54 protein-coding genes, 3 tRNA genes and 1 pseudogene (2 of these 58 cut by a window edge) are annotated in these 56,244 nt (G+C 59.0%); 34 read left to right on the forward strand and 24 right to left on the reverse strand.

Annotation, left to right across the window (positions count from 1 at the left end; all coding sequences use genetic code 11):
- Positions 1-844, reverse strand: partial view of a dihydroxy-acid dehydratase gene (gene ilvD, locus AC13C0_RS15230; RefSeq protein ID WP_117619693.1) — the start only. 992 nt of this gene lie to the left of the window's left edge; the window shows 844 of its 1,836 coding nt (coding positions 1-844); it begins with the start codon at positions 842-844; the stop codon falls past the left edge of the window.
- A gap of 158 nt (positions 845-1,002) precedes the next feature.
- Here ilvD and AC13C0_RS15235 point away from each other — a divergent pair, with 158 nt between their 5' ends.
- The gene (locus AC13C0_RS15235; RefSeq protein WP_117619694.1) at positions 1,003-2,259 is read left to right on the forward strand and encodes an HDOD domain-containing protein; all 1,257 of its coding nucleotides are present in this window, start codon (positions 1,003-1,005) and stop codon (positions 2,257-2,259) included.
- Between the two features lie 52 nt (positions 2,260-2,311).
- Positions 2,312-2,890: an LON peptidase substrate-binding domain-containing protein gene (locus AC13C0_RS15240; protein WP_117619695.1), complete on the forward strand. Its 579-nt coding sequence runs from the start codon at positions 2,312-2,314 to the stop codon at positions 2,888-2,890.
- Here AC13C0_RS15240 and AC13C0_RS15245 read toward each other — a convergent pair.
- Genes AC13C0_RS15245 through AC13C0_RS15255 form a run of 3 tightly spaced genes read right to left on the reverse strand, consistent with a single transcriptional unit; the run spans position 2,887 to position 6,355 of the window.
- Entirely contained in the window at positions 2,887-4,347 is a 1,461-nt protein-coding gene (locus tag AC13C0_RS15245) for a bifunctional DedA family/phosphatase PAP2 family protein (RefSeq protein WP_117619696.1), read from the reverse strand. The genes AC13C0_RS15240 and AC13C0_RS15245 overlap by 4 nt on opposite strands.
- Positions 4,344-5,342 carry a GGDEF domain-containing protein gene (locus tag AC13C0_RS15250; RefSeq protein WP_117619697.1) on the reverse strand — a complete coding sequence of 333 codons (999 nt, stop codon included), beginning with the start codon at positions 5,340-5,342 and terminating at the stop codon, positions 4,344-4,346. Before AC13C0_RS15250 ends, AC13C0_RS15245 begins: the two co-directional genes overlap by 4 nt.
- Positions 5,339-6,355 (reverse strand): GGDEF domain-containing protein, encoded by a 1,017-nt coding sequence (locus tag AC13C0_RS15255; protein WP_482954648.1) that lies wholly within the window; start codon positions 6,353-6,355, stop codon positions 5,339-5,341. The genes AC13C0_RS15250 and AC13C0_RS15255 overlap by 4 nt, the downstream gene beginning before the upstream one ends.
- A 176-nt stretch (positions 6,356-6,531) precedes the next feature.
- Here AC13C0_RS15255 and AC13C0_RS15260 point away from each other — a divergent pair, with 176 nt between their 5' ends.
- The 11 genes from AC13C0_RS15260 (at position 6,532) to AC13C0_RS15310 (ending at position 17,094) form a co-directional block, all read left to right on the forward strand.
- A complete protein-coding gene (locus AC13C0_RS15260) occupies positions 6,532-7,788 on the forward strand; it encodes a glutamate-5-semialdehyde dehydrogenase (protein ID WP_117619699.1) in 1,257 nt (418 codons plus the stop codon).
- A 5-nt stretch (positions 7,789-7,793) separates the two neighbouring features.
- The gene (gene nadD / locus AC13C0_RS15265) at positions 7,794-8,444 is read left to right on the forward strand and encodes a nicotinate-nucleotide adenylyltransferase (RefSeq protein WP_117619700.1); all 651 of its coding nucleotides are present in this window, start codon (positions 7,794-7,796) and stop codon (positions 8,442-8,444) included.
- A gap of 70 nt (positions 8,445-8,514) precedes the next feature.
- Positions 8,515-8,865 (forward strand): ribosome silencing factor, encoded by a 351-nt coding sequence (gene rsfS / locus AC13C0_RS15270; RefSeq protein ID WP_099619416.1) that lies wholly within the window; start codon positions 8,515-8,517, stop codon positions 8,863-8,865.
- 2 nt (positions 8,866-8,867) lie between these two features.
- A complete protein-coding gene (rlmH, locus tag AC13C0_RS15275) occupies positions 8,868-9,338 on the forward strand; it encodes a 23S rRNA (pseudouridine(1915)-N(3))-methyltransferase RlmH (RefSeq protein WP_117619701.1) in 471 nt (156 codons plus the stop codon).
- 9 nt (positions 9,339-9,347) lie between these two features.
- Positions 9,348-11,243, forward strand: coding sequence for a penicillin-binding protein 2 (gene mrdA / locus AC13C0_RS15280; protein ID WP_117619702.1), 1,896 nt, complete (start codon positions 9,348-9,350; stop codon positions 11,241-11,243).
- Positions 11,243-12,385, forward strand: a complete 1,143-nt coding sequence (rodA, locus tag AC13C0_RS15285) for a rod shape-determining protein RodA (RefSeq protein WP_117619703.1) — start codon at positions 11,243-11,245, stop codon at positions 12,383-12,385. The genes mrdA and rodA overlap by 1 nt, the downstream gene beginning before the upstream one ends.
- A gap of 124 nt (positions 12,386-12,509) precedes the next feature.
- On the forward strand, positions 12,510-13,403 hold the full coding sequence (locus tag AC13C0_RS15290) for a septal ring lytic transglycosylase RlpA family protein (protein ID WP_482954649.1): 894 nt from the start codon (positions 12,510-12,512) through the stop codon (positions 13,401-13,403).
- 57 nt (positions 13,404-13,460) lie between these two features.
- Positions 13,461-14,627 (forward strand): D-alanyl-D-alanine carboxypeptidase family protein, encoded by a 1,167-nt coding sequence (locus AC13C0_RS15295; RefSeq protein ID WP_482954650.1) that lies wholly within the window; start codon positions 13,461-13,463, stop codon positions 14,625-14,627.
- Between the two features lie 30 nt (positions 14,628-14,657).
- Positions 14,658-14,927 carry an HP0495 family protein gene (locus AC13C0_RS15300; RefSeq protein ID WP_117619706.1) on the forward strand — a complete coding sequence of 90 codons (270 nt, stop codon included), beginning with the start codon at positions 14,658-14,660 and terminating at the stop codon, positions 14,925-14,927.
- 5 nt (positions 14,928-14,932) lie between these two features.
- A complete protein-coding gene (lipB, locus tag AC13C0_RS15305; RefSeq protein ID WP_117619707.1) occupies positions 14,933-15,571 on the forward strand; it encodes a lipoyl(octanoyl) transferase LipB in 639 nt (212 codons plus the stop codon).
- 77 nt (positions 15,572-15,648) lie between these two features.
- Positions 15,649-17,094: an ABC1 kinase family protein gene (locus AC13C0_RS15310; RefSeq protein ID WP_482954651.1), complete on the forward strand. Its 1,446-nt coding sequence runs from the start codon at positions 15,649-15,651 to the stop codon at positions 17,092-17,094.
- On the opposite strand, the gene AC13C0_RS15315 is transcribed toward AC13C0_RS15310, so the two are convergent.
- Positions 17,034-17,477 (reverse strand): YqaA family protein, encoded by a 444-nt coding sequence (locus AC13C0_RS15315; protein ID WP_117619709.1) that lies wholly within the window; start codon positions 17,475-17,477, stop codon positions 17,034-17,036. The genes AC13C0_RS15310 and AC13C0_RS15315 overlap by 61 nt on opposite strands.
- 271 nt (positions 17,478-17,748) lie before the next feature.
- Between AC13C0_RS15315 and AC13C0_RS15320 the strand changes: the two genes are divergently transcribed.
- Positions 17,749-18,003 carry a GrxA family glutaredoxin gene (locus AC13C0_RS15320; RefSeq protein WP_117619710.1) on the forward strand — a complete coding sequence of 85 codons (255 nt, stop codon included), beginning with the start codon at positions 17,749-17,751 and terminating at the stop codon, positions 18,001-18,003.
- Between the two features lie 85 nt (positions 18,004-18,088).
- Here the strand turns inward: AC13C0_RS15320 and AC13C0_RS15325 are convergent, their stop codons facing one another.
- Positions 18,089-19,351: a 6-phosphofructokinase gene (locus tag AC13C0_RS15325; RefSeq protein ID WP_482954652.1), complete on the reverse strand. Its 1,263-nt coding sequence runs from the start codon at positions 19,349-19,351 to the stop codon at positions 18,089-18,091.
- Positions 19,352-19,506: 155 nt separating this feature from the next.
- Here AC13C0_RS15325 and mpl point away from each other — a divergent pair, with 155 nt between their 5' ends.
- The 5 genes and pseudogenes from mpl to AC13C0_RS15350 all read left to right on the forward strand — a co-directional run.
- Entirely contained in the window at positions 19,507-20,901 is a 1,395-nt protein-coding gene (gene mpl / locus AC13C0_RS15330) for a UDP-N-acetylmuramate:L-alanyl-gamma-D-glutamyl-meso-diaminopimelate ligase (protein ID WP_117619712.1), read from the forward strand.
- 46 nt (positions 20,902-20,947) lie between these two features.
- Complete coding sequence (locus AC13C0_RS15335; RefSeq protein ID WP_117619713.1) at positions 20,948-21,595, forward strand: flavin prenyltransferase UbiX; 648 nt, start codon at positions 20,948-20,950, stop codon at positions 21,593-21,595.
- A 147-nt stretch (positions 21,596-21,742) separates the two neighbouring features.
- The gene (locus AC13C0_RS15340; protein WP_117619714.1) at positions 21,743-22,882 is read left to right on the forward strand and encodes an acyl-CoA dehydrogenase family protein; all 1,140 of its coding nucleotides are present in this window, start codon (positions 21,743-21,745) and stop codon (positions 22,880-22,882) included.
- Between the two features lie 151 nt (positions 22,883-23,033).
- The gene (locus AC13C0_RS15345; RefSeq protein ID WP_482954653.1) at positions 23,034-24,917 is read left to right on the forward strand and encodes a hypothetical protein; all 1,884 of its coding nucleotides are present in this window, start codon (positions 23,034-23,036) and stop codon (positions 24,915-24,917) included.
- A gap of 3 nt (positions 24,918-24,920) precedes the next feature.
- Positions 24,921-25,149: pseudogene (locus tag AC13C0_RS15350) on the forward strand (hypothetical protein); the annotation flags it as partial.
- 111 nt (positions 25,150-25,260) lie between these two features.
- Here AC13C0_RS15350 and AC13C0_RS15355 read toward each other — a convergent pair.
- Positions 25,261-25,347 (reverse strand) — tRNA-Leu (locus AC13C0_RS15355).
- Positions 25,348-25,603: 256 nt separating this feature from the next.
- Here AC13C0_RS15355 and rnr point away from each other — a divergent pair.
- The 8 genes from rnr (at position 25,604) to alr (ending at position 33,893) form a co-directional block, all read left to right on the forward strand.
- The gene (gene rnr / locus AC13C0_RS15360; RefSeq protein WP_482954654.1) at positions 25,604-28,147 is read left to right on the forward strand and encodes a ribonuclease R; all 2,544 of its coding nucleotides are present in this window, start codon (positions 25,604-25,606) and stop codon (positions 28,145-28,147) included.
- Between the two features lie 15 nt (positions 28,148-28,162).
- Positions 28,163-28,900, forward strand: coding sequence for a 23S rRNA (guanosine(2251)-2'-O)-methyltransferase RlmB (gene rlmB, locus AC13C0_RS15365; RefSeq protein ID WP_117619717.1), 738 nt, complete (start codon positions 28,163-28,165; stop codon positions 28,898-28,900).
- Positions 28,901-29,146: 246 nt separating this feature from the next.
- The gene (rpsF, locus tag AC13C0_RS15370; protein WP_117619718.1) at positions 29,147-29,563 is read left to right on the forward strand and encodes a 30S ribosomal protein S6; all 417 of its coding nucleotides are present in this window, start codon (positions 29,147-29,149) and stop codon (positions 29,561-29,563) included.
- Positions 29,564-29,588: 25 nt separating this feature from the next.
- On the forward strand, positions 29,589-29,819 hold the full coding sequence (rpsR, locus tag AC13C0_RS15375) for a 30S ribosomal protein S18 (protein WP_007154918.1): 231 nt from the start codon (positions 29,589-29,591) through the stop codon (positions 29,817-29,819).
- A 26-nt stretch (positions 29,820-29,845) separates the two neighbouring features.
- The gene (locus AC13C0_RS15380; RefSeq protein ID WP_117619719.1) at positions 29,846-30,712 is read left to right on the forward strand and encodes a YybS family protein; all 867 of its coding nucleotides are present in this window, start codon (positions 29,846-29,848) and stop codon (positions 30,710-30,712) included.
- Positions 30,713-30,732: 20 nt separating this feature from the next.
- Positions 30,733-31,179, forward strand: coding sequence for a 50S ribosomal protein L9 (rplI, locus tag AC13C0_RS15385; protein ID WP_117619720.1), 447 nt, complete (start codon positions 30,733-30,735; stop codon positions 31,177-31,179).
- A 231-nt stretch (positions 31,180-31,410) separates the two neighbouring features.
- Complete coding sequence (dnaB, locus tag AC13C0_RS15390; RefSeq protein ID WP_117619721.1) at positions 31,411-32,817, forward strand: replicative DNA helicase; 1,407 nt, start codon at positions 31,411-31,413, stop codon at positions 32,815-32,817.
- Positions 32,817-33,893, forward strand: a complete 1,077-nt coding sequence (gene alr, locus AC13C0_RS15395) for an alanine racemase (protein WP_482954655.1) — start codon at positions 32,817-32,819, stop codon at positions 33,891-33,893. The genes dnaB and alr overlap by 1 nt, the downstream gene beginning before the upstream one ends.
- Positions 33,894-33,910: 17 nt before the next feature.
- On the opposite strand, the gene AC13C0_RS15400 is transcribed toward alr, so the two are convergent.
- Positions 33,911-34,267 (reverse strand): hypothetical protein, encoded by a 357-nt coding sequence (locus tag AC13C0_RS15400; protein ID WP_117619723.1) that lies wholly within the window; start codon positions 34,265-34,267, stop codon positions 33,911-33,913.
- 151 nt (positions 34,268-34,418) lie between these two features.
- Between AC13C0_RS15400 and AC13C0_RS15405 the strand changes: the two genes are divergently transcribed.
- Positions 34,419-35,297 carry an SDR family oxidoreductase gene (locus tag AC13C0_RS15405; RefSeq protein WP_117619724.1) on the forward strand — a complete coding sequence of 293 codons (879 nt, stop codon included), beginning with the start codon at positions 34,419-34,421 and terminating at the stop codon, positions 35,295-35,297.
- Between the two features lie 29 nt (positions 35,298-35,326).
- Here the strand turns inward: AC13C0_RS15405 and fnr are convergent, their stop codons facing one another.
- The 3 genes from fnr to ylqF form a co-directional block, all read right to left on the reverse strand.
- Positions 35,327-36,076 (reverse strand): fumarate/nitrate reduction transcriptional regulator Fnr, encoded by a 750-nt coding sequence (fnr, locus tag AC13C0_RS15410; RefSeq protein WP_482954656.1) that lies wholly within the window; start codon positions 36,074-36,076, stop codon positions 35,327-35,329.
- 138 nt (positions 36,077-36,214) lie between these two features.
- Positions 36,215-37,423 (reverse strand): beta-ketoacyl-ACP synthase I, encoded by a 1,209-nt coding sequence (gene fabB, locus AC13C0_RS15415; protein ID WP_482954657.1) that lies wholly within the window; start codon positions 37,421-37,423, stop codon positions 36,215-36,217.
- A gap of 111 nt (positions 37,424-37,534) precedes the next feature.
- Positions 37,535-38,395, reverse strand: a complete 861-nt coding sequence (gene ylqF / locus AC13C0_RS15420) for a ribosome biogenesis GTPase YlqF (RefSeq protein WP_117619727.1) — start codon at positions 38,393-38,395, stop codon at positions 37,535-37,537.
- A gap of 242 nt (positions 38,396-38,637) precedes the next feature.
- On the opposite strand from ylqF, the gene AC13C0_RS15425 reads away from it, so the two are divergent.
- Positions 38,638-39,090, forward strand: coding sequence for a Spy/CpxP family protein refolding chaperone (locus AC13C0_RS15425; protein ID WP_227539338.1), 453 nt, complete (start codon positions 38,638-38,640; stop codon positions 39,088-39,090).
- A gap of 206 nt (positions 39,091-39,296) precedes the next feature.
- On the opposite strand, the gene AC13C0_RS15430 is transcribed toward AC13C0_RS15425, so the two are convergent.
- The 4 genes from AC13C0_RS15430 to AC13C0_RS15445 form a co-directional block, all read right to left on the reverse strand.
- On the reverse strand, positions 39,297-40,517 hold the full coding sequence (locus AC13C0_RS15430; RefSeq protein WP_117619729.1) for a methyl-accepting chemotaxis protein: 1,221 nt from the start codon (positions 40,515-40,517) through the stop codon (positions 39,297-39,299).
- Positions 40,518-40,525: 8 nt separating this feature from the next.
- Positions 40,526-41,569 carry a lipoyl synthase gene (gene lipA, locus AC13C0_RS15435; RefSeq protein WP_117619730.1) on the reverse strand — a complete coding sequence of 348 codons (1,044 nt, stop codon included), beginning with the start codon at positions 41,567-41,569 and terminating at the stop codon, positions 40,526-40,528.
- A gap of 128 nt (positions 41,570-41,697) precedes the next feature.
- Complete coding sequence (locus tag AC13C0_RS15440; RefSeq protein WP_117619731.1) at positions 41,698-42,975, reverse strand: O-acetylhomoserine aminocarboxypropyltransferase/cysteine synthase family protein; 1,278 nt, start codon at positions 42,973-42,975, stop codon at positions 41,698-41,700.
- A 114-nt stretch (positions 42,976-43,089) separates the two neighbouring features.
- Positions 43,090-44,535 (reverse strand): TrkH family potassium uptake protein, encoded by a 1,446-nt coding sequence (locus AC13C0_RS15445; protein ID WP_227539339.1) that lies wholly within the window; start codon positions 44,533-44,535, stop codon positions 43,090-43,092.
- A gap of 412 nt (positions 44,536-44,947) precedes the next feature.
- On the opposite strand from AC13C0_RS15445, the gene AC13C0_RS15450 reads away from it, so the two are divergent.
- Positions 44,948-45,433, forward strand: coding sequence for a methyl-accepting chemotaxis protein (locus tag AC13C0_RS15450; RefSeq protein WP_319922338.1), 486 nt, complete (start codon positions 44,948-44,950; stop codon positions 45,431-45,433).
- 68 nt (positions 45,434-45,501) lie between these two features.
- Here AC13C0_RS15450 and AC13C0_RS15455 read toward each other — a convergent pair.
- From AC13C0_RS15455 to AC13C0_RS15495, 9 genes are all read right to left on the reverse strand, one after another.
- Positions 45,502-45,578: transfer RNA gene (locus tag AC13C0_RS15455), tRNA-Met, on the reverse strand.
- 92 nt (positions 45,579-45,670) lie between these two features.
- Positions 45,671-46,762 carry a redox-regulated ATPase YchF gene (ychF, locus tag AC13C0_RS15460; RefSeq protein WP_117619734.1) on the reverse strand — a complete coding sequence of 364 codons (1,092 nt, stop codon included), beginning with the start codon at positions 46,760-46,762 and terminating at the stop codon, positions 45,671-45,673.
- 77 nt (positions 46,763-46,839) lie between these two features.
- Entirely contained in the window at positions 46,840-47,430 is a 591-nt protein-coding gene (gene pth / locus AC13C0_RS15465; RefSeq protein WP_117619735.1) for an aminoacyl-tRNA hydrolase, read from the reverse strand.
- 30 nt (positions 47,431-47,460) lie between these two features.
- The gene (locus tag AC13C0_RS15470; protein WP_117619736.1) at positions 47,461-48,105 is read right to left on the reverse strand and encodes a 50S ribosomal protein L25/general stress protein Ctc; all 645 of its coding nucleotides are present in this window, start codon (positions 48,103-48,105) and stop codon (positions 47,461-47,463) included.
- A gap of 165 nt (positions 48,106-48,270) precedes the next feature.
- The gene (locus AC13C0_RS15475; RefSeq protein ID WP_117619737.1) at positions 48,271-49,221 is read right to left on the reverse strand and encodes a ribose-phosphate diphosphokinase; all 951 of its coding nucleotides are present in this window, start codon (positions 49,219-49,221) and stop codon (positions 48,271-48,273) included.
- Positions 49,222-49,273: 52 nt separating this feature from the next.
- Positions 49,274-49,348 (reverse strand) — tRNA-Gln (locus AC13C0_RS15480).
- A gap of 19 nt (positions 49,349-49,367) precedes the next feature.
- Complete coding sequence (gene ispE / locus AC13C0_RS15485) at positions 49,368-50,231, reverse strand: 4-(cytidine 5'-diphospho)-2-C-methyl-D-erythritol kinase (protein WP_117619738.1); 864 nt, start codon at positions 50,229-50,231, stop codon at positions 49,368-49,370.
- On the reverse strand, positions 50,228-50,860 hold the full coding sequence (gene lolB / locus AC13C0_RS15490) for a lipoprotein insertase outer membrane protein LolB (protein WP_117619739.1): 633 nt from the start codon (positions 50,858-50,860) through the stop codon (positions 50,228-50,230). The genes ispE and lolB overlap by 4 nt, the downstream gene beginning before the upstream one ends.
- Positions 50,860-52,605: a tetratricopeptide repeat protein gene (locus AC13C0_RS15495; RefSeq protein WP_117620445.1), complete on the reverse strand. Its 1,746-nt coding sequence runs from the start codon at positions 52,603-52,605 to the stop codon at positions 50,860-50,862. The genes lolB and AC13C0_RS15495 overlap by 1 nt, the downstream gene beginning before the upstream one ends.
- A gap of 248 nt (positions 52,606-52,853) precedes the next feature.
- Between AC13C0_RS15495 and hemA the strand changes: the two genes are divergently transcribed.
- The 4 genes in view from hemA to AC13C0_RS15515 are tightly spaced (each overlapping or abutting the next) and all read left to right on the forward strand, a layout consistent with a single transcriptional unit that may run on beyond the window.
- Positions 52,854-54,143 carry a glutamyl-tRNA reductase gene (gene hemA, locus AC13C0_RS15500; RefSeq protein WP_117619740.1) on the forward strand — a complete coding sequence of 430 codons (1,290 nt, stop codon included), beginning with the start codon at positions 52,854-52,856 and terminating at the stop codon, positions 54,141-54,143.
- Positions 54,140-55,228 (forward strand): peptide chain release factor 1, encoded by a 1,089-nt coding sequence (gene prfA, locus AC13C0_RS15505; RefSeq protein WP_117619741.1) that lies wholly within the window; start codon positions 54,140-54,142, stop codon positions 55,226-55,228. Before hemA ends, prfA begins: the two co-directional genes overlap by 4 nt.
- The gene (prmC, locus tag AC13C0_RS15510) at positions 55,218-56,114 is read left to right on the forward strand and encodes a peptide chain release factor N(5)-glutamine methyltransferase (protein WP_117619742.1); all 897 of its coding nucleotides are present in this window, start codon (positions 55,218-55,220) and stop codon (positions 56,112-56,114) included. Before prfA ends, prmC begins: the two co-directional genes overlap by 11 nt.
- Positions 56,104-56,244, forward strand: partial view of a molybdopterin-synthase adenylyltransferase MoeB gene (locus AC13C0_RS15515; protein ID WP_117619743.1) — the 5' end (the start) only. Its footprint extends 606 nt past the window's final position; 141 of the gene's 747 nt are visible here — the first part of the coding sequence; the start codon lies at positions 56,104-56,106; its stop codon lies off the right edge, out of view. Before prmC ends, AC13C0_RS15515 begins: the two co-directional genes overlap by 11 nt.

Below are 56,244 nucleotides of genomic sequence, written 5' to 3' on the forward strand. Positions count from 1 at the left end.
GAAGTATGGTGTTGGTGGAGCCGCCCATGGCGATGTCCATGACCATGGCGTTTTCAAAGGCGGCCATGGAGGCAATGCTCAGCGGCAGAACACTGGCGTCGTCTTCCTCGTAATAGCGGCGCGCATTCGCCACAATCTGTCTGCCGGCTTTCAGGAACAACTGCTCCCGATCTGCGTGGGTGGCCAGCATTGAGCCGTTGCCGGGCAGAGCCAGGCCAATCGCCTCGGTGAGGCAGTTCATGGAGTTGGCGGTAAACATACCGGAGCAGGAGCCGCAGGTTGGGCAGGCGCTGCGCTCATACTCCTCCACCTGCTCGTCGCTGGCATTCGGGTCTGCGGCGATGACCATGGCATCCACCAGGTCCAGCTTGTGCTCGGAAAGCCTGGTCTTACCCGCTTCCATGGGGCCGCCGGAGACAAAGACGGTGGGAATGTTCAGACGCATGGCTGCCATCAGCATGCCCGGGGTAATCTTGTCGCAGTTGGAGATGCACACCAGGGCGTCGGCGCAGTGGGCGTTCACCATGTACTCCACGGAGTCCGCAATGATTTCCCGGGAGGGCAGGGAATACAGCATGCCGTCATGGCCCATGGCAATGCCATCATCCACGGCGATGGTGTTGAATTCCTTGGCAACACCGCCGGCGGCTTCGATTTCGCGGCACACCAGCTGACCGAGATCCTTGAGGTGCACGTGGCCGGGTACAAACTGGGTGAAGGAATTGGCAACCGCGATGATGGGCTTGCCGAAATCTTCGTTTTTCATACCGGTGGCGCGCCAAAGGGCGCGGGCGCCGGCCATGTTACGGCCTGCGGTGGATGTCCGCGAACGATACTGAGGCATGGCGTTCTGGTCTCTCTGTTGTTGCCTGACGACGTTGTGCAAAAAACAGAGGATACCAGATTAGACTCCAGGCGCATGGTTGTTTTCAGAAGCGCTGTTTACAATAGTTAACAGAGTTGCCAGACATTTTCCGGTTTGAACCGACAAGGAGTATGCCTATGGCTGGCCAGGAAAGCCTGCCGCTACGTCGCCTTAAAGAGTTTCAGCCGCTTAACCGGCTGACCGATGATCAACTGGTGCTGCTTGCCAGCCGTGCTGAACGAAGGACTCACGGTCCCGGCCAACGGGTTATTGAGCGTGGCGTCCGGGATGGCCTTGATTTCTTCCTGATTGCAGGCATGGTGGAGCTGGAATCGCTGGATGGTCGCAAGTCGGTCATTGAAGCGGAGACTGAAAAAGCCCATAACCCCATTGCCCGCCTCCAGCCCCGAATGTACGACGTGACGGCAGTCAAGCCGTGCGAATTTCTGGTGGTAGAGCAGGAGATACTCAATCAGCTTCTGAGAACGGCGCCGGTAGAGCAGGTTGAGATGGACTCCGGAGAGGGCTCCGATGGTATCGAAAGCGAGGAACACCACCTGCTGATGGAGTTCTACTCGGAACTGCGATCGAACCAGGTCAAGCTTCCGAGTGTTCCCGATGTGGCCTGGAAAGTCCGGCGGGCGGTCGATCGCGAAGAGTCCACGGCGGACCAGGTAGCACTTGCGGTGTCTGCGGATCCGGCCATGGCTGCGAAACTGGTTCGCGCCTGCAACAGTCCCTTGTACCGCGGATTCAGTGACGTCCGGAATGTCCGTGAGGCGGTAGTCCGGCTTGGCATGCGGACTACCCGGCAGCTGGTGACGGTGTTCTCCATGCGGGAAGTCTTCAAGACCCGCCAGGCTGCGCTGCAGAAAGAAATGGAAAAGCTCTGGCGCCATTCAAGGGAAGTGGCGGCCCTGTGCTGGGTGCTGGCGGACCATGCCACTCGCCTCAACCCGGAGGAGGCGCTGCTGGCGGGTCTGCTTCATGACATCGGAGTGGTGCCGATATTGGTGCAGGCAGAGCACCACGTGAATCTCTTTGCCGATGAGGCCAACCTGAACCATGCTGTTAAAGAGTTGAGATCGGACGTGGGCACGGCCGTTCTGGAGAACTGGTCATTCCCGCCAGCGTTCACTGAAGCGGTTCGGCATGCCGAAGACTGGGGTTACGAATGCCGTGAATCGGCTCCGCAACTGGTGGATGTGGTCATCGTGGCGCAATTGCACTCGATGATTGGTTCCAGCCAGAATGCCGAGTTACCTCCGTTCGACCAAGTGCCGGCATACCGGCGTCTGGGCGAGCTTGAACTCAACGCCTCCCGCAGTTTACAGCTTCTGACGGAGGCCAGGGCACGGGTAGACGAGGTTCAGCAATTGCTGTCCATCCGATGATTGTCCGGGCTTGGTAAACTGTGGAATCTGCCTTCCAGTGACTGTTGCACTTATGAATGTACCTCTGTTCCCCCTCAATTCCATCGTCCTGCCCAGGGGGAGGATTCCCCTGCAGCTGTTCGAGCCGCGCTACATCGATATGCTCACCCGCTGCCTGAAGGAGGACCGGGGCTTCGTGGTTGTGCTGTTGCGGGAAGGTGGGGAAACCGGGCCCACTGCCGCTTTCTATGATATTGGCACCTATGTGCGGATCATTGATTTCCAGCAGCTTGAAAACGGACTTCTGGGAATTATCGTTGAGGGGGTGTCGAAGGTGTCGGTGGTCCGCAGCTGGCAGCAGGAAGACGGGCTCAATGTCGGTGATGTGGAGTGCCTGATCGAAGAGGCGGAAAGCGAGGTGCCCCAGGGTTTTAGCGAGCTGCCTTCGGTGCTCCGGGCGCTGTTCCGGCATCCGGTAATCCGGGACCTGAATATGGATATCGACTACGGCGATGCCCGGGATGTGGGCTGGCGCCTGACAGAACTGCTGCCACTGGACAAGCAGGAGAAGCAGAAACTCGTGGAGTTGCAGGATCCGCTGGAGCGGCTCAGTCGCCTGCAGGGGCTGCTGGAAGCGCTGGAGGAGGGCTAGAGTCCGTGGCCAATCGGGCGAAAGTTTGTGATTGCCTCATCCCAGGAAAGTGAAATGTAGGTTACCGCGAAAAGCAGCCACAACGCCGATGCAACCGCAACAGTCACATCCGGTGCCAGTGGCACCCGGTCATACCGGCTGTAACTGGCCCTCACCGCCCCGGTTACCGCAAGGCCCAGCAGAAGCCCCCCGATAACATCCGTAAACCAGTGAACCCCCAGGTAAAGCCGGCTCAGGGCCACAGGCACCAGTGGGAGTGACAGGATGACGTAGGATTGCCAGCGCTTGCGGTTCCGGGTTTCGCCTGCAACAAAGCTGGCCAGCAGGGTGACCAGAAGGGTGATTCCGGCGGTGTGGCCGCTGGGGAAGGCGCCGGAATCCGGCGGACTCAGGACTTCGTCCGGCCGGGGGACTCCGAGCATGGATTTCAGGCCCCAGACCAGAAAAACGGTCATCAGGGCGGCAATCAGAACATGAACTGCGGCGGCATAATAGCCTCTGAACAGCAGTGCCACGCAGGCCAGGACTCCGGCGGCCATCAGAACAGGCGGATCGCCCAGCAGCGTGACGGCGATGAACGGTCCGTCCAGCAGCGGCTGGCGCAGTTGCTCAAACCAGTGCAGGGTCGCCTGATTAAATCCGTCCAGCAAATGAGTCATCGTGGCCAGTTGGCCCCAGATCAGCAGCAGGGCGGTGGCGCCCAGCGCGAGCATGAAGGAGGCCAGCGGGAATTCCCCCTCCCGGGCTGGTCGCTGGTTGGTGTAAAGGCGCCAGAAACGGTGAGTGGCCTCGTACTGCCCCATCCACTGTTTCAGCCATTGGTAAAAACGACCCTCTTCCCCGAGCCCGAGCTGAAACCGCAAGAGCACGAAATAGACGACGAGCAGCGCCGAAAGGCTGATGCCGGTGACCGCATAAAAGTGAGCTGGCGGTCGTATGCCGCTGGCCAGGGCGCTGCCCACCAGAAAGCCGGGGAAAATATACACCGGCGCCCAGGCGACCGCCGAGCCGATGTTGAATGCCAGAAAACGATGCCATGGCATCATCAGCGCCCCCGCAATCAGAGGGATCACTGGCCGTACCGGCCCCACAAAGCGCCCGATGATGACACTCTTGCCTCCGTGGCGACAAAAGAAGCGTTCGCCCTTGTCGATGATCACCGGGTAGCGGCTTAGCGGCCAGGCAGTCGCCAGGCGGCCCTGCATCAGGCGGCCCAGGCCAAAACTCACCGTGTCACCAGCGATCGCGCCCAGGCCCGCCCAGAGCAGGGCCTCTGGCAACGGCATCCCGGTCTCACCTGCCAGCAAGGCCACCGCAAACAGGATAGCGACGCCAGGAACAATGATGCCGGCAATGGCAAGGGATTCGGTGAAGGCTGTGGTAAAAAGAGCCAGTGCCAGCCAGCCTGGATGAATGCTCAACCAGGCCGACAATTCGTTAAGCCAGGCATTGCTCATGTTTCGATGGTTTCTCCGGGGCTGAACCAGACTGAATCCGGGCCTCGTTTGCGCGCCTCTTCCATGGCCTGATGCGCCCGCTTCCGGAGCATGTCGGTCCGGGTGTCGCCGTTGCCACGGGTGGTGCAACCCAGACTCACTGTTGCTTTCCCGACCACCGGCCAGTGGTGCTCGGCAATGGTCCGGCGGATACGTTCAGCAATCACCCTCACTCCTTCTTCCGGTGTGAATGGCAGTATCAGGAAAAACTCGGATTCGTTCAGGGTATACAGGGTGTCGCCGGCACGAATAACACCGAACAGATGCTCGGTCATGTGCCGGAAAAGCCCCTGAACCTGATCCTTGCCGTGCAAGTCGGCAACTTCGTTCGCGTAATCAATGCTCAGGTCTATCACGGACAGGGGGTGCCCGGTGGCGATTGCCCGGCTGATTTCCTTTTGCAGGGTTTCGTCCAGGAAACGGGAATTGTGCGCGCCGGTGACCGGATCGATGATGGCGAGATCCTCGGCAGACTGTGCCATGTGATCGTATTGCCAGATGTACAGTGCGGCGACTGAGAGCAGAATGAAGAGCCCCCCGATGACGGTGATTGCATCTGCCGGAGCCTGCCGCAGGAACAGGATGACCGACATCGGAATCAGCAGCAGAAGCGACAGTGCCACGCCCTGGCGCAATGGCAGAACCAGTAGGTTCAGTGCGACCAGGGGCATGGCCCAGTGGGAAATGCCAGGCGCATCCAGGGTCAGTAGGGCGGCCAGCATGCCGCTGTTCAGGCCCGAGAGAATGACCAGGTGGCCCGGAGCTGAAAGCTGGTGCCGGCGGCAGATGACCGTGTAAATGGCGCCGGCCAGCGTCAGGGCTGCCATGCCTGTGGCCAGGTAAAACAGCTCGTAAAAGCCATACCGGAGATTCTGCATGGCCAGTGTAAAGATAAACAGGCAGGCGATGCTGTAGCCGAAGGCGTGTGTCCAGGTTCTGAGGCGGGTTTCAGTCATGAAGCTGGCCCCTGTGCCTGCGGCTGGCTCGGTTGCGCCGGCTGCGACCAGGAGCTGTATGCCTGGCTCCGGTTACCCCCCTGTTGTTGGGCCCGGCGCAGGGCGTTGGCCGCACTTTGCTGAAGCGTGTTGGCGTCGTCTCCGATATTGAGCCCGGCAATGCCTGTACTGACTGTGAGATTCATACCGTGACTGTTCAGCAGTGTTGCCAGCCCCTTGCGAATGGTTTCGCCCCGGGCGATGGCGTCACTGGTGGAAATGCCCGGGAGGATAACCAGGAGCTGGAGATCAGCCACCCGGTAGTAGGTATCGAAATCCCGTATCTGGGAATGCAGATAGCGGCCGATGCGTGGCAGGATTGAACGGATATCCTCGTCCGGATCATGATCGCTCAGATGGGTGTCCAGCCCGATCATGATAATGGACATGTCCGTACCTTCCCGTTCGCTGCGCTGGATTTCCTTGTGCAGATCGGCAGAGAGGTATTCCCGGCTGGCGGCCTGGGTCAGCTCATCGGTCCGGCGCAGTGGCGCCAGTTGCCGGGTTTTGTATTCACGCAGGAAGACGAGCAGGCCAGACAGCAGTATGGTGAGAAGAAACGCACTGATCATCTGGTGACGGTCTGCCAGGCCGACTGCCCACTGTGTGGCAGCCATGGCCAGAACAACGATGACCAGGGTAATGAGTGCTGCTGTCGCAGGCGGAACAAGCGCAAAAGCAACGAGAGGGATGGCATACAGCCAGTGGCTCAGAACCCATGGGCCGGTCCAGAAACTGGTCAGAAGAATCAGCAGGAGAACCAGGAAGAAAGCCTGCTGAACCCGCGGCCAGGGTTGGTTTGCCCGGCTGGGGTGAAATGTTTTGCCCGCAATCACAACACCGGCGGCTGCGGCCGCTGCCGCCGCAACCATGGGTTCGCCCAGCGTGGCGCACAGAACCGCAATCGCAATCAGGGCCAGGAAGCCTGCCCGTGACAACTTGCTTAACAGGAATTTTTCGGCCATTTGGGCCATGGTGTCCTTCCTTTTCCTCAACTCCCTGAAAAAACTTTCCCGAGGTTTCCGAGTATGGCATACCGCAGCGGTATAATATCCGTTTGGGATGCGTACTTGAAACGGGAAAGGTAAAGTTAGGCACTTATTCCGGATTTCGCTTTGAAATAGCGCTTTGGAAACGAAAAGGTAACTGAATGGATATTGCAGCGTACATGGCTGAGGTGGGGCAGCAGGCCCGCGCAGCGGCAACACAAGTCGCGCGCTCGGCCACCGCCGTTCGTAATCACGCCCTGATGGCAACGGCAGAGGCCCTTGATGCGGCACGGGAAGAGTTGACTGTGGCTAATGGCAAGGATCTGGAACGGGGCCGGGAAAACGGCCTCGATGCGGCCATGCTGGACCGGCTTGAGCTTACGCCCACACGGATCGACGCCATGATCGAAGGGCTGAAGCAGGTGGCATCGTTGCCGGACCCCATTGGCGCCATTACCGATATGGCGTACCGCCCCTCGGGCATTCAGGTCGGCAAGATGCGGGTCCCTCTCGGTGTGATCGGCATAATTTATGAGTCCCGCCCCAATGTGACCGTTGAAGCGGCCAGTCTGTGCCTGAAATCCGGAAACGCCACCATTCTCCGGGGTGGTTCCGAATCGATCCATTCCAATCAGGCCATTGCTCGCTGTCTCGCGGAGGGACTGGCAAGGGCTGGCCTGCCAGAAACAGCCGTACAGGTCATCAAAACAACGGACCGCGCCGCCGTGGGAGAGCTGATCACCATGCCCGCGTATGTGGATGTCATCGTGCCCAGAGGGGGTAAAGGTCTGATCGAGCGCATCAGCCGGGATGCCAGGGTGCCGGTGATCAAGCATCTCGACGGTGTATGCCACGTTTACATCGACAGCCATGCCGATCCGGAGAAGGCACTGAAGGTGGCGGTCAACGCCAAAACCCAGCGGTACGGCACCTGCAACACCATGGAAACACTGTTGGTAGACAAGGAAATTGCGGAGGACATTCTGCCGCTTCTGGCACCGGCCTTCGCCGAAAGAGGGGTGGAGCTTCGCGGTTGTGAACAGACCCGTGCCATTGTTGAAGGTGTTGCCGGGGCGACCGAGGCAGACTGGGAAGCCGAATATCTGGCCCCGGTTCTGGCGGTGCGAGTGGTTGATGGGCTGGATGGCGCCATTGACCACATCAACCGGTACAGCTCGCAGCACACCGACAGCATCGTCACCGAGAATTACACCCGGGCGCGCCGGTTTATCACCGAGGTGGACTCCAGTTCGGTGATGGTCAATGCCTCCACACGCTTCGCGGATGGCTTCGAGTATGGCCTGGGCGCGGAGATCGGTATCTCCACTGACAAGATCCATGCCCGTGGACCGGTGGGGCTTGAGGGGCTCACGTCCCAGAAGTACGTTGTATTTGGCGACGGGCATATCCGGACCTGATGCCCATGCATGTGATTTATGGCGGAACCTTTGATCCGGTGCACCATGGCCATCTGCGGCTGGCCCTTGAAATCGGTGACCGCCTCGGGGTCGGGGGCGTCAGTCTCGTGCCCTGTCATATTCCGCCGCATCGGGGGCAGACCGGTGCGTCTTCAGACCAGCGTCTGGACCTGCTCAGGCTGGCGGTTGCCGGGGAGTCTCAGTTGCGAATTGACGACCGGGAGCTGGTTCGGGAGGGTGCGTCCTACACTGCCGATACGCTTCGCCAGTTGCGGGCTGAACTTGGCCCGGACGAGCCGCTGGTAATGGTGGTCGGCACGGATGCCTTTGCCAGCTTCGATCGCTGGCGGCAATGGCAGCAAATCCCGGACCTTGCCCATGTGGTTGTGGTTCGCCGGCCTGGCCCGGCGCTGGACCCGTCGGGCAAGCCGGCGCAACTGCTGGCGGAGCGGGCTGTGACAGGGCCACAGGTGCTGCATGGCCGTCCCTGTGGCGGGTTTCTTGAGCTGGATCCGCCGCTTCTGGACATCTCTGCCACGGGAATCCGGGAGCGTATTCGTGACGGCCGTTCGCCCCGTTACCTGGTGCCCGATCCGGTCTGGTGGGAAATTCGCCGCCAGGGGCTTTACGGCGCATGCCCCGGCGGGAACTTTTAGTGCTACAATCGCGTCTGAATATGACATTTCGGGCGGCCATTCCGGCAAACGCCCGTCCAACAGGGTGATTATGCAGGCAGAGCAACTGAAAGACCTGGTAGTGAATGCGCTTGAAGATGTGAAAGCACAGGACATCAGCGTGATTGATGTCCGTGACCGGACCAGTGTCACCGACTTCATGGTTCTGGCATCAGGAACGTCCAACCGACATGTGAAATCCCTTGCCGATTCCGTGGTTGTTGAAGCCAAAGAGCAGGGCGTTCGCGCGAGCAACGTGGAAGGTGCCGGCGTCAGTGACTGGATTCTGGTAGATCTTGGCGATGTGGTTGTCCATGTCATGATGCCTGCCACGCGGGAGTTTTACGATCTGGAGCGTTTCTGGCGCGATGCTCCGGATCTTGGTGTTGCAGGCAGCGAATAATCATGCGGTTACGCCTGGTCTGTGTGGGGCAGAAAATGCCCGACTGGGTCAGTACCGGATTCGGAGATTACGCCCGCCGCATGCCGCCGGAGCTGCCCCTGGAACTGGTGGAAATACCCATGGCTCCCCGGGGCAAGAATCCCGACATTCCCAGGCTGATGCAGCGTGAAAGTGACGCCATTCTCGCAGCGACGGGCCCGAAAGACCGGGTGATTGCGTTGGAAGTTGGTGGGCGGCCCTGGTCGACCGAAAAACTGGCCAGCCAGCTTGAAAACTGGCAACAGGATGGCCGGGATGTGAGTTTCCTGGTTGGCGGCCCTGACGGTCTGGCGGAAGACTGCCGGAAACGCGCCGACCAGCAATGGTCCCTCTCGCCGCTTACCCTGCCTCACCCTCTGGTGCGTATAGTTCTGGCGGAACAACTTTACCGGGCCTGGTCGATCACCCGCAATCACCCGTACCACCGGGCTTAGGGGGCTACTATGCCGTGGGGCGAGTTCAAGGATACGGCGGCGGAACGCCGGCTTTTCCAGCGCCGGACTGTGGTCGTGCTGGTGCTTGTTGTGCTGGCAATTGGCGGCCTGCTTGCGCGCATGTATCAGCTTCAGGTCGTGGAGCACGACGTTTATACAACCCTGTCTGACAAGAACCGCGTGCAGGTCCAGTCAGTCCCCCCGCCCAGAGGTCTTGTCTACGACCGCAACAACATCCTGCTGGCCGAGAACCGCCCGGTTTTCAGCGTGACACTTGTGCCGGAACGTGTTGACGGCATGGATGACACTCTCGGGCAGCTGGGCACTATTCTGGATATTTCCGGGGAAGACCTCGAGCGCTTCCGGCGCCGGCTTCAGGAACCCCGGCGGCCGTTCCAGGAAATTCCCCTTCGTTACGACCTCAATGAGCAGGAGATGGCTCGCCTCGCGGTGCATCGCCACGAACTCCCCGGTGTGGAGGTGAGTGCCGAGCTTGTCCGGTATTACCCGTACAGCGAGCTGACCGCCCATGCGCTTGGCTTTGTCGGCCGAATTAACCGGGATGAACTGCAGCGTATCGACCCGGTGAACTACGCGGGCACCAACTACATCGGAAAATCGGGCATCGAACGGTTTTACGAGGAAATCCTCCACGGCCAGGTCGGTTATCAACATGTTGAGACCAACGCCCGCGGGCGGACCCTGAGGGTTCTTGAGCGTGAAAACCCGGTACCTGGTGAAGACCTTCAGTTGCATCTCGATCTCAGGTTGCAACAACGTGCCCATGAGCTGCTGGATGGCCGCCGGGGCGCTATTGTAGCGATTGAACCTGACACCGGAGGCATTCTGGCGCTGGCCAGCGTGCCGGGATTCGATGCTAACAAATTTGTCACCGGTATCAGTGTCAAGGATTATCGTGAGCTCAGTGAAAGCAACGACAAACCTCTCTTCAACCGCGCTCTGCGTGGGCAGTACCCGCCGGGCTCAACGATCAAACCCATGCTTGCTGTTGCCGCGCTCGACAGCGGTGCCACCACCCGGGAATACACCATATGGGATCCTGGATACTTCCGTCTGAATGCAGGTGGCCGGCTCTGGCGGGACTGGAAGCCGGGTGGCCATGGCTGGGTGGATCTTAAAGACGCAGTGGCAGAGTCCTGTGACGTCTACTTTTACGAAATGGCCGTCGAGATGGGCGTGGACACCATGTACAACTACCTGTCCCACTTCGGCTTCGGGGAGGATGCCGCCCTGGATGTTTCCGGTGCACTGAGTGGCCTGCTTCCCTCGCGGGACTGGAAGCGGGCGGTCAAGAATGAGGCCTGGTACCCGGGGGATTCAGTGAACTTTGGTATCGGTCAGGGTTTCATGCTCGCCACGCCACTGCAGCTGGCCACTGCAACCGCCCTGATAGCAAATCGGGGCAAGTGGGTGGCGCCGAGGTTGCTCAAGGACATAAAGGGGGATCACCCGGTCGATGAATATTTGCCTGAGGAAACCCACGAGCCGCTCAAGCTGAAAAATTCGGGTGACTGGGAGTATGTGGTGGAATCGATGGTCGAGGTAATGCATGGCCGGAAGGGAACCGCCCGGGGCGCAGCCCGCGGCGCTCCCTACAAGATGGCTGGCAAGACCGGAACGGCTCAGGTGTTCAGCCTGGCAGAGGATGAGAAATACGACGCGGAAGAGATCCGTGAGCGGCTCAGGGACCATGCACTTTTCGTCGGCTTTGCGCCCGTGGATAACCCGAAGATTGCGGTGGCCGTGATTGTTGAGAATGGTGGCAGTGGTAGCGGCACGGCGGCACCGGTTGCCCGTGCTCTGTTCGATGCCTGGTTGCTCGACTACGCCGAGCAGCCGGAGGGTGCGCTGGTCAGCGGTGTTGAAGCGCAGGTGTCGAACTGATGGCTTTCAAGACGTTACTGGATCCAACCGCGACTAATCCCCTGGGCCGGCACCGGAGCATCTGGATGGCGTTGCATCTTGATCCGATCCTGCTGTTGTTGTTGCTCTTGCTGGTTTTTGGCGGCCTGTTCGTACTTTACAGCGGTGCAGACAGGAACCTGGAAGTGGTCAAGGCACAGGGAATCCGAATGGGTGTGGCATTCGTGGTGATGCTCGTGTTCGCGCAACTGGACCCGTCGGTGTTTCGCCGCTGGGCGCCCTGGCTCTACGGGGCCGGAGTCATTTCGCTGATTGCGGTCATTCTGGTGGGGGTGGGGGCAAAGGGTGCGCAGCGCTGGCTGGCTCTGCCGGGACTGCCCCGCTTTCAACCTTCCGAGCTGATGAAACTCGTGGTGCCCATGATGGCTGCCTGGTATCTCTCCAGGCACTTTCTGCCTCCGCGCGGCCGGCATGTGGCAGTGGGGCTTGCGATCGTTCTGGTGCCCATGGTCATGATCATGAAGCAACCGGATCTGGGGACCTCACTGTTGGTGGGGCTGGCGGGCATTTTCGTTGTGTTTTTTGCGGGCATCAGCTGGAAACTGATCGCCGCTTTTGTTGCCATGGTGTCTGTGTCTGCGCCATTGATGTGGTTTTTTGGTATGCGGGAATACCAGAAGCAGCGGGTCTTGACGCTGCTGGATCCCCAAAGCGACCCGCTTGGTGCCGGCTGGAATATCATCCAGTCCAAAACCGCGATTGGTTCCGGAGGGCTTGAAGGCAAGGGCTGGCTGCAGGGTACCCAGTCCCATCTCGAGTTTTTGCCGGAGAGCCACACTGATTTTATCGTTGCCGTGCTGGCGGAGGAGTTCGGTTTTATCGGGATGCTGGTTCTGATGACCATGTATTTCCTGATCATACTCCGGTGCCTGTACATCGCGGCCACGGCCCAGGATTCCTTCGGCCGCCTGCTGGCCGGCGCACTGGCCATGACCTTCTTTATTTATATCTTTGTGAATGTCGGGATGGTAAGTGGACTTTTGCCCGTGGTGGGTGTGCCATTGCCCCTGATCAGTTATGGTGGAACGTCGAGTGTTACCCTGATGGCCGCATTCGGAGTGTTGATGTCGATCCATACTCACCGGCGAATGATCGGCGCCTGACCGTAATGCCGTCAACCATGGCGGCCGGGTAATGGTGAAGGCCGCGGATAACCCGTTACAATGAGGGTAATGCTGCCGAAACTTTGATGACGGTGGCCCAGGTGATCAAGAGGAAATCCGGACTGTGAACTGCAAACCTTCCCTGTTGTTCGTTCTGGCGGTTGCCGCGGCAGTGATCCTCAGTGGTTGCGCCTCTGCGCCCGAGACGGATCATTCATCCCGCTATACCCTGGCGAATGACCGGGCACCTTCGGACAATTTTGATACCTCCGGGCTCAACGACGCGGTTCCGGTTTACGAGGCGCCCCGTCGTTCAGGGAATAAGTCTCCCTACACGGTCTGGGGCAAGCAGTATCGTGTTCTCGACAGCAACAACGGTTATACAGCCCGGGGCACGGCGAGCTGGTATGGCGAGAAATTTCATGGCCATAAGACGTCCAATGGTGAAACCTTTGACATGTATGCCATGTCTGCGGCTCACAAATCATTGCGGATCCCCGGGTACGCCCGGGTAACGAATCTTGATAACGGTCGCTCGGTGATTGTCCGGGTTAATGATCGCGGGCCTTTCCATGGCGACCGGATTATCGATCTTTCCTACGCCGCTGCCAAAAAACTGGGTTACCAGGCCCGGGGCACTGCGAGGGTTGAAGTCGCCGCCATCACGGTGAAGCCGGACGGCTCCATGTTTCTTGCCGGCAAGCCCTTTTCGCCGGAGGATGCGGCCGGACCCGCCGAAAGCCGGGTGAGGGCAAGCGGTGAGATGGCAATGGAGAAGCGTTCGCTGTTCGTGCAGCTGGGCTCCTTCAGTAGCCGCGATCCGGCCGAGAAATTGCTCAGCCAGGTAAGGGCAGTACTTGAGAACCCGATGCGGGTCAGAGCTGTCGATACCGCCTCCGGACGGTTTCACCGTGTTCAGGTGGGACCATTCCGGGATGAAGATTCCGCCAGGAAGACCCAGAGTCTCCTGGAGGCGCGTGGATTTGATCAGTCGATCCTGCTGACGGATTCACACTGAACAAGTCAAAAAAGACGCTGAAAAAAGACACACACCTAACGACGAACGAATGGACCCATGGCCTTAAAATCTGCTTTCCGAACACTATTTGTTGTCTTTGTACTGATGCTCGCCCTGACCGGCAAGGTAATGTCGCAATCGGTGCTGATCCCGTCGCCCCCCCAGATTGCCGGCAGCTCCTATGTCCTGATGGACCCGAAAAGCGGCCGGATTATCATGGAAGAGAACAGCCATGAGCGTCTGCCGCCGGCGAGCCTGACCAAGATGATGACCGCCTATATTGTTGAGCGGGAGCTGGACGAGGGGCGAATCTCCATGTCTGACATGGTCCCGATCAGCGTCAAGGCCTGGAAAACAGAAGGTTCCCGTACCTTTATAAAGGAAGGTACCCAGGTTGCGGTCGAGGATCTTCTCAGAGGGGTGATTATCCAGTCAGGTAATGATGCCTCGGTGGCGCTGGCCGAATTCGTTGCCGGCAGTGAAGGTGCCTTTGTTGATATCATGAACCAGCAAGCGCAGTTGTTGGGCATGAAAGACACCCATTTCGAGAACGCTACGGGTCTGCCGTCTCCGGATCATTTTTCAACCGCCTACGACCTGGCGATCCTGGCCCGGGCGATCATCAACGATTACCCGGAAAACTACCCGATCTACGCAGAAAAGCATTTCACCTACAACAACATCCGTCAGCCGAATCGGAATAGTCTCCTGTGGCGGGACAACAGTGTCGATGGCCTGAAGACCGGCCATACCGAAGAGGCCGGTTACTGCCTGGTGGCTTCGGCCAAGCGTAATGACACCCGCTTTATTGCCGTGGTCATGGGGACAAGCAGCACTGAATCCCGGTCACAGGAAGTTCAGAAGATGCTGAACTACGGCTTCCGTTATTACGAGAGTGAGCGCCTGTTCCGGGCCGGACAGGAACTGATCGAAGCCAGGGTCTGGGGTGGCCAGGCGGATGAGATCTCGATCGGCATGGCGGACGATGTTTACGTCACCATTCCCCGGGGCTCCAGGGACAGCCTTGAGTCGACGGTAGACCTTGATTCGGTGATCAAAGCACCCATCAAGGTGGGGGATGAGCTGGGACAGGTCAAGGTGTCGTATAACGGTGAAGTGTTGGTTGACCAGCCGGTACTGGCTCTGACCGATGTTCCCGAGGGCGGTTTCATCAAACGCATCTGGGATGCCATAAAGCTCTTTTTCGTTCAGTTATTTCAGTAGGGTGACTTTGGTCACCGGGAGTAAAGCGGCATGAGTCAGCCGAAAGCACCAAAAATTGAGTTTCCATGCGACTACGTGATCAAGGTGATTGGTAATTCTGCACCGGATTTCACTGAGTTCGTGGTCGAGGTCGTGGAACAGCATGCGCCGGGGATCTGCGAAACCGATATATCGGTGAATGAGAGCAGCAAGGGCCGCTTTTCATCGGTGCAGCTGAAAATCGTGGCCACCGGTGAGGCTCAGTTGAAAGCCCTGTTTGAAGAGCTCAAGGCCAGTGGCCGTGTGCACATGGTGCTCTGACCCAGATGGCTGAACTGATCGTCCGGTCCCTGGGAGAACAACCCTACCTGGAAACCTGGGAGGCCATGAAAACCTTCACCGCCAACCGGGATGACACCGTGGCCGATGAGCTCTGGTGTCTTGAACATCCCCGGGTCTATACCCAGGGCCAGGCGGGCAAGGCCGAGCATATTCTGGCGCCCGGTGATATCCCGGTGATCCAGGTAGATCGCGGCGGCCAGGTGACCTATCACGGCCCGGGCCAGCTGGTGATTTACCTGATGATCGATCTGTCCCGGAAAAAACTGGGTATCCGCGGCCTGGTGGACGAGATTGAACAGGCCATCGTCCGCACCCTTGCCGGACTGGGTGTGGAATCCGCACCGCGGCCTGATGCCCCGGGTGTCTACGTGGGCGATTCGAAAATCGCGTCGCTCGGCCTGCGCGTGCGCCGGGGCTGCTCGTTCCACGGGCTTGCCCTCAATGTGGACATGGACATGGAACCCTTCCGACGCATCAATCCCTGCGGTTACGCTGGCATGGTCATGTGCCAGGTACGCGATTTCGTTCCGGGTGTGACGGTTGCGGATGTCCAGAAACGCCTGGTGGAGCAGTTGGTCGGGGGCTTGGCCATGTGGCCAGTTAAACCCGGGCAACTCGGTTAGGCCGGCTCACCGGACTAGCCGTATAATGGCGTGAGCCGCCAAACCTGGTGAAATTCTCTGATCCGAACAGGTCATCCATGTCATCCAGACGCTCAGGAAATTCGGTCTCCCGCATCAAGACAGGCAGCTTTGAACGCCGGTTGAGCATGACGCGTGCCGGTTTGTTCGCTGGTACGCGCATGGCCTCGCACATGGCCACCAACTGGTTCAGCAGCAAGGAGAACCGGGAAAAGCGCCACCGGGCGATGCTTTCCAGTCAGGCGCGATTTCTGGTGGATGAGCTTGGTAAGCTCAAGGGCAGTGTGGTGAAAATTGGCCAGGTGATGGCGCTGTATGGTGAACATTTTCTGCCCGAGGAAGTGACCGAAGCGCTGCACACCCTTGAGGACCAGACCACCTCACTGGAATGGCCGGCGATTGAACGGGTGCTGAAGGCTGAATTGGACCCAGAGCGGCTTGCCGGGCTGGACGTGGACCCTGAGCCCATCGGCGCTGCCTCGCTGGGCCAGGTTCATCGCGCCCGGCGCCGCAGCGACGGACTCGAGCTGGTTCTGAAGGTGCAATACCCCGGCGTGGCCGAGGCCGTAGACAGTGACCTGAATGCCGTTGCCCAGCTGCTCCGGGTCGCCAGACTGGTCAGTTTCGGCCCGGAGTTTAACGATTGGCTGGAAGAAGTCCGGGAGATGATGCACCGTGAGGTGGACTACCGTCTGGAAGCGAAGACGACGGAAAAGTTCCGCCAGATGCTTGCCGGAGATCCCCGGTTTATCGTGCCGAGGGTTTTGCCGGAATTCTCAACCGCCCATATCATCGCCTCGACCTTTGAGCACGGCCACTCGGTCAGTTCCCAGGCCGTCAGAGACTTGCCTCTGGCACGCCGCAGTGCGTTGGGGGAAGCGGCACTGGAGCTGTTTTTCCGGGAGCTGTTTGACTGGGGTGAAATCCAGACCGACCCCAACTTTGGCAATTACCGGATCCGGATCGCCGGCGAAGAGGGCGAAGATCCCGGGTATGACCGCATCGTCCTTCTCGATTTCGGGGCTGTGCAGGTGTACTCGGACGAGTTTCTCAAGCCGGTGATCCAGATGATCAGGGCCTCTTACGAAAACGATCTGAAAGCGGTGATCGACGGTGGCGTGAAGCTGCGGTTCATGAGCCCGGAATGGCCGCAGGAAGTGCTGCAGAAGTTTGGTACGGTGTGTATGTCGGTACTCGAACCCCTGTCCAGCGACAAGGATTCCTGGCCGGATTATGCCGTCAACCGTCACGGGCAGTACCGCTGGAAGCAGAGTGATCTGCCTTCCAGGGTGGCTCGCCAGGCGGCCCGTTCCGCCATCAGCCGGTATTTCCGGGTGCCTCCCAAGGAATTCGTATTCCTGAACCGAAAGCTGATCGGGGTCTACACGTTTATCGCCGTTCTGAACTCCGAGTTCAATGGCGAACCATTGCTGCGCAAATACCTCTATGGTGAGGGTGACGATGCCCCGGATGCTTCCGCCACCAGCCAGAGCACGAAGGCGTAGCGGGTGCCCTTGCCGATAGCCACCAGAATAACGAAGTTCAGCCAGGGCACGCGCATAATGCCACCCACCAGGGTCAGCGCGTCGCCCCCCAGGGGCAGCCAGCCCATCAGCAGTGACCACTGGCCATAACGATTGAAACGGTTCCGCGCCTTGTGCAGCTGCAGTTCGCTGACCGGAAACCAGCGTTTGTGCTTGAAGCGGTCCACTTGCCGGCCGATAACTCCGTTAACGACCGAGCCAAGCGTATTGCCCAGCGTTGCCCAGAACCAGAGCCACCACCAGGAGTAGTCCTGGCTAATCATGGTGCCAAGCAGAATTTCCGAGTACGCGGGCAGCAGCGTGGCGGCGGCGAATGCAGTCAGAAATAGCGTCAGGTAGGCCACCGGACCCTCCTTGATCTGTGATGAACGGAATCTCCAGCACCCCGCAGGTCCGATTTTACCATGAAACAGTTATCGCTCCTCTTCAAGCTCTAAGCGCTCGTCAAGCTCTAAGCGCCTGTTGTGCCACTGCTCCTGACTATGGGCCAGCATTGTGGCGACTATGACGGCGATTCAAAGCATCAATTTCCAATTCCGGCTTGCCGTGTCATCATTCAGCCATTGTCTTTTACCCATCTCAAAATTTATCGTTACAGACGTTTGGGAGGTCTTTATGGAGCAGGTCACGATTTACGGCCGTTCAAGTTGTGGATTCTGTGTTCGGGCAAAGGACTTGTGTGAGGCCAGGAACATCCCGTATGTCTGGGTCGATATGATCGAAAAAGGCATGAGCAAACAGGACATCGCCGACAGCATTGGTCGGCCGGTATACACCGTGCCGCAGATCCAGGTGGGCAATCGGTATGTGGGTGGGTTCGATCAGTTCTATGCCTATGTGCGGGACCACGAAGCGGAACTGGTCCGTTAACCGCAGATACTGCCCCGCAGAATAAAAAGGCCTGGCAGAGGATTTCTGCCAGGCCTTTTTGGTGCTTACGATGAAGTCCGACAGGCTAGAGCTGGAACCCGGTTTTCAGCTTCTTCTCGGTGAGCGTGTTCTGCAGTCTGGCAACCCGCGGCAGCCCATTGTCGAACGGCGGGAAGCTCTCCCCGAAAATCAGGGGTTCCAGATAGTCCCGGCAATCCTGGGTGATGCCAAAACCATCGTCCGTGATGTAGTGAATCGGCATCTTCTTTTCCTGGTTCGCCACGTCACTCAGCGGCGCTTCGCCAATCTTCCAGCGGTAAGGCTTCGCCTGTTCGCGAACGATGGTCGGCATCAGTGCCTGTTTGCCATCCAGGGCCATTTCCACCGCGGCCTTGCCGACGGCATAGGCCTGTTCCACATCGGTGGCGGAGGCAATGTGGCGGGCGCTGCGCTGGAGGTAGTCAGCCACGGCCCAGTGGTACTTGTGGCCCAGGGCCTGCTTTACCATATTCGCCAGGGCGGGGGCAACGCCGCCAAGCTGGGTATGACCAAAGGCATCCTTGGCACCGGCGTCGGCCAGGAATCGGCCGTCTTCGTACTGGGCACCTTCGGAGGCGACGACAACACAGTAGCCATACTCCCCGACGCAGTGGTCCACGCGGGCCAGGAAGGTTTCGCGATCAAAGGGAATTTCCGGGAACAGGATAATGTGCGGCGGCTCGCCCTCGCCCTGTCCGGCCAGCCCGCCGGATGCGGCAATCCAGCCGGCATGGCGCCCCATTACCTCCAGGATGAACACCTTGGTGGACGTCTCGCACATGGACTTGATGTCCAGACTGGCTTCCAGGGTTGAGGTGGCAATGTACTTGGCTACCGAACCGAAGCCCGGGCAGCAGTCGGTGAACGGCAGGTCATTGTCCACGGTTTTCGGAACCCCGATGCAGGTAATGGGGTAGCCCATCTTGTCGGCGATCTGGGAGACCTTGTAGGCGGTGTCCTGGGAATCTCCGCCGCCGTTGTAGAAGAAGTAACCAATATCGTGGGCCCGGAATACTTCGATCAGGCGCTCGTATTCGCGACGGTTCTCGGAGATGTTCTTGAGCTTGTGGCGACAGGAGCCAAAAGCGCCCCCGGGGGTGTGAATCAGCGCCTGGATGGCATCATCGCTTTCAAGGCTGGTATCAATCAGCTCCTCTCTCAGCGCTCCGATAATGCCGTTGCGTCCGGCGAATACCTTGCCGATCTTGTCCGGATGCTTGTGGGCGGTCTGGATAACCCCGCAGGCACTGGCATTGATGACGGCGGTGACACCACCGGACTGAGCGTAAAATGCGTTCTTGATGGCCATCTCGGGCTGGAGCCTCCTGCTGGTTCGACAATGGCGCAGATGATACGCCAAACGCCGGCAATTTTCATGAGCAGGATTGCGGATAGCGTGGCTCTTGACGGGGTGGGGCGGATACGGGAGGCTTGTCGGGTTTCAACACAGAGGGCAGTCGCCGAATGCACATTCATATCCTCGGAATCTGTGGCACCTTCATGGGCAGCCTGGCTGTTCTCGCCCGGGAGCTCGGGCACACCGTGACCGGGTCCGATCAGGGCGTATATCCACCCATGAGCACCCAGTTGGAGGCCCAGGGCATCAGCCTGATGGAAGGTTACAGCCCGGATCACCTGGAGCCGAAGCCGGATCTTGTGCTGATCGGTAACGCCATGTCCCGTGGTAACGCCGAAGTGGAAGCCGTGCTCAACCGCAACATCGACTATATGTCCGGTCCGGAATGGCTGGCCCGTGAGGTGCTGAGGCACCGGTGGGTCATGGCGGTAGCCGGTACTCATGGCAAGACCACCACGACTGCCATGCTGCTTTGGATACTGGATCAGGCCGGTTTTCAGCCCGGCTATCTGGTGGGCGGTGTGCCCCGGGACTTTCCGGTGTCGGCGCGTCTGGGTAACAGTGATTTCTTTGTCATCGAGGCGGATGAATATGACAGCGCCTTTTTCGACAAGCGCTCCAAGTTCATCCATTACCGCCCCCACACCCTGATCCTGAACAACCTGGAGTTCGATCACGCGGATATTTTCGAGAACGTCGAAGCCATTGAGCGACAGTTTCATCACCTGGTCCGAACCGTTCCCTCCCAGGGCCTGATCGTCCGGCCGGCCATCGATGCGCATCTGGATAATGCCCTCGCCATGGGCTGCTGGAGCCAGGTGCAGGACACCGCCATCGGCAGCGAAACCCCGCGCATGTCGGACTGGCGCGCCGAGCTGCTGTCCGAGGACGGCAGCCGGTTTCTGGTGATTCACCACGAACAGCCGGTGGCGACTCTGAAATGGGATCAGACCGGTCTCCACAATGTCCGCAACGCCCTGTCTGCCATCGCCGCCGCCCGCCATGTCGGTGTCACCCCCGATCATGCCGTGGCGGCCCTGTGCCGGTTCTCCGGCGTCAGGCGGCGGATGGAGCTGCTGGCGGATATCGGGGGCGTGCGCGTCTACGACGATTTTGCCCACCACCCGACGGCCATTGCCACCACCCTTGAGGGCCTGCGCAACCGGGTTGGTGAGGAACCGATTCTGGCTTTGATTGAACCGCGCTCAAATACCATGAAGCAGGGTGTCCATCAGCAGACACTGCTGCCCAGCGCCGAGGCGGCCGACCGGGTTTTGTGGGCCAACCTGAATGACATGGACTGGCTGCTGGCCCTGATTTCCAGTTGGCAGCAAGACAATGCCGGGTCTGATTTGCACCGGATTGAGGTCTCTGTGGAGAATCTGATAGCCCGGGTACTGGAAGATCTGCCCAGCCCCTGCCACATTGTGATCATGAGCAACGGAGGGTTTGGCGGCATTCACGGTAAACTCATTGCCGAACTTGAGCGTATTCGTGGCTGATCCGGCAATGCCGGCGACTCTGTTTTACTGACTGGTGGCGCTATCCATGACCAATGACCAAGCCCGGGTATCTACCGTTAATCTGGCGTTCACGGGTGCTTCGGGCGCCCAGTACGGATTGCGGCTGTTGCGGTGCCTGGTGTCGGCCGGTTGCCGGGTGAACGTGATGATCAGCCGTGCTGCCCAGGTGGTCATTGCCACGGAAACCGACCTGAAGCTGCCGGGAACGCCGCCCGCCATGCAGGATACACTGTCTGCCTACGCCAGTGCCGAGCCCGGCCAGGTCCTGGTGTTTGGCCGGGAAGACTGGTTTGCACCGCCGGCCTCCGGCTCTGGTGAAAGGGCCCCTTTGGTGATTTGCCCCTGCAGCACCGGCACGCTCTCGGCCCTGGCGACCGGGGCCAGCAACAACCTGATAGAGCGGGCCGGTGATGTTGCCCTGAAAGAGCGGCGCCCCCTCATCCTCGTGCCCCGGGAGGCGCCTTTCTCGGAGGTGCACCTGGAGAACATGCTGAAGCTGACCCGCATGGGGGCAGTGATCATGCCGGCCAGCCCCGGGTTCTATCACAAGCCGCAATCCGTCGGGGATCTGGTGGACTTTATTGTCGCCCGCATCCTTGACCATCTGAACCTTCCCCAGGACCTGATGCCCCGCTGGGGCGAAGCCCACGCCGAGGACAAGCGCAACAGCTGAGGCCAGAGGTGGTTCAGAGTTAATCCGAAGCTCCCCACGATGGTTTTGGCCAGCCCGATTGATGCTTTTCATCATTGAGCAAACGGACCTCCGGGCAGAGACTTGGTGAACGACAATCACAACACAGGTTATTCACCGAGGTTCACCATGATTCCACGCACTCTCTTCGACGCCGATCTTGAAGGCTTCCGCGATTCCGTCCGCAAGTTCCTGGAGCAGGAAGCCGTGCCTTACCATGACCAGTGGGAGAAGGACGGCCAGGTCAGCCGCGAGCTCTGGCAGAAAGCCGGCGAGCTGGGATTCCTCTGCCCGTGCCTGCCGGAAGAGTTCGGCGGCGTGGGCGCGGACTTCCGGTACAGTGCGGTGCTGATTGAAGAAGTGGCGAGAGCGGGCCTGACCGGAATTGGCTGGGGCCTGCACTCCGACATTGTCGCGCCTTACGTGCTGAACTACGGCTCCGACGAGCTGAAAAGCCATTACCTGCCCAAACTGGCCAGCGGTGAGATGATCGGTGCCATTGCCATGACCGAGCCCGGTGCCGGCTCGGATCTGCAGGGCGTGAAAACCACGGCGGTCAAAAACGGCGATCACTACCTCCTGAACGGCTCGAAAACCTTCATCACCAATGGCCAGCTGGCCGATGTGGTCATTGTTGTTGCCAAAACCGATCCCGGGGAAGGCGCCAAGGGCATCAGCCTGTTCATGGTGGAAACCGCGTGGCAAGGTTTCGAGAAAGGCCAGAACCTCAACAAGGTGGGCATGAAAGCCCAGGACACCTCCGAACTCTTCTTCCAGGATGTGAAAGTGCCTGCGAAGAACCTGATCGGCCCGGGCGAAGGTCAGGGCTTTTTCCAACTGATGCAGGAGCTGGCGGCAGAGCGTCTTCAGGTGGCTCTCAGTGCCGTTGCGGCAGCCGAGGCGGCCTGGCAGTGGACCCTGGATTACGTCAAAGAGCGGAATGCCTTTGGCAAGCCGGTGATCTCGTTCCAGAATACCCGCTTCAAGATGGCGGAAATGAAAGCGGAAATCACCGCGGCCAGGGTGTTCACGGATCGTTGTCTGGAACTGCACCTGGAGAAGAAGCTCGACATTCCCACCGCGGCGATGCTCAAACAGCTCACCACCGACCTGCAATGCAAGGTGATGGACGAGTGTGTCCAGCTTCACGGCGGCTACGGCTATATGTGGGAGTACCCGATTGCCCGCGCCTGGGCCGATTCACGGGTGCAGCGCATCTATGCCGGCACCAATGAAATCATGAAGGAAATCGTCGCCCGCTCATTCTGAGCCGGGCAGGGCGCTTTGGCCCCCGGGTGTCTGCGCCTCCGGGGCCAGTTGGTTACCAAACTTTACAAATTGCCAAACCTGTCAAGGTCTCCGGCAAGCACATCCCCTAAAGTAGCGACACAACCTCTAACAAGGATAAATGGTTGCCGCGATGAAACGCCTCATTTGCCTGTCTGTTACTGCTTTTTCCCTCGTCCTGGCCGGTTGCGGCAAGGAATCCGACGAGCTGCCCGTGGATGGTCGGGATTTCGATGGGGTGGAGTACAGCGAGCCGGTTCCCTACACGGGCAAGGTTATCGACGGCTACCTGAACAACGCCCGGGTCTGGCTGGATATGGATGGTGACAGCCAGTACACTCCGGGGCCCCTTGTTATAGAGCTGGAGAACGGTCAGGAAGTTACCCTTGATTCCGGTGAGCCGACCGCTATGAGCGGCCCTGGTGGCCGGTTTACAATGGATATTTCCGAGCTGGCGCTGGACCCCGCGGCAGGCCCGGATCTCGATCCGCGGAACTATCCGCTGTATGCCGTGGCCCTGCCAGACAAAACCCTTGAGGAAACCCGCAACGGAGAGGTCCCGGTGGCCAGCGCCTACCTGATGTCGGCGCCTCCGGGGGTCCGGAATGTCACGCCACTGACAACCCTGGCGCACTACCGGGGTTTGGCGGGTCTGGGCTCCTTTCTTGAGAATCCGGCCGGAGCGGCGGCCAGCCTGGCGGGTCTCAATCTGGTGCGGGATTACATCCTCGTTGGGGATGACCGCTCCCACGCCTACGCCCGCGCCCTGGCAAGGTTCATGGCCAGCCAGATCCCCGCCGCCTATAACGATCTGCTGGCGATGGCGGGCAGTGATGGCACGGAGCGCTTTCTCAGCAAGGAGGCAGTGTTCCTGCTGGGTCTGTCACTGGTTCAGAATGCCGAAGCTGTCATCGCCGTGGTCGATGCGGCCGAACAAGGGGGCTACGGGAATATTGACGTCGATGCCCTTGAGCTCCCCGAGGTCAGTGTCGAGCTCAGTGATCCGGTCCTGCTCACGAGCCAGAAAATCTATGCCGAGCCCGCCAGCCAGGGTAACCTGCCGGCGAGCCGCTCCAGTCTCCTGATCTCCGCTGAGCTTACCTTTGATTACAGTGAGGGCGGGCGGCTTTTGTCGGTGTCGGCGAACGGATGCCTTGCGCCGTCCATGCGGGAACTGGCAAGGCTGGTCAGTGTAAGCGGCCGGATGGCGGATCTGGAGAGCCAGTGGTTACCGTCAGTCGCGCTCTCAGAGCAGAGCCGTATCAACTATGATGCCGAGGGTGTCGATGAGCGATTGACCTTCGACTGGGACAACCAGCGGATTTATTTTGAGACCGGTACCACCTGCCATGACCACGAAGGCATTTCTGCTGACTCAACCGAGCTGGGGGGCAACCCGGAGGTTGTCTACAGCTGGACCATTCAGAGTGGGGATCTGGTGGAGCTTATTGCCGAGCACGCCGGCGGAATGACCCGCAGGCTCGTTCCCGAAACCGCCAGTGCACCACAGGTGTTCCCGGGTTACCGGATTTCGCAGAACGGTAGCGAACGGGAGGCGGTTGCTTTTGCTTCCGGCATTGACAGTTGTCGTGTTCAGGACGACGCGGCAGGAGCCAGTCAGGTTGTGACGGGTCGTCAGGCGTATGAGTTTTCTGGCTATGAGCCTCAGCCTGCCGGTTTTTCAGGTCTGATGCTTGAGTTCGATACCCGGGCGCTTTCCGGGGCTGAAAACTCAAACCTCCGGCTGTTGCGCTATGGCTTTATGGATCCGGCTCTTTCCGATCTCAGCCGGGTGACTGGAGACCGCGGTTTCGAGTGGGTAATGAACTATGCCGCGGCGGACGCTGCCGGCTTCTATCCGGAGCAGCCGGGTCTTATCCGTAATGCCTACCTCAAGCGTTATAGCGGCGGCGGTGAATGTGGCCGCGAATTCGACGGATTGCCAGTGTCGGCCTATGCGAGAGTGGAATACGGTTACCAGAGGCTGTCGGCATACCTGTTAACGCTGCTGGACTGACCGGGCCTGTCAACCGTTGCTCTCAGCCTCATGGCGTTTGACCTGGCGGGTAATAATGCCGGCCAGGTCTTGGGCACGGCTATGGCCATCAATTGTCTCTTTCCCGCCTTGCGTATGACCTGGAAAACCTCATTAGCCCGGCTCTGGCAGCCGTGATATTAGTGGTCACCAGTTGGCAGGGGCTTTCTCAGGCACCGTAATTGGTTTCATTGCATCGGCACTACTCGTGTCGTGGTTTCAGTAGCTATGCCGTCGGGTGTAAAACCAGAGAAACGCCAGGGTGGCGACGAAGTTGCTGAATTTAACAGGGAGGTAATTGATTCGCATCTCTTGAGGGAAGAGATGGTGCCGAGGAGAGGACTTGAACCTCCACGGGGTTGCCCCCACTAGCACCTGAAGCTAGCGTGTCTACCAATTTCACCACCTCGGCAGGTGATTTGCAGAATTATCGTTAGCTTATTGAAAACTAGACGTTTCTGCCAGCGTTGAGGTTTGTCTCTCAACCGATGGCGCGTACTTTAATAATTCCCGCCGGGGCTGTCAAACGTTTTTTTGCAAAAAGAATGGCAGGTATTTATGCCTATTCACGGCAGGTTGATAGGCAGGAGCTACATCCCAACGTTATACTCCGTTGCAAATGAATCCAGACTGTGCCGTTGTGGTACAGAAGCAGAGCAAGGATCCGAATGGTTTCCAGAAATAAAAAGGACCGGGATCCTCACGCCAGTCGTGAGGCCCAAAATTACGATAACCCTATTCAAAGCCGGGAATTTATCCTCTCGCACCTCAAGGATCGCGGGGCTCCCGCAACACATGAAACATTGTGTTCCGAGCTTGGACAGAACTCGCCGGAAGGTATCGAAGCCCTCCGTCGGCGCCTGATTGCCATGTGCCGGGATGGCCAGCTGATCTGTAACCGCCGTGGCGCCTACCTCCCTATCGAAGAAGCCGATCTGGTAACGGGCAGGGTCATCGGCCACAAGGATGGCTTCGGCTTTCTGGTGCCGGACGATGGTGGCTCCGATCTGTTCCTGACAGCGCGCCAGATGCGCCAGGTATTTCATGGTGACCGGGTTGCCGCCCGGGTTGACCGGGTCGATGACCGCGGTCGCCGGGAGGGTGTCATTGTTGAGGTGCTGGAGCATCGTACCGAGCAGACGGTTGGTCGATTCTTCAAGGAAAGTGGTATCGCCTTTGTTGTACCGGAAAATGCCCGGATCAACCACGAGGTATTGATACCGGAGGAGCATGCTGGCGAGGCATATCACGGCCAGTACGTGGTGGTGGAAATTCTGCGTCAGCCCACAATTCGCACCCAGCCAACCGGCAGGGTGATCGAGATTCTCGGCGAGCACATGGCGCCGGGAATGGAAATTGATGTCGCCATCCGTTCCTACGACATTCCCCACAGCTGGCCGCCTGCAGTGGGTGAGCAGGCCGCATCGATTCCCGCTGAGGTTGCCGAAAAAGACAAGGCAAACCGGGTGGACATCCGCAATATGCGGCTGGTCACCATTGACGATGAGAGTGCCCGGGACTTTGACGACGCGATCTACTGCGAACCCCGTCCCCGTGGTGGTTATCGCCTGGTGGTGGCGATTGCCGACGTGTCCCACTATGTACGGCCTGAGTCTCCGCTCGATGAAGAGGCCATTCGCCGGGGCAACTCGGTGTACTTCCCGGACCATGTGGTGCCGATGCTGCCGGAGAAACTCTCCAATGGCCTGTGCTCCCTGAATCCCGATGTTGATCGCCTGTGTATGGTGGCCGACATGACCATCAGTGCGGCCGGCAACATCAGTGGCTATACCTTTTATCAGGCGGTGATGCGCAGCCACGCCCGGCTGACCTACAACAAGGCCAGCGACATGCTGGAGCGGCCGGATACCGAGCAGGGCTTCCGGCTGGCGGCCCAGTACGCGGATCTTCTGCCGCATCTCCATAACCTGTACGACTTGTATAAGTTGCTTCGGCGGGCGCGTACTGAGCGTGGTGCTATCGATTTTGAGACCACCGAAACGAAAATTGTGTTTGATGCCGAGCGCAAGATTGAGGAAATCGTGCCGGTGCAACGCAACGATGCGCACAAGATTGTGGAAGAGTGCATGCTGTGCGCCAATGTAGCTACGGCCCGTTTCCTCAAGAAACACGAAATGCCGGCACTTTATCGGGTGCATGACGGGCCCTCTGAAGAGCGACTGAATGCCCTTCGCCTGTTTCTGGGTGAGCTGGGTTTGCAACTGGGTGGTGGAGACAAGCCAAGCTCTGCCGATTACCAGGCTCTGCTGGCCGAAGTGGCCGACCGGCCGGATGCCAATGTGATCCAGATGGTCATGTTGCGCTCGCTCAGCCAGGCGGTCTACAGCCCGGAACAAAGCGGTCACTTCGGCCTCGGGTTTGCCAGCTATACCCATTTTACCTCGCCGATCCGTCGCTATCCGGATCTGATCGTGCATCGGGCGATCAAGTCCCGTATTCACAATCCTGAAGTGAAGAAAGATATCGTAACCCCACCGGTTACGGATCCCGAGCTCGCTGAATACCCTTACGATTATGCCAGCATGGAGCGGCTCGGCGAGCACGTGTCCATGACCGAGCGTCGGGCGGACGATGCCACCCGGGATGTCATGGCCTGGCTGAAGTGCGAGTTCCTCAAGGACCATGAAGGCGAAGAGTACGATGGCATTATTGCTGCCGTGGTGCCGTTTGGCTTCTTTGTGAATCTGTCGGGCATCTACATCGAGGGGCTGGTTCACGTTTCCACCCTCAGTGGTGACTATTTCCATCACGATGCGGCCAAGCATCGCCTGATTGGCGAGCGCACCGCGGTGAGCTTCCGTCTGGGCGATGAAGTCCGCGTGCGGGTTGTCCGCGTGGGGATGGAGGATCGCAAGATTGATCTGGAACTGATCAGTACTCCGAAGCGGCGCCAGGCCGACCGGGATGCTCTGGACGTTTCCAAGCGTGAGGGCCCCGGCAAGGGCGGCAAGCGCGGTGAAAAGGGTAAGGGAGACCGGGGCGGCCGCAAGAAAGGCGGTACGTCTTCAGGTTCCCGTGGCCAGAAAAAGCCGGAGAGTGCGAGCCCCAAAAAAGGTGGCAAGCCCTCCAGTGCCAGGGAGCAGCTGGTCGCGGAAGCGGCAAAAGAGGCGACAAAGAAAAAGTCCGGCAAAGCGTCGGGTAAGTCCTCCGGCGCCAACAAGCAGCGCAAGCCCCGTAATTCAGGTAAGTAACAGGGAACAGAATCAGTGTCCGGAGAGTTTGTGTTTGGCTGGCACACGGTTGAGGCAGTTCTCAAGCGTGAGCCTGAACGATTGGAGCAGGTCTGGATTCAGACCGGCCGGCAGGACAAGCGGGTCAAGAGCATTACCGATGCGCTGGATACGCTGGGTGTGCGCTGGAAAGTGGTGCATCGAAGGGAGCTCGACGAGCGGGTTGCCGGTGTACACCAGGGCATTGTGGCAGAGGTCAGTGAAAGCCGGGAGTGGACGGAAGATGATCTTCTGGCGCAGCTGGCTGGCAGTGACAAGGCGCCATTCCTGCTGGTGCTTGACGGGGTAACCGACCCCCACAATCTTGGCGCTTGCATGCGTACGGCCGATGCCGTGGGTATTCAGGCGGTGATTGTGCCGAAAGACAAGTCTGCCTCACTGACTCCGGTGGCTCGTAAGGTTGCGTGTGGTGCCGCAGAGACGGTGCCGTTCGTGCGGGTGACTAATCTCGCCCGTTTCCTGCGGGGCCTTCAGGAGCAGGGTGTCTGGCTGATTGGCACCGCCGGTGAGGCGGATGCAACGTTGTACCAGGCAGATTTCAAGGGCCCGGTGGCGCTGGTGATGGGTGCTGAAGGCAAGGGAATGCGACGTTTAACCCGTGAGCACTGCGATCAGCTGATCAACATTCCAATGCTGGGCCATGTGGACAGCCTCAACGTGTCGGTGGCTACGGGTGTTTGCCTATACGAAGCTCTGCGCCAGCGACTTGGTTAACCCTTGCACACCGGGGCTCACCCGCCTAGAATACGTCACCCCTTTTCGAAGGGGCGGTTTTGTATTGCCTGAATGATGGCAGTGCAAGGTCTCGCTTTTGATCAAGCCTTTCTTGCAAAGCCTTATTGATAAAGCAAAAAGAAACCGGCAGCTCAGGCTGTCAACTCCTTGCTTTCATGTTTGCCGGTCGCGAATTTTTCAATCTGGCCGGTAAAAAGGAAGCTGTTTAAACCGTAGGGAGAACTCATGCGTCACTACGAAATCGTTTTTATGGTACATCCGGATCAGAGCGAGCAGGTGCCCGCGATGATCGAGCGTTATACCAGCGTCATCACTGAAGATGGCGGTACGGTACATCGCCTGGAAGATTGGGGCCGTCGTCACCTGGCTTACCCGATCAACAAGATTCACAAGGCTCACTACGTACTGATGAACGTTGAATGTTCACAGGCAGCGATGGACGAGCTGACTCACAACTTCCGTTTCAACGATGCCATCATCCGCGACATGATCCTGCGCCGCGATGGTGCTGATACGGACCTGTCCCCGATGAAAGCTTCCGAGTCCCGTGAAGACCGTCGTGGCGGCGATGATCGCCCGCGTCGTTCAGCCGAATCTGACGAGCCACGTCAGCGGGCTGAAACCCAGGACGAAGAAGAGTAATTAACCGGAGTTGAGGAGTTAAGTTATGGCTCGTTTTTTCAGGCGTCGTAAGTTCTGCCGCTTCACGGCAGAGGGTGTTAAAGAGATCGATTACAAGGATCTGGACACCCTGAAAGGCTACATCACTGAAACCGGCAAAATCGTGCCCAGCCGCATCACCGGCACCAAAGCACGTTATCAGCGTCAGCTGGCTACCGCTATCAAGCGCGCCCGCTACCTGGCACTGCTGCCGTACTCGGACAGCCACGATAACTAAGTAACAGAGACACGGGACTTGGGACCATGCGTGCACTTGCACAGTATGTAATGCGCGGTCCCCTGCAGGCGGGCGGGGTAGCAGCAGTAACCACTGCCATACCCCTGCTGTTCTGGATTGGCGCAGCCGTTGTCGGCCTGGTTATTCTCAGGCTCGGCATCAGTCAGGGGCTCAACATCGGGCTCTGGGCATTGCTACCGGCACTCGGCTGGAGCATTTTCGGGCAAGACCCGACGGCTCTGGCGGTACTGCTTCAGGTGATGCTGATGGCGGCGCTTATCCGAACCACGCAGTCCTGGGAGAAGGCCCTTCTCGGAGGGAGTTTTCTCGGAATCGTCACAGGCCTGATGTTGCCTGTGATCTATCCCGGCCTGCTGGATGATCTGGTCCAGACCGGGGTGAGCTTTTACCAACAGTACAACGCCGAAATTGCGAAGAGTCTCGGGGATGACCTTGAGAGAGTGATTCGGGACACCATGAACGCGAGCATGGCAGGCACCTACCTGGCAACAGGTGTGGGCATGACCATGCTGGCGCGCTCCTGGCAGGCGGGGCTTTATAACCCCGGCGGATTCCGCAAGGAATTCCATGGTCTGAGGCTGTCTCCGCCGATTGCGGTGTTGTGTGCGGTAACCATGGTGGTGGGTCCGTTTCTCGGTCTGAACGCCATGCTGCTGGCCTGGGCCGCGGGAACGCCGCTGTTTTTGGCGAGCCTGGCGCTGGTTCACGGTATTGTTGGTTTGAAAAAGCTGAGTGGGCAGTGGCTGGCGCTGTTTTATATAGCACTGGTTCTGTTGGGCCCAAGCCTGATGATTCTGTTAGTGGTTCTGGCTTTTGTGGATAGCTGGCTGGATATCCGGAGGCGTATAAAACCTGCCGGGCCGGCTGAATAAAGCACGAAGAGGTTAACGAGATGGAAGTTATTCTGCTCGAGAAAGTTGCAAACCTTGGCTCCCTGGGTGACAAGGTAAAGGTCAAGGCCGGTTACGGTCGTAATTTCCTGCTTCCGTATGGCAAGGCTGTACCTGCCTCGGAAGCAAACCTGAAGGCGTTCGAGGAGCGTCGTGCCGAGCTTGAGAAAGCGGCTGCCGAGAAGCTGTCTGCTGCCCAGGCCCGTGCCGAGGCTCTGGAAGGTGCTTCCTTCACCGTCAGCTCCAAAGCTGGTGAAGAAGGCAAGCTGTTCGGCTCTATCGGTGTGCGTGACATTGCTGACGCAATCACTGCCGGTGGCACCGACGTTGAGAAGAGCGAAGTTCGTCTGCCGGAAGGCCCGCTGCGTGTGACCGGCGAATACGAGATTGAGCTTCAGCTGCACTCGGACGTCGAAGTCACCATCAAGCTGGCGATTGTTGCCGAGTAAACCGTTTTTCCTGAAAGCGGAGCCGGGGTTCCCCGGCCTTGGTAATACGCTGGTGGCCGGCGCTGTCTTTTCGAAGGCATCGACCGGCCTGCCCAACAGGCCCGAACCGCATCTTGCGGCTTTCGGGCCTGCTGCTTTCTGGTATGCTGTTACGGTCTGGTAACCCTCTCCCATTGCAGCGGCAGGTCGCTTAAACTGTCGTGGTTTTGACATCCAACTGAAGATGTTTTCATGGCCAAGCCCAATCTGAAGCCCGCGAGTACCGATCTCGAAACCAGTCGCATCAAGGTCCCTCCCCACTCTGTTGAGGCAGAGCAGGCGGTATTGGGTGGCCTGATGCTGGACAACCGTCGGTTCGATGAGATTTCCGAGATCATCTCGGCTGGCGATTTCTACCGGCAGGATCACCGGCTAATCTTTGGCGCCGTGGAGCGCCTCGCCAGTGAAAGCGAGCCATTGGATGTGGTGACCCTCGCCGAGTTTCTGGAGCGGGCAGGGGATATTGAAGATGCCGGGGGGCTGTCCTATCTGGCCGAACTGGCGGAAAAGACGCCGGGAGCGGCCAACATCCAGGCCTACGCCAATATTGTTCGGGAACGCTCTGTCCTGCGGCAACTGGTGGAGGTTTCCGGCAAAATCTCCGATTCCGCGTTCAACCCTCAGGGCCGGAACAGCAACGAAATTTTGGATGAGGCCGAACGGAACGTGTTCCAGATTGCCGAAGCGCGGGTCAAGGAAGGGTCCGGGCCCCAGGCAATCAACCCGATTCTGGCCAAGACCCTGAGCCGGATCGAGGAGCTGTTTGAATCCGGTGAGCAAACCACCGGTTTGACCACCGGCTTCAAGGACCTGGATGAGCAGACCTCGGGAATGCAGCCTTCGGATCTGATTATTGTGGCCGGTCGTCCTTCGATGGGTAAGACCACCTTCGCCATGAACATTGTTGAAAATGCGCTGATCAGCACCGGCACGCCGGTTCTGGTGTTCAGTATGGAGATGCCGGCAGATGCGCTGGCCATGCGTATGCTCTCTTCACTCGGGCGTATCGACCAGACCAAGGTCCGGGGCGGCAAACTGGAAGAAGACGACTGGCCTCGCCTGACGTCCGCGGTCAGCCTGCTCAAGGACAAACCGCTTTATATTGATGATACGCCGGGCCTTAGCCCCACCGAGCTGCGCTCCCGGGCCCGACGTATCGCCCGGGAGAACGGTGGCAGGATTGGCCTGATCATGGTCGACTACCTGCAGCTGATGCGGGTGCCTGGTAACACCGAGGGCCGGACGGCGGAAATTTCAGAAATATCCCGGTCCCTGAAGGGGATTGCCAAGGAGCTGAGTTGCCCAGTGGTTGCCCTGTCCCAGCTCAACCGGAGTCTTGAGCAGCGGCCCAACAAACGCCCGGTTAACTCGGATCTGCGTGAATCCGGCGCGATTGAACAGGATGCCGACGTGATCATGTTCGTATACCGGGATGAAGTGTACAACGAGGATACGTCGGACAAGGGTATCGCCGAGATTATCATCGGCAAGCAGAGGAACGGCCCCATAGGCACCATTCGCCTGGCGTTTATCGGCAAGTACACCAAATTCGAGGACCTGGCCCACGGCGATTACAGCGACTACGGCGGAGAGTATTAATGCCGAGGAGCACGGTCGCCCGGATAGACCTTGAGGCACTTCGCCGGAATTACCAGACTGCCTGCCGGCGTGCCGGCGGTGCACAGGTGATGGCCGTGGTAAAGGCTGATGGCTATGGTCATGGCATTGGTCCGGTGGCGTCGGCCCTGAACAGCCTGGTACCGAAATTCGCGGTAGCCTGTCTGGAAGAGGCTGTGGCCATTCGTGCGAGTGGCCTGGAACAGCCGGTTGTGCTGCTTCAGGGTGTCCACGCCGGTGAGGATCTGGCCGACTGTGCGCAGCAGGATTTCGAGCCGGTACTTCACAGTGTCCAGCAACTGGCGTGGCTGGAGCTGTCGGATCAACGGCCGGCGTTCTGGCTGAAGGTTAACAGCGGTATGAACCGGCTGGGGTTTCATCCAGGCGAGCTGGGCGGGGTGATGATTCGGCTGGAAGCCATGAAGGCCAGTGAAAGGCTGCTGGGTTTTGTGACCCATTTTGCCTGCGCCGACGATGCCGAAAACACCATGACTGCCGATCAAACGTCGGTCTTTGAGCAGGCAACTGCGTCCTGGCCCGAATTAATGAAAAGCGTTGGTAACTCGGCCGCCCATTTTCTTGCCGGCCAGCCCCTGTATGACTGGAGCCGACCCGGCATCATGCTTTATGGCGGTTCTCCGGTGATTGGCAAGACCGGCCCGGAGCTCGGCCTTGAACCGGTCATGTCGCTGGAAGCGCCGTTAATCAGCACCCGTGTTGTGCGTGCCGGGGAATCCGTCGGCTATGGTGCCGGCTGGGTGGCTGACCAGGACACCCGGATGGGTATGGTGGCCGTCGGTTATGGTGATGGCTACCCAAGACACGCCGGGACGAATACGCCCGCTGCCATCAATGGTCGGCGAATCCGGCTCATTGGCCGGGTGTCCATGGACATGCTGGCTGTCGATCTGACCGGAGCACCGGAGGCCAGAGAAGGGGACAGTGTGGAGCTGTGGGGCAGAACCGTGGGTGTTGACGAGGTGGCTGCCTGCGCCGGCACCATATCCTACGAACTTCTGACCGGTATCACCGCACGGGTTGGGCGGCAATACCGGTGATTTTGCCCGGCTGGCCGTCAGGCCTGCTCCGGCTCGTGAATAATTTCCTCGATGAAGTCGAGAATGGCAGCCAGGCTTCGGTCGTCGAGTTTTTTCAGAACCTTGTGAACGACCATTTTGCTTCCCTTGAGCATGCTGCCGATGCCCATTTTTGCCATGCCCATCATCATGCTGCTCGCGTGCAGTCGCCGAAGCGGCTCAAGGAAAAAGAAATCCAGACCTTCTTCGGTCATCTCCACGATCAGGTTGAAGAGTTTGTCGATCGCTTCCTTGTCGGCCCTGCCTCGTTCGCGAAGTTCGCCGACGGTATACAGGGCACGGGTTCGCAGCCCGTCGGGGATCGGCGCCACAATGTGACTCTGTTGCTTCAGCATGACAGTTCCTGTTGTTGTATGCTCTTGAAAGGGAAAGCAAAGAATTAAATTCAGACTGCGTCATAGTGTAGGGACCGGAAATCGTAAGCCATTGGCCAGACCGGTTCGGAACTACCGTCACATCAGTGATATCCGGAGGCATTGAACCCGCGTGCATGTACTTGTTGTTCACGATTACGGCCCTTTGGGGAAGATTTTGCTGGAGCGCCTGCGGGAAACGCACCTGCACGTCAGTCCGTTGCTCGTCAGTGACCCCGCCAATGCAGATCTGGACGCCCTGGAAAACTGGATTCCCGAGGATACCGACCTGATCATAAATGCGCTCTGGATGGCGAACCCTGAAGTCGCCGAAAAGGATCCTGAGGGAGCCCGCATGGCGGCATTTTCATTGCCGGTAGCAATGGCCGGGTTTGCCCATGGTCGTGGTATGGCGCTGCTCCAGCTGTCCTCATGCTATGTCTTCGATGGCCGAAAGCAAAGCGGCTACATCACCTCCAACCCGGGCCAGCCGGTCAACGAACTGGGTAACTGGCAGTGGGAGTGCGAGCAGGCGTTGCGCACGCTGCTGCCGAGACACATTATTCTGCGAACCGGCTGGAGCCTGGCGCGGTTCATCCGGAAGATGCAGGTCAGTACTGCGGCAGGCGAGACTCTGTCACTGCCCGGGCGGTGCCGCGGCCAGCCTGTTGCGGTTCGTGATCTTGCGCGGGTGATAACGGCAATGGTGCTTCAGATCGATTGCGGTGCCGAAGTATGGGGCACCTATCAGTATGCCGGTGCCGAGGAAATCAACCTGTACGAGCTTGGGCTCGCGATCGCCGGGCTTCCGGGTATTCCCGAGGGTATCCGGGTAGTCGATGAGGTGCCCGGCTGGGGACATCTTGAGCCAGTGAACACCACACTGATCTGCACCAAGATCCGAAATACTTTCGGTATCAAGCAGCTGCCCTGGCGCTCCGGGTTGGTGGATGAGCTGTCGATGCTGAAACAGACCAATGGCAGGGAAGTGACCGGCGAGCCCGCCGGATAACTCCCGGGCGGGCTCTGCTTTGCCTGAGCTTAGGGATTAGACTGCCGTGAGAACTCGCGGGTAACCAACTGCAGGGCCTCGACGTCCAGTAGTTCAACCTCCCGGCCTCGGGCCTTGATAATTCCCTGATTCTGGAATCGTGTGAACACCCGGCTGACGGTTTCTACAGCCAGCCCGAGGAAGTTGGCAATATCGTTCCGCGCCATCGGCAAGCTGAAGTTGGTGGGGGACATGCGCCGGCGCTGGAATCGGCTGGACAGTGACAGCAGCAGGGCAGCAATGCGCTCCTCGGCTGTGTTCTTGCTCAGCAGCATCGCGAGCTGATGGCTGTTCTGGATTTCCTGGCTCATCAGGTGAAACATGTGGTGCTGCAAATCCGGCAGCTTGCCGGTCAGCTCCTCCAGTTTATCCACCGGAAACTCGCACACGCTGGTTCTCTCCAGAGCTTTGGCTGTGCAGGCGTAGTTCTCGCTACTCATGCTGTCGAGGCCGACCAGCTCACCGGGCATGAAGAACCCGGTGACCTGCTCCTCACCACCTTCGGTAATGATTGACGTCTTGATCGATCCGCTTTTTACCGCAAAGCAGGAGCGAAAGGGCGCGCTCTGGTCAAAGATGTGTTCGCCGCGATTGAAAATCCGCCCCTGCTGGACGATATCTTCCAGTCTGTCCAGGTCGTTCTCTGCAATGGCCAGGGGCAGGCACAGGTTGCTCAGGCTGCACTGGTGGCAGGACGCCTTCAGGGGAGATGCCTGACGAAACGGAATTGCTTGAGCCATACGTAATGATCCGTCCGATTTGATTCATATCAACAATGTACCTTAATACGGATGACTGTCTTTGCCAATGATCAAGCGGGATGGTCTTAGAATTTATTTTTTTAAAAAAAGGGCCCAAGGGCCCTTGCAAGAGAGGATTTACAGTTTCTCAAAGACCAGCGAGGCGTTGGTGCCGCCAAAACCAAAGCTGTTGGACATCACGGTGCCCAGGTCTGCCTCGCGGCTTTCAGGGCCCACCAGTGGAATATCGCCGATTTTCTCATCCACATTGACCAGGTTTGCGGTGCCGGCCATGAAACCATTCTGCAGCATCAGCAGCGAGTAAATTGCCTCCTGCGCGCCGGCAGCGCCCAGGGAATGCCCGGACAGTGACTTGGTTGAGGAAATGGCAGGAATGTCGGATCCGAAGGTGGCACGTACCGCGCCCATTTCAGCCACATCGCCTACCGGGGTACTGGTGCCGTGGGCGTTGATGTAGTCGACCTTGCCACGGATCGTGGCCATGGCCTGTTTCATACAGCGCTGTGCGCCCTCGCCGGAGGGGGCTACCATGTCGTAGCCATCAGAGGTGGCGCCATAGCCTGTCAGCTCGGCAATAATATTGGCGCCCCGTTTCTTCGCATGTTCCAGTTCTTCCAGAACCACCATGCCGCCACCGCCGGCGATCACGAACCCGTCCCGGCCGTTATCGAAGGGGCGGGAAGCCGTTTCCGGCGCTTCGTTGTATTTGGTGGAGAGGGCTCCCATGGCGTCGAACATCATGGTCAGGCTCCAGTCTTCTTCCTCGCCACCACCGGCGAACACGATGTCCTGCTTGCCGGCCTGGATCTGCTCCATAGCGTGGCCAATGCAGTGGGCGCTGGTGGCACAGGCAGACGACATGGAATAGTTTACGCCCCGGATCCTGTAGGCGGTGGCCAGGCAGGCTGACACCGTGCTGGTCATGATGCGCGGCACCATGTAAGGCCCAATACGCTTGACGCCTTTTGCACGCATGATATCCGTGGCTTCAACCTGGCTGGAACAGGACGCACCACCGGAACCGGCAATCAGGCCGGTGCGGTCGTTGGAGATCAGATCTCCGGTAAGGCCCGCCTGGGCAATGGCCTGTTCCATGGCGAGATAGCTGTACATGGCGGAAGGGCCCATGAAGCGGCGGATCTTGCGGTCGATAACGGATGTGTCTACGTCCACAGAGCCGGCAATCTGGCTGCGGAAGCCCATTTCCTTGTAGGTTTCGTTGAAGCGAATGCCAGACTTTCCGTTTTTCAGGCTGTCCCTGACCTCATCCAGTGAGTTGCCGAGGCAGGAAACGATGCCCATACCGGTGACGACGACGCGTCTCATAAATTCCTCCTTCCCGGCCGGCCGAAATGGCCGACCTTGCGATCAATTACGTTATCTAACAGTCTAGGCGCTTTGGGCCGAATGCGATATTTGACCTTGGTAAGGGGGCGGTTAGCTGGTTGCCTCCCGGGCTTCACGCTCAACCATCTCCGGTGTTTCCAGAGAGATACGCCCCAGCGTTCCGGCCCTGAATTCGTTGAGTAAAACCTCTGACACCTTGTGCAGATCCGGAACGCCACCCCGACCGAAAAACCGACGTTTTGCGGCAATACCATCCATCAGTCCCAGACCGTCTTTCGGCAGCTCCTCAAAACCGTAGCGGGCCTTGACCAGCTCCGGGTAGGCCTCGAGCAGGTAGTCCGCCTCGAACATGGCAACGTCCTCGAAATCCAGCACCGAGCTTCGAATGGCGCCGGTGATCGCCAGGCGGTATCCGCAGGCTTCCGGAGACAGCTTGGGCCAGAGGAAGCCGGGGGTGTCGTACAGAAGGATGTTGTCGGGCAGCTTGATGGCCTGCTGCGCCCTTGTGACCGCCGGCTCGTTCCCGGTTTTGGCTGCGGGCCGTCCCGCCAGGGTATTGATCAGGGTGGACTTGCCGACATTGGGAATGCCCAGGATCATCACCCGCAATGCGCTTTTCTGGCGATCGTGATCTGGCGTCATTTCCTCGGCAAGCTTGAGGATGGACAACGCCTCGGTGCGTTGATTGTGAGTGAGGGTAATGGCACGCACCCCACGCTCTTTCTCGAGCCAGACCAGCCACCGCTCGGTGATCTCCGGGTCTGCCAGGTCGCGCTTGTTCAATACCTTGATCAGCGGCGTTTCGCCACGCAGGGCCGGCACCAGCGGGTTTTCGCTGCTGAAAGGAATCCGCGCATCCACCACCTCAATGATGAGATCCATCTGCGGCATCACCTGTTTGATCTCCTTGCGGGCCTTGTGCATGTGCCCTGGAAACCAGTTAATTGCCATCTTTTCTGCTCCGGCTGTCTGTAATCGGCGCCATTATGAAGGGGAATGACTAAACTTTCACATTTGTTTGAATGCCCGTGTGTGGCGGTTTGTGGCGGGGGATAGTGAGAAGTATGTACAAAAACAGGGCTGATCGGGGTGAAAAACCGCGTGCGGATGTTTTAGGGTGTAGGGCCTGAACGACGAAACCAATGTATGTCGGTGGTATTCACGTTGTGACCACCCTGTTAACGGAGAACTTTATGAAGCTTGTAAAACTGTTTGGTACTGCTCTGGTCGCCCTGAGCCTTTCGGTTCCCGCCATGGCCCAACAAGCCGCTGGTGGACAGCCAGACCAGGTTGATCAGCTGGCGCAAATGGTGGGCCTGTCCGGGGATCAGCAAACGGAGATCCGCGCCATCATCGACGAGATGCAGGGTGAGATCGGCGAGCTCCGTCAGGAAGCCCGTGCGCTGCAGCAGCAGATGCAGGGTGAGATCAAATCCGATTTTGATGAGGCCGCCATTCGCGAGCACGCCGAAAAACTGGGCGATGTCACCGGCGAAATTGCGGCCTTGTCCACGCTGATGCAGGCCAAGGTAGACAATGTGTTTACCCAGGAACAGCGTGACGAGCTCGATAAGCGCATGCAGCAGATGCAGCAACAAATGCAGCAGCGCCAGATGATGCAGCAGCAGGGCCAGGGTATGCAGTGATCTAGCTTCCCGCTAGCTGTTCTGGAGAAGGGCCGCATCTTTGGGTGTGGCCTTTTTTATTTGTAGCCTGTCACGCCAGCTCCTGAACCAGGAAGGCCAGGAGCCAAAGCCAGACTCAACACCCGAACCATTTTCTGGCAGGTATACCAAGTGTCCATGGACAACTGCTCTGCCGGTTCAGACGAGTGCAGAGTGTGCCATAAACCTCAGTGAACCGTGACCTTTGAGGATGCTTCTTCCAGGGAATCAATCAGCCGCTTCAGGCGCTTGCTCATTTCGGCGCTCTCGGCAAGCTGGATCACCATGTTCTGGGTGGTTTCGCGGATACCCTGAACATTGGCCAGGACACCGTCGGTGCCGGCGGTCTGTTCAGCGGACACATTGGCGATCTCCTGGTTAGTCTGATCAATCCGGCTGACCACCTCGTTGATGGCCTCAAGGGCGCGGAGGCCTTCCTCGGAGTCCTCGACGCAGCGGCTGGCACCCTCGGAGCTTCCGGTCATCCGGTTCACGGCGGTACTCATGGCATTGAGCAACCGATCGATGGTGCCCTGAATCTGATCGGTGGAGTCCTGAACCCGCTGCGCCAGATTGCGCACTTCGTCTGCCACTACCGCGAACCCGCGGCCCTGTTCACCGGCCCGGGCCGCCTCGATGGCGGCATTCAGAGCCAGCAGGTTGGTCTGCTCGGCAATACCCCGGATCTCGGTAATGGCGTGACTGATTTCGTGACTGTTCTCGGCCAGGGCCTCGACACTGCTGGCGGAATCGCGCACCACATCGGCCAGTTTGCGGATGCTGTCTGCACTCTGGCCGACACGCTTGCTGCCGTCACGGGCGGTGTCCCGGGCCTCGTGGGACAGGGTTTTGGCGATCCCGGCCTGTTCGGCAATACCAGTGAAGCTCTGCAGCATGGTTCCGATGACGTCTGCGGAGCGGTCGGCGTCTGCCTGCTGTCGGCTCAGATCGTCCCGGCGGGCTTCGGCAGCCGCGGTCAGTTCCCGGACTTCACTGTGCAGGCGATCAATGGCTTCCTTCATGCTCTTTACAACGCCCACGGTACGGTCCTGCATGGCATTGAAGGCGCTGGCCATTTCGCCGATTTCGTCAGTGGAATCCACATCGGCCCGTTGGCTCAGGTTGCCAGAGGCCTGTACCTCCACCATGGTATTTTTCAGGCGATTCACATGGCGTTCTATAAAGGAGATCAGTAACTGGGAGCCGGCCATTTCGAGCGCCATGAGAACCGCGACCACCAGCGCGAATCCCGGCGCCGTTTCGGAAAACACGTCATTAAGGGCTTTGCCGGTTTGTCCTGCAATGGTGTGCATGGCATAGAGCACCAGCAGGCAAAGCACTGCAAAAACGACAATATTCAGCAACCAGAATTTGTACTTCAGCCGGGCATTTCGCAGCAGTTTCAGCATGGGCGTTCTCAGTCGACGGCCTTCACCGGAATCTGCATGGCTTTGGAGGCCTGGGGGACTTCCTGTAAGGCGAGACCAAGATTGTTTTTATCGAAGACTCTATCGGCACGGTAACTGGAGCGGACCATGGGGCCGGACGGCACTTCCATGAAGCCTTTTTCCAGACCGATCTCGCGGTAGCGGTTGAACTCTTCGGGCGTGACGTAGCGTTCCACCGGCAGGTGGTTCGGGGTAGGACGAAGGTACTGGCCCAGGGTCAGGATATCCACGCCAATGGCCCGCAGGTCGTCCATGGTTTCCAGGATTTCTTTCTCGGTTTCGCCCAGGCCCAGCATCAGGCTGGTCTTGGTAAGCACATCCGGCCGGTGCTTCTTGGCGTGTTCCAGTACGCTCAGGGTTTTCTCATAACCGGCGCGGCGGTCCCGCACGTGGCTGGTCAGGCGTTTCACGGTTTCCACATTCTGGGCGAAGACATCCAGCCCGGAATCCACCACTTTCTCAACATCCGACATCACCGCGTCAAAATCCGGAGTCAGTGCTTCCACAGCCACTTCCGGGGTGCGCTGCTTGATGGCGGATACGCAGGCGGCATAGTGCGCGGCACCACCGTCGTCCAGATCGTCCCGGTCCACTGAGGTGAGCACGATGTAGCGAAGGCCCATCAGCTCCACCGACCTGGCGGTATTCTCCGGCTCTTCCACATCCAGCCAGCCCTTCGGGTTGCCGGTATCCACTGCGCAGAATTTGCAGGCCCGGGTACATACCGATCCCATCACCATGATCGTGGCGGTCCCGGCGGTCCAGCACTCGCCGATGTTGGGGCAATGGGATTCCTGGCAAACGGTGCTCAGGCGATGCTCACCGACGTTCTTGCGAACCGCCTCATAGCGTTCGCCTCCGGGCATGCGTGCCCTCAGCCATTTCGGCTTGCGCTCCACCGGTGTGGCTTCCTGCTTTGATGACCGCTTGACGCCATCCTTGATGGCTGAAAAACCATGCTCGTTGCGGAATTTGGAACCACTGGTAATGCGGGGCTTTGCGCTGTCGCTCATTGCAACCGGACTCTCATAAAGGCTTGGGGAACACTAAAGAGTAATGGGCTGGCGGGGGAGTTACAAGGCAGGTACGGGCAATCACGGGGATACCGGGCACGACATTGGTCGTACCCGGTTGATCGTCATCAAGCCTGGGCTTTGTCCAGGGCCTGGGTGATGTCGGCAATGATGTCGTCGACATGCTCGATGCCGATAGACAGTCGCACCAGGTCCTCGCTCACGCCGGCACTTTTCAGTTCCTCCGGGTTCAGCTGGCGATGGGTTGTGGTGGCCGGGTGACAGGCCAGGGATTTGGCGTCGCCAATGTTCACCAGGCGCAGGATCAGATCCAGCGCATCGATGAATCTGGCACCGGCTTCCCGGCCACCCTTGATGCCAAAGCTCAGGATGCCGGAGGCCTTGCCGCCACAGATCTTGTCGCAGGTGGCCTTGTAGGGGCTGTTGGACAGAGTCGCGTAGTTCACCCATTCCACCGATGGATGGTTCTGCAGGAAGCTGGCCACTTTCTCCGCGTTCTCGCAGTGGCGTTCCATGCGCAGCGCCAGTGTTTCCAGACCCTGCATGATCAGGAAGGCGTTGAACGGCGCCAGGGCTGCACCGGTGTTGCGCAGCGGCACTACACGGCAGCGGCCGATAAAGGCGGCGGCGCCGAGGGCGTCGGTATAGACCACGCCATGGTAGGACGGATCCGGCTCGTTCAGCATCGGGAACTTGGCGGCGTTGGCTTTCCAGTCGAATTGGCCGGAGTCGACCACGACCCCCGCCACAGTCGTGCCGTGACCGCCGATGTACTTGGTAAGAGAATGGATAACGATATCCGCGCCATGCTCAAAGGGGCGACACAGGAACGGCGTGGCGACAGTGTTGTCCACCATCAGCGGAATGCCGTGCGTGTGGGCGATCTCGGCCCAGCGCTGGATATCCACCACATTGCCAGCCGGGTTGCCGATGGACTCGCAGAACAGGGCGCGGGTGTTGTCATCAATCGCCTTTTCCACGGCATCGAAATCATCATGAGGTACCATTCGGCACTCAATGCCCTGATTGGGCAGGGAATGGGCGAACAGGTTGTAGGTGCCGCCATACAGTTGGCTGGTGCTGACAATGTTGTTGCCAACCTTGCAGATGGTTTGCAGGGCGTAGGTAATGGCGGCCATGCCAGAGGCCACGGCCAGGGCGCCAACGCCGCCTTCCAGTTCGGCCATCCGCTGTTCAAGAACCGCATTGGTGGGGTTCATGATGCGGGTATAGATGTTGCCCTGAACCTTCAGGTCAAACAGATCGGCACCGTGCTGGGTGTCATCGAAGGTGTAGGACGTGGTCTGGTAGATCGGCGTGGTGGCGGCCCGGGTAGTGGGGTCGCTCTTGAAGCCGGCATGCAGGGCGAGCGTCTCGAATTTCATAGTAACTTCCTTGCGAACGGGGAGTTGGCGTTATTGGATCCGGGCTTCAGTATGCCACAGAGAATGTGCCGGGAGGACCGTTCCCGGAGCCGAAAACAGCGCCAAAGACGGCTTTCAGCCGCGCCAGAAGTGAGGAGAAAGCAGCACCAGAACGCTCAGCAACTCCAGCCGCCCAAGCAGCATGACCACCATCAGAACCCACTTGGCGGCATCCGGCAACGACTGGAAATTTCCTGCCGGGCCAATGGTATCGCCCAGCCCGGGGCCAACGTTGGCCAGTGCAGTGGCGGCGCCGGTGAGGCTGGTGACCAGATCCAGGCCCAATGCCGCGAGCACGGCAGAGGCGAGGGCGAGAGTCGCGAGAAAGATGAAAGAGAAGGCGACTGAAGAGGCAATAATCTCGTCACTGATGACCCGGCCATTATAACGCCGTCCCATGGCGGCTCTGGGGTGGAGCAACCGGATCATCTGCTCCCTGAGCAGAAGCATTGAAAGCTGGAAGCGGAACATCTTCATGCCGCCACTGGTGGAGCCGGAGCATCCGCCGACAAAGGTCAGGAAGAAAAAGATCACTATCACCAGCGGCCCCCAGAGCATATAGTCCTCACTGGCGTAGCCGGTGGTGGTGACCACAGAGGTTACGTTGAACAGGGCATGAACAAAGGCCTCCGCCACCGGTGCGCCTGCGGTCACCACCCGGTAAAGCGTGATAATGAGCGCGGCAATGAGAAGGAACTGCAGGAAAAAATGAACCTGTTTGTCCCTCAGCAGTGGCGTGTAGTGACCATTCAGCAGCCTCACAAAAAGGAAGAACGGAATGCCGCCAAGGGCCATAAAGAGCGAGGAGGCGAGGAAGATCAGGGAGTTGTCAAACTGGCCCATGGAGCTGTCAGAAGTGGAATAGCCTCCGGTTGAGACAGTTGTGAGTGCGTGATTGACGGCATTGAAAAGATCCATGCCCAGCAACCAGTAAACGCCGATGCAGCTCAGGGTGATCGCGAGGTAACTGAAGACAAGCCCCCGGGCAAGCCGGTTGGTGCGGGGCACGGCTTTTTCGGTCCACTCGGAGGATTCGGTGGCAAACAGGCGCATACCCCCGATACGCAGGAAAGGCAGAATCGCCACGGCCATCCCGATGATACCTATCCCCCCCATCCACTGCATGAGTGAGCGCCAGAGAAGAATGTCGGCCGGCATGTCGTCGAGCCCGGTCAGTATCGTTGAGCCGGTGGTTGTAATGCCGGAAATACTCTCAAAAAAAGCGTCAGTGACCGATAGGCCCAGATCGCTGAAAAGAAGCGGCAGGCTGGAAAAGAAAGGGATGATAACCCAGGCGGAAACGGTCAGGAGGAACATCTCCCGCTGTTTCAGCCCGTGGCGTTTTCTGTCGGTTACCATGAAGCAAAGGAAACCCACCCCAAAACAGATCAGTGCCGAGGTAACGAATGCTTGCTGATCCGGCGTTTCTCCAAGAACAAGCAGGTTAACGGGTAAGGTGATCAGAAAACTGAGCAAAATCAGCAAAAAGCCGACGATCTGAACAATCGGAAGAACTCTCACCGGGGGTAGGATCCTTGCGCGCCACAACAACGGGCGAAGCATAGCACGAGAACCCGGAACGGTTTGAAGGTTCAGGCGCCAAATGCAGTGCCGGTCTGGTGGCTGGCCGGGCGAAGTCAAAATAATGCAAAATATTGTGACCATTCTAACGAATGACTTTTTTATTTACATATATTGTTAGCCCCCCAACCTAAAGAAACGGATTTTCCCTGCTTGGAGCACAGCCTACGCAGGTTTCTGACGCCCAGGACCGAATCCGGGGCACGTGGCGCAAATACACGGCCACCAAGCTAACCCCCCCGGGAGCAGGAGCTTGTGGCCGAAGCGGAGGTGCTGTTCCGGAAGGCGGACCCGGCAATCGCTGAGGTAGACCAGTTGCTCCAGGGTTTTTCCGGCTCGCAAGCCCGGGATCTTGGCAGCCAGGGGCGAGAAGGGGCGGGAATCCCTGATTCGCCTGTCCCACGAAATCCAGCAGGTGGCAGAGAAAATCCGTTCCCTGGAAAACAAGAGCACGGATATACGGCGCGTGGTGGATGTCATCACGGAGATTGCGGATCAGACCAACCTTCTTGCGCTGAATGCGGCCATAGAAGCCGCCAGGGCGGGGGAGCATGGCCGGGGGTTTTCCGTCGTGGCTGACGAAGTGCGTTCTCTGGCGCAACGAACACAAGCGTCTACCTCCGAGATCCGGGAGGTTATCGAAAGCCTGGTGGGTGAAAGCCAGCAAACGGCAACGGTTATGCAGGCCGGACTGCAGCAGGTGGAAGACAATCGGGTGCTGAGCGAACAGGTAGCGCAGTCTCTCAATGATATTGGGGATGCGATTGACCATATCACGCGAATGGGAGAACAGATCGCCAGCGCTGCTGCCGCGCGAGAGAAGGGCGGCGCTTTGTGAGCGTTGTGGTACAACCGCCGGCAAAACCAAAAAAAGGGCTACGACGTAAATCGTAGCCCTTTGAATCTTGGTAGCAAGGGGCGGAGTCGAACCGCCGACCCCAGCATTATGAGTGCTGTGCTCTAACCAACTGAGCTACCTTGCCATTTCGCTTTGGGCATCGCCCCAAACAAGGCGCGTATTTTCAGTATTTGGGCTCTTTCTGTCAAGGCTTCGGGCCCAGTTTTTCCTGAAAAGTTACACGTTGAAGCGGAAGTGGATGACGTCGCCGTCCTTCACGATGTATTCCTTGCCTTCCAGGCGCCATTTGCCGGCATCCTTGGCGCCGGCTTCGCCGTTGTACTTCACGAAGTCGTCGTAGCTCACCACCTCAGCACGGATAAAACCGCGCTCAAAATCGGTGTGGATCACACCGGCGGCCTGGGGCGCGGTGGCGCCGATTTTGACGGTCCAGGCGCGGACTTCCTTTACTCCGGCGGTAAAGTAGGTCTGCAGGCCCAGGAGGCCGTAGCCGGCGCGAATCACCCGGTCCAGGCCGGGCTCTTCCATGCCCATTTCATCCAGGAACATGGCTTTCTCGTCGTCTTCCAGTTCGGAAATCTCGGCTTCCAGCTTGTTGCAGATGGGCACTACCACCGCGTTCTCGGATTCGGCGATCTTGCGCACGGTATCCAGGTGCGGGTTGTTCTCGAAGCCGTCTTCGTTCACGTTGGCGATGTACATGGTGGGCTTGACGGTAAGCAGGCACAGCTCGCGAACCAGCGCCATCTGGTCCTTGTCCAGGTTCATGCTGCGCACCGGCTTGCCTTCGTTCAGCACCGGCAGGAGTTTTTCGAACATCTCGAGCTGGGCCTTGGCTTCCTTGTCTCCGCTCTTGGCCACACGCTGTACCCGCTTGATGGCCTTTTCCACGGTTTCCAGATCGGCCAGGGCCAGTTCGGTGTTGATCACCTCAATATCCGATGCGGGATCGACTTTGTTGGCCACATGAATAACGTTGCCGTCTTCGAAACAGCGGACTACGTGGGCAATGGCGTCGGTCTGGCGGATGTTGGCCAGGAACTGGTTGCCCAGACCTTCACCTTTGGACGCGCCTGCTACCAGGCCGGCGATGTCGACGAACTCCATGGTGGTTGGCACAACGCGCTCGGGCTTTACGATCTCGGCCAGTTTGTTCAGACGCGGGTCCGGCATGGCGACTACACCGGCGTTGGGCTCGATGGTGCAGAAGGGGAAGTTTTCCGCACCTATGCCGGATTTGGTGAGCGCGTTGAACAGGGTGGATTTGCCGACGTTGGGAAGGCCGACGATGCCGCAGTTAAATCCCATGGAATGCCTCTGCTGGTACTGGAAAATTTGGCCGGATTATACCGGTGTATGGGGGTGTAAGCGAGTAAGGGGGTGTGTCAGGGAGCCGGTTTGAAGCCGTGCAGGCGGTTCATGGCGGCGGCAAGTTTGCCGTTGGCTGCATCGGGCAGTACCCGCATGATTTCATCCGTTACGGCGTTCAGTTGCTCGGTTTCCTGTTTACCCAGGCGGCCGAGAACATAACCGGTTACCTTGCGGCTGTCGCCGGGGTGGCCAATGCCGATGCGCAATCTCTGGAATTCGTTGGTGCCCAGGTGGGCAATGGTGTCCCGCAGGCCGTTATGCCCGCCGTGGCCGCCGCCTTTCTTGAGTTTGGCGGTGCCTGGTGGCAGATCAAGCTCGTCGTGGGCAACCAGAATCTGTTGGGGCTGAATCTTGAAGAAGTCTGCCAGCGCTTTGATGGCCAGGCCGCTACGATTCATAAAGGTGGTGGGATTCAGGAGATGCAGGTCGAGGCCCTGCCACTGAATGCGGGCGTAAAGCCCGTGGTACTTCTTCTCTGGGCGGAGCGCCTGGCCCGCGGAACGGGCCAGGGCTTCGACAAACAGGGCGCCGGCGTTATGGCGGGTATTCTCGTAGTCGGCCCCGGGATTTCCCAGGCCAACCACCATGACAATATCCTGCGCCATTCGCCGTTGCCCTCGTCAGTACAGGAGTCATTACTCCTTGTCTTCGCCTTCTTCACCTTCTTCGCCGTCTTCGGCCTCATCAACCTTGGCGCCGCGCGGCTTGTGGATAGCCACTACAGGCAGGTCGTGATCTTCACCCTGAAGCAGAGCGGCAATCTTGACGTCTTTCGGCAGTTTCAGGTCGCTCAGGTGAACTACCTGATCCATTTCCACGGTAGCCATGTCCACTTCGACGAACTCGGGCAGGTTCTGCGGCAGACAGATCACTTCCACTTCGGTGATCTGGTGGTTCGCTACGCCGCCCTGAAGCTTGATGGCCGGTGCGCTTTCTTCATTGATGAAGTGCAGCGGAACGTTTACGTGGATCTCGTGATCCTTGTCGACGCGCAGGAAGTCAGCGTGGGTCAGCAGTGGCTTGTAGGGGTGACGCTGCAGATCCTTCAGGATCACGCTTTCTTTCTTGCCATTCAGTTCGACGGTCAGAACGTGAGAGAAGAATGCTTCGTTTTCCAGAGCCTTTTTCAGCTCGTTGTGCCAGATGGAAACCGCAGTTGCGCCTTTTCCGCCACCATAGATGATGGCCGGAATTTTACGCTCCTCACGACGCAGGCGGCGGCTCGCACCTCTCCCCTGATCGTCGCGAGGAAATGCTTCGATAACAAATTCCTGAGACATGGTATTAACCTCAATCGTCACCTGAACTGCCCGCGACCAGGCGTTGGATCAGGTGATGTTTCTGAAAAGCCGGGTTTTCCGGCTGAGTAAAAGAGTCGGGAGCCTGTGTAGGCTCCCGACCCGGCAACTACCTGTTATGCCTGAAAAATATGGCCAGATGACCGTTCAGACATTCTCGAACATGGCGCTGATGGACTCTTCGTTGCTTACGCGGCGAATAGACTCCGCAAGCAGCCCGGCCATTCCGAGGACGCGGATTCTATCACAATTCTTCGCTTTGTCACCCAGCGGGATGGTATCGCAGACCACCAGTTCGTCCAGTTGGGACGCATTGATGTTATCAACGGCCGGACCGGAGAGTACAGGGTGGGTGCTGTAGGCAACCACTTTGGCAGCTCCGTGCTCTTTCAGGGCGTTGGCAGCCTTGCACAGGGTACCGGCGGTATCAATGATGTCGTCCACCAGGATGCAGGTCTTGTCCTTTACATCACCGATGATGTGCATGACCTGCGAGACGTTGGCTTTCGGGCGACGTTTGTCGATGATGGCCAGATCGGCGTCGTCCAGTTTCTTGGCGACGGCGCGGGCGCGAACGACGCCGCCAACATCCGGAGAGACCACCACGAAGTTCTCGAAACGCTGCTTGAAGATGTCATCAAGCATCACCGGCGTGGCATAGATGTTGTCTACCGGGATGTCAAAGAAGCCCTGGATCTGGTCGGCGTGCAGGTCGACGGTCAGAACCCGGTCAACACCGATGCTGGAGATCATGTCGGCTACCACCTTGGCGCTGATGGCAACGCGGGTAGAGCGAACCCGGCGATCCTGGCGGGCGTATCCATAGTACGGGATAACGGCAGTGACACGTGTTGCGGAGGCACGGCGAAGTGCGTCGGCCATCACGATCAGTTCCATCAGGTTATCGTTGGTGGGGTAGCAGGTCGGCTGGATGATGAACACATCATGGCCGCGGACATTCTCATTGATCTCGACGGTGGTTTCGCCGTCGCTGAAGCGGCCTACCGTGGCCTGACCCATGGGAATGTGGAGTTTCTGGGCGATGGCTCTGGCAAGCTCGGGGTTGGCATTGCCGGCAAAAATCATCAGTTTGGACACGACGGCATCCTTCTCAGTATCGGGGTTTGATTCAGAAGAAGCGGGAGAAAGGTGGCTGGGGTGGCAGGATTCGAACCTGCGCATGACGGGATCAAAACCCGTTGCCTTACCACTTGGCGACACCCCAGTATCGTGCTTTTTTGGCATCATTTCAGCTCTGTTAGCTTTTTGTGCAGAGGTGAACTGTTCACCCCTTTAGCTACGAACCCCGTGACGCCGGAGGGTTTGCTTTCCCAGATGATCCGGGCTGCGGATTCTGTCGGGAAACGTCCAAATATGCAAGCCCCGGTTCCGGTTAATCTTGCAGGTCCGAATTGTGAAAGCCATTCCAGGCTCTGGTTGACCTCAGGATACAGTTTGCGAACTACATCCTCACAGTCGTTTCGGTACCTCGAGGCGTCTCCCTCAAAAGCGGGCGCTATTCTGATTCTCGGGGTGTTCCTTGTCAACCCTTGCTCGGAAAAAATCTTGCCCGTGTTTATGTTACAGGCAGGTTTAATAACGACGAACCAGTCTTCCGGTGGATTCGCGTTGGTCAGCTTTTCACCAACGCCCTCGCCAAAGGCGGCGTGGCCACGAACAAACACTGGCACATCGGCGCCCAGGGTCAGGCCAATATCGGCCAGTTCATCGATGCCGAGGCGCAGGCTCCAGAGGTGGTTGAGTCCGAGCAGTGTGGTCGCAGCGTTGGAGCTGCCGCCGCCGAGGCCTCCGCCCATGGGCAGCCGTTTGGTAATGCGAATGTTAACGCCGGGCAGTTCTTCGCGGTTGCGCTCCATAAGGGCTTTGGCGGCGCGAATGACCAGGTTGTCGTCATCGGGTACGCCGGGGACAGACTCCTCAAGCCTTGCGCCGGGCCGTTCAGGGGTAGGGGTGAAGGTGAGGTCGTCGCCGTAATCGAGAAACTGGAACAGGGTCTGCAGCTCGTGGTAGCCGTCTGGCCGGCGCCCGACAATGTGCAGAAACAGGTTCAGTTTGGCGGGCGAGGGCAGGGTGATGCCGAGGCTCACAGCGCCTGCTCCTGCCAGTCGGAGACCACCAGCCTCACCCGTTTGTCTTCTTTCAGGGCGGTGATGCGGGCGGGCAGTGCCGGGTAGCTGGCAAGAAAGTCCCGCCAGCGGTCGTAGCGGATCTCCCAGCCGTCTTGCCGGATGATCGCCAGGCTGCCTTGTTCATCAAACAGCAGGCGGTAATCGCTGCCGGGTGAGGGCAAGCCGCGGATCCACCAGGTCAGGTTCTCCAGGGGCAGCTGCCAGCCGGTGGCCGCTTCCACCAGGGACTCCGGTTCGCCAGAGCGGTAGGTGTCGCCATTGGGGAGTGTAAGCTCAATAAAGCCGGGGACGCCTTTGAGTCTGGTGCTGCCCATGCCCAGAAACGATGAGGACAGGGCCAGGTCGTAGGCCTGGCCGTCCTGAATCCAGTGGTTGATGATGGCGGTGCCGCTGTCCGATGGCTGGCGGACCGCCAGTTTGCCGGAGAGCTTCCAGTGATCCAGTTGCCCGAGACTGGCCGAGCGGGCCGTCCAGTTCGCAGGTGGCTGGTCTGTCATCCCTTCCGGCAGGGGTTCGAGCTGAATGGTGGTACAGGCGCCGAGGGTGGCGAGCATGAGGAGTGCCGCCAGGGTTCGGACAAGTTTCATTACTGCTCACCACCACGTGTCAGCCGGTCTATGGTTTCATTGAGTACTTCGTGATTGGGGTCCTGATCAAGGCCTTTCTGCCAGATGATCCTGGCCTGGTCCTCGGCCCCGCTCATCCACAGGGCCTCACCGTAATGGGCGGCTACTTCCGGATCCGGATAGGCGGCCCAGGCGCGGGACAGGTGCTCGAGCGCAGGCCTGATCTGCCCCTCAAGGAGCAGGATCCAGCCCATGCTGTCGAGAATGGCCGGATTCCCCGGGTCCAGTGACAGTGCCTTCTCGATGTAACCGCGGGCCTCTCTCAGTCGGTCGGTACGTGTGCTCAGGATGTAGCCGAGGGCGTTCAGGGCAACGGCGTTTTCAGGGTCCTGCTCAACAATCCGCTTCAGATCGGCCTCGGCATCAGCGGCCCGGTCAAGTGTGTCGTAAAGCATGGCGCGGGCGTAGCGGATCTGGAGGTTGTCGGGGTGTTCCTCCAGGGCTTCCGTTGCTGTGCTCAGTGCCTCTTGCCGCTGTCCTTCGCCGAGGAGCAGGTTTACCTCCAGCAACCAGAAGTTTTCGGCCTGTCTGGGGTTGGCGTCCCGGAGTCTCCGGATTCTGTCGACGGCGTCATCCAACTGTCCGTTTTCGGCAAGCAGTGAGCTGGCGCGGGCGAGTGCGGGGAAGTAGTAATTGCCCTGTTCAACGCTCTGGTAGTAGCCAATGGCCTGTTCGGTGTTGCCGGCCTGGTCTTCAATGCGGCCCAGGTAATAGTTGGCTTCGCTGCCATGTTGGCCCTGTTCGGTCAGCTGTGTCAGTTCTTGCCTGGCCAGATCCGTTTGCCCGTTTTCCAGGGCGACCAGTGCGTGGGAAAGCCGGAGGCCCGGGGTGTCCGGGTACTGCTGCACCAGGCGACTGAATTCGTCCTGGGCGGCCTGCAGTTCGCCTTCATTGATCAGCATCCGGCCATAGAGCGTGCCCATCTGTCGGTTGCCGGGAAAGCGCCGGGTATTTGCCAGGAGGTAGTCGAGGGCGCTGCCTTTCTCGCCGGTCTGATAGAGCAGATCAGCTCTAAGGATGATCGCCGGCTGGAAGTTGGGGTTTTCTTCCAGCAGCGGCTCCAGCCGGTCCAGTGCCTGTTCCGGTTGCCCCGTGATCTTGAGCAGCAGCGCGATGCTGTAATCAAGCTCAGGGGTGTTGGGGCGGCGTAGGGACATATCTTCATATAAAGAGAGCAGTTCCTGCTGTTGTTTCGGCGGCAGGTTGGTGGCCATGGCCGCCAGGCTGTCGAAATCGGCATCGCCGCCCCGGTCCATGATTTGTTCCATGTGGTGCAGGGCCGTTTGGAGGTCATTGCTCTTCACTGCCTGGATAGCGGAAATCCGGTGAGCCTGCAGGCTGTCCGGGTCAACCTCCAGCCACAGGTCGGCCAGCTGTTTCTGGGCGTTGTCGCCGTTCAGGGACTGGGCAATCCGCATGGCGCGTTGGATCACGCCTGGGTCCCGGGACTGTTTGGCGGCCTTGACGTAATTCACCAGGGTAATGTCATAGCGGCCGCGCTGGGCTGCAATTTCGGCGGACAGAAGCAGATAAAGCGTTTCCGGCTCGAAGTCTGCGTATTCCACCGGCGGCGGTGCATCCGCTTTTTTGTCGGCAGTAGCTGTTTCTTTCGGGGCGGGCATTTCCTCGGTGCCGGTGAAGCTGGCACAGCCTGCCAGTGTCAGGCCAAGCAGGCAGGTAACCAGGAACGGTACGGATTTGTGCATGCAACTTCCCATGATCTGTCGAAAACGCATCAGAAATAACCACTCTCCAGCCCCTTTTTTTGAGGTAGATCGGGTTCCGGCCTCGGCCGAGCCCCTATAATGGCATAAGCGCCTGATCTTGCCCAACCTGTCCGCACTTGCCGAAGCTGCAGCGGTTTTGGGTGGCAGCTCCGGCCTCTGGCCGTTAAAATGGCTGGTAATTGCGCGTATTTCACCGCTCATCGGCAAAAAGGTTGTACAACCACGAAATGGCACTGGTAACGCTGGGAATCAATCATCGCACGGCCCCTGTTGAATTGCGGGAGCGGGTGGCGTTTACGCCCGAGCGCATGGCGGAGGCGTTTGCGGAACTCCGGGCGACCTCCGGTGCCAGCGAGGCGGCCATCCTTTCCACCTGCAACCGCACCGAACTTTACCTGGCTGGTGATGACGATTGCGCCCCCATGGTACTTCGCTGGCTGGCCGGGTTTCATGATCTGGACGCCGCCGAGCTTGAAGAAGTGCTGTATGTGCATCGTGACGGCGACGCGGTACGGCATATGATGCGTGTGGCGGCCGGCCTTGACTCCATGGTGCTGGGCGAGCCGCAGATTCTCGGGCAGCTCAAGGATGCCTACTCCCTGGCCCGGGAGAACGGCGCCAGTGGTTCCTTCCTCTCCCGGTTGTTCGAGCACACCTTTTCTGTGGCAAAGCGCGTGCGTACCCAGACGGCCATTGGCGAGAACCCCGTTTCTGTGGCCTATGCGGCCGTGAGCATGGCTCACCATATCTTTGCGGACATGTCCCACAACAAGGCGTTGCTGATTGGCGCCGGCAAGACCATTGAGCTGGTGGCCCGCCACCTTGCGGATGCCGGAGTGAAAGATTTCCTGGTGGCCAACCGTACCTTGGAGCGGGCGCAGGCGCTGGCTGAATCCCGTGGCGGCAAGGGGATTGTCCTCTCCGAAATTCCGGACCACCTGGCCGATGTTGACATTATTATTTCTTCCACCGCGAGTCCGCTGCCGATCCTTGGCAAGGGCGCTGTTGAGCGTGCCCTGAAGAAGCGCAAGCACCGTCCCTATTTCATGGTGGATATTGCGGTGCCCCGGGATATCGAACCGGAAGTGGCCTCGCTGGCAGACGTCTATTTGTATACCGTCGATGACCTGCGCCAGGTCATCGAAGAAAACATCCGTTCCCGTGAGGGCGCTGCCCGGGAAGCGGAGAATCTGGTGGCTGCAGGGGTTCAGGATTTTCTGAACCAGCTGAGGGCACTGGATGCGGTGTCTACCCTCAAGCAGTTCCGTCAGCGCGCTGAAATACTGCGCGATGCCGAGACCGAAAAAGCCCTGCGCGCCCTGCGCAACGGAACAGACCCCGAGACCGTGCTGCGCAGCATGGCACGGGGGCTTACCAACAAACTCCTGCATGAACCTTCTGTTCAGGTTCGCAAGGCCACGACAGAAGGTCGGACCGAGGTGACAGAGTGGCTGCGTGAGTTGCACCAGCTGGATGCACTGGACGCGGACGCGACGACTACCCCGGAAAAACTATGAAGCCATCGATCCAGTCCCGCCTCGAGCAGCTTACAGAACGTTTCGAGGAAGTCAGCGCGTTGCTCAGCGATTCCTCCACCATCTCGCAGCAGGACAAATTCCGGGAGCTTTCCCGGGAGTTTGCCGAGATTGAGCCTGTTGTTCATTGCTTCCAGGCCTGGCAAGAGTCGCTCGATGATATCGAGGCTGCCAGAGAGCTGGCGAAAGATGGCGACGCAGACATGCGGGAGATGGCCGAGGAAGAGCTGAAACTCGCGCAGCAGAAAAACCAGGAGCTGGACGAGGAACTCCAGCGCCTGATGTTGCCGAAAGACCCCAATGACGGAAAGAACGTGTTCCTTGAGATCCGCGCTGGCACCGGCGGAGATGAGGCGGCCATTTTTGCCGGGGATCTGTTTAAAATGTATCTGCGCTATGCCGAGCGTCGCCGCTGGCAGGTTGAAGTGCTGAACGAGAGTGAGGGCGAGCACGGCGGGTACAAGGAACTGATTGCCCGGGTCGCCGGCGACGGAGTCTACGGTGCCCTCAAGTTTGAGTCCGGTGCTCACCGGGTGCAGCGGGTGCCGGAAACGGAATCACAGGGCCGTATCCATACCTCGGCCTGCACGGTGGCGGTAATGCCAGAGGCCGATGAGGCCGAGGCCATCCAGATCAACAAAACGGATCTGCGGGTGGACACCTTCCGCTCGTCAGGCGCGGGTGGTCAGCACGTGAACAAGACCGACTCTGCCATCCGGATAACCCACCTGCCCACCGGCATTGTGGTGGAGTGCCAGGAAGAGCGTTCGCAGCACAAAAACCGGGCCAAGGCCATGAGTCTGCTGGCATCCCGGCTGCAGAATGCGGAGACTGAGCGACAGCAAAAGACCATGGCTGAAACCCGCAAAAGCCTTGTTGGCAGCGGGGACCGCTCAGAGCGTATCCGTACCTACAACTTCCCTCAGGGCCGGGTAACGGACCACCGGATTAATCTGACGCTCTACAAACTCGATGAAGTGATTGCCGGTGATCTGGATGCGGTGATTGTGCCGTTGCAGCAGGAGCACCAGGCGGAACTGCTCGCCTCCCTCGCCGATGACCAGTAAACCCTCACTGACCTGTGAAGCACTTATAAATCAGGCTGCTGATCGCATCAACAGTGATTCTCCAAGGCTGGATGCCGAGCTGCTGTTAAGCCACATCACCGGGCTTGGCCGGACCAGCTTCCGGGCCTGGCCGGAGCGCGAAGTCACTGAATCACAAGCTGAGACATTCGAAGCGCTGGTGGCAGAGCGCGTTGCCGGCACGCCGGTGGCCTACCTGCTGGGACACCAGGAGTTCTGGTCGCTGCCACTGAAAGTAAGTGCTTCCACCCTGATTCCCCGGCCGGATACCGAATGCCTGGTGGAGACCGCCCTGGGTTTACCGTTACCGGAACAGGCCCGGGTTCTGGATCTTGGTACCGGTACGGGCGCCATTGCATTGGCTCTGGCCAGTGAACACCCGGGCTGGCGGATAACGGCGTGCGATGAGGTGGACGAGGCGGTGGAGCTGGCACGGGAAAATAGCAGATTGCTGGCTTTGCCGGTTTCGGTGGTTAACAGTTCCTGGTTCTCGCAGCTGGAGCCCGCCCGTTTTGACCTGATTGTCTCCAATCCACCCTATATACCGGGCAGCGACCCTCATCTGGGTGAAGGCGATGTGCGTTTCGAGCCGGCCTCGGCTCTGGTTTCTGGTACTGATGGTCTGGATGATCTCCGGTTGATTGTGACACAGTCGCCGGACTGGCTGGTTGAAGGTGGCTGGTTGTTGGTGGAGCATGGTTTTGATCAGGCCGGGCCGGTGGCGGCGCTGTTCCGTGATCGGGGCTTCGCCGAGGTGCGAGGCCTGCAGGACTATGGCCGCCGGGACCGGATGACCCTGGGAAAATGGCGTTCGGCTGCCGGGGCGAACGGCTCCGCTTCCAACAACGGAGATGCAGATGCTCAGTGACGACGAACTATTGCGCTACAGCCGGCAAATCCTGATGCCGCGGTTCGATATTGCCGGCCAGGAAAGGCTGAAATCCGCCCGGGTGCTGGTGGTCGGCGCAGGCGGCCTGGGGTGCCCGGTTGGCCTCTAC

The organism is Marinobacter sp. B-21 (assembly GCF_056857895.1).

Excerpts from the sequence above, each read along its gene's own strand:
- AC13C0_RS15235 (WP_117619694.1), top strand. The coding sequence starts at position 1,003 with ATGGCTGGCCAGGAAAGCCTGCCGCTACGTCGCCTTAAAGAGTTTCAG.
- AC13C0_RS15240 (WP_117619695.1), top strand. The coding sequence starts at position 2,312 with ATGAATGTACCTCTGTTCCCCCTCAATTCCATCGTCCTGCCCAGGGGG.
- AC13C0_RS15245 (WP_117619696.1), bottom strand. The coding sequence starts at position 4,347 with ATGAGCAATGCCTGGCTTAACGAATTGTCGGCCTGGTTGAGCATTCAT.
- AC13C0_RS15250 (WP_117619697.1), bottom strand. The coding sequence starts at position 5,342 with ATGACTGAAACCCGCCTCAGAACCTGGACACACGCCTTCGGCTACAGC.
- AC13C0_RS15255 (WP_482954648.1), bottom strand. The coding sequence starts at position 6,355 with ATGGCCCAAATGGCCGAAAAATTCCTGTTAAGCAAGTTGTCACGGGCA.
- AC13C0_RS15260 (WP_117619699.1), top strand. The coding sequence starts at position 6,532 with ATGGATATTGCAGCGTACATGGCTGAGGTGGGGCAGCAGGCCCGCGCA.
- nadD (WP_117619700.1), top strand. The coding sequence starts at position 7,794 with ATGCATGTGATTTATGGCGGAACCTTTGATCCGGTGCACCATGGCCAT.
- rsfS (WP_099619416.1), top strand. The coding sequence starts at position 8,515 with ATGCAGGCAGAGCAACTGAAAGACCTGGTAGTGAATGCGCTTGAAGAT.
- rlmH (WP_117619701.1), top strand. The coding sequence starts at position 8,868 with ATGCGGTTACGCCTGGTCTGTGTGGGGCAGAAAATGCCCGACTGGGTC.
- mrdA (WP_117619702.1), top strand. The coding sequence starts at position 9,348 with ATGCCGTGGGGCGAGTTCAAGGATACGGCGGCGGAACGCCGGCTTTTC.
- rodA (WP_117619703.1), top strand. The coding sequence starts at position 11,243 with ATGGCTTTCAAGACGTTACTGGATCCAACCGCGACTAATCCCCTGGGC.
- AC13C0_RS15295 (WP_482954650.1), top strand. The coding sequence starts at position 13,461 with ATGGCCTTAAAATCTGCTTTCCGAACACTATTTGTTGTCTTTGTACTG.
- AC13C0_RS15300 (WP_117619706.1), top strand. The coding sequence starts at position 14,658 with ATGAGTCAGCCGAAAGCACCAAAAATTGAGTTTCCATGCGACTACGTG.
- lipB (WP_117619707.1), top strand. The coding sequence starts at position 14,933 with ATGGCTGAACTGATCGTCCGGTCCCTGGGAGAACAACCCTACCTGGAA.
- AC13C0_RS15310 (WP_482954651.1), top strand. The coding sequence starts at position 15,649 with ATGTCATCCAGACGCTCAGGAAATTCGGTCTCCCGCATCAAGACAGGC.
- AC13C0_RS15320 (WP_117619710.1), top strand. The coding sequence starts at position 17,749 with ATGGAGCAGGTCACGATTTACGGCCGTTCAAGTTGTGGATTCTGTGTT.
- AC13C0_RS15325 (WP_482954652.1), bottom strand. The coding sequence starts at position 19,351 with ATGGCCATCAAGAACGCATTTTACGCTCAGTCCGGTGGTGTCACCGCC.
- mpl (WP_117619712.1), top strand. The coding sequence starts at position 19,507 with ATGCACATTCATATCCTCGGAATCTGTGGCACCTTCATGGGCAGCCTG.
- AC13C0_RS15335 (WP_117619713.1), top strand. The coding sequence starts at position 20,948 with ATGACCAATGACCAAGCCCGGGTATCTACCGTTAATCTGGCGTTCACG.
- AC13C0_RS15340 (WP_117619714.1), top strand. The coding sequence starts at position 21,743 with ATGATTCCACGCACTCTCTTCGACGCCGATCTTGAAGGCTTCCGCGAT.
- AC13C0_RS15345 (WP_482954653.1), top strand. The coding sequence starts at position 23,034 with ATGAAACGCCTCATTTGCCTGTCTGTTACTGCTTTTTCCCTCGTCCTG.
- rnr (WP_482954654.1), top strand. The coding sequence starts at position 25,604 with ATGGTTTCCAGAAATAAAAAGGACCGGGATCCTCACGCCAGTCGTGAG.
- rpsF (WP_117619718.1), top strand. The coding sequence starts at position 29,147 with ATGCGTCACTACGAAATCGTTTTTATGGTACATCCGGATCAGAGCGAG.
- rpsR (WP_007154918.1), top strand. The coding sequence starts at position 29,589 with ATGGCTCGTTTTTTCAGGCGTCGTAAGTTCTGCCGCTTCACGGCAGAG.
- AC13C0_RS15380 (WP_117619719.1), top strand. The coding sequence starts at position 29,846 with ATGCGTGCACTTGCACAGTATGTAATGCGCGGTCCCCTGCAGGCGGGC.
- rplI (WP_117619720.1), top strand. The coding sequence starts at position 30,733 with ATGGAAGTTATTCTGCTCGAGAAAGTTGCAAACCTTGGCTCCCTGGGT.
- dnaB (WP_117619721.1), top strand. The coding sequence starts at position 31,411 with ATGGCCAAGCCCAATCTGAAGCCCGCGAGTACCGATCTCGAAACCAGT.
- alr (WP_482954655.1), top strand. The coding sequence starts at position 32,817 with ATGCCGAGGAGCACGGTCGCCCGGATAGACCTTGAGGCACTTCGCCGG.
- AC13C0_RS15400 (WP_117619723.1), bottom strand. The coding sequence starts at position 34,267 with ATGCTGAAGCAACAGAGTCACATTGTGGCGCCGATCCCCGACGGGCTG.
- fnr (WP_482954656.1), bottom strand. The coding sequence starts at position 36,076 with ATGGCTCAAGCAATTCCGTTTCGTCAGGCATCTCCCCTGAAGGCGTCC.
- fabB (WP_482954657.1), bottom strand. The coding sequence starts at position 37,423 with ATGAGACGCGTCGTCGTCACCGGTATGGGCATCGTTTCCTGCCTCGGC.
- ylqF (WP_117619727.1), bottom strand. The coding sequence starts at position 38,395 with ATGGCAATTAACTGGTTTCCAGGGCACATGCACAAGGCCCGCAAGGAG.
- AC13C0_RS15425 (WP_227539338.1), top strand. The coding sequence starts at position 38,638 with ATGAAGCTTGTAAAACTGTTTGGTACTGCTCTGGTCGCCCTGAGCCTT.
- AC13C0_RS15430 (WP_117619729.1), bottom strand. The coding sequence starts at position 40,517 with ATGCTGAAACTGCTGCGAAATGCCCGGCTGAAGTACAAATTCTGGTTG.
- lipA (WP_117619730.1), bottom strand. The coding sequence starts at position 41,569 with ATGAGCGACAGCGCAAAGCCCCGCATTACCAGTGGTTCCAAATTCCGC.
- AC13C0_RS15440 (WP_117619731.1), bottom strand. The coding sequence starts at position 42,975 with ATGAAATTCGAGACGCTCGCCCTGCATGCCGGCTTCAAGAGCGACCCC.
- ychF (WP_117619734.1), bottom strand. The coding sequence starts at position 46,762 with ATGGGATTTAACTGCGGCATCGTCGGCCTTCCCAACGTCGGCAAATCC.
- pth (WP_117619735.1), bottom strand. The coding sequence starts at position 47,430 with ATGGCGCAGGATATTGTCATGGTGGTTGGCCTGGGAAATCCCGGGGCC.
- AC13C0_RS15470 (WP_117619736.1), bottom strand. The coding sequence starts at position 48,105 with ATGTCTCAGGAATTTGTTATCGAAGCATTTCCTCGCGACGATCAGGGG.
- lolB (WP_117619739.1), bottom strand. The coding sequence starts at position 50,860 with ATGAAACTTGTCCGAACCCTGGCGGCACTCCTCATGCTCGCCACCCTC.
- AC13C0_RS15495 (WP_117620445.1), bottom strand. The coding sequence starts at position 52,605 with ATGCACAAATCCGTACCGTTCCTGGTTACCTGCCTGCTTGGCCTGACA.
- hemA (WP_117619740.1), top strand. The coding sequence starts at position 52,854 with ATGGCACTGGTAACGCTGGGAATCAATCATCGCACGGCCCCTGTTGAA.
- prfA (WP_117619741.1), top strand. The coding sequence starts at position 54,140 with ATGAAGCCATCGATCCAGTCCCGCCTCGAGCAGCTTACAGAACGTTTC.
- prmC (WP_117619742.1), top strand. The coding sequence starts at position 55,218 with ATGACCAGTAAACCCTCACTGACCTGTGAAGCACTTATAAATCAGGCT.